49 protein-coding genes (1 of these 49 cut by a window edge) are annotated in these 57249 nt (G+C 63.5%); 21 read left to right on the top strand and 28 right to left on the bottom strand.

The genetic code is table 11. From position 1 onward, the window contains the following. Window positions 1–1955 carry the 3' end of a hypothetical protein gene (locus CD932_RS28065; RefSeq protein ID WP_141213189.1) on the top strand. 2491 nt of this gene lie to the left of the window's left edge, so the window shows 1955 of its 4446 coding nt (coding positions 2492–4446); its start codon lies beyond the left edge, outside the window; its stop codon occupies window positions 1953–1955. A gap of 597 nt (window positions 1956–2552) precedes the next feature. On the opposite strand, the gene CD932_RS05585 is transcribed toward CD932_RS28065, so the two are convergent. Beyond that, complete coding sequence (locus CD932_RS05585) at window positions 2553–3419, bottom strand: phage integrase N-terminal domain-containing protein (protein WP_094441767.1); 867 nt, start codon at window positions 3417–3419, stop codon at window positions 2553–2555. 448 nt (window positions 3420–3867) lie between these two features. Between CD932_RS05585 and CD932_RS05580 the strand changes: the two genes are divergently transcribed. Beyond that, the gene (locus CD932_RS05580) at window positions 3868–4431 is read left to right on the top strand and encodes a type 1 glutamine amidotransferase domain-containing protein (protein ID WP_094441766.1); all 564 of its coding nucleotides are present in this window, start codon (window positions 3868–3870) and stop codon (window positions 4429–4431) included. Window positions 4432–4498: 67 nt separating this feature from the next. Here CD932_RS05580 and CD932_RS05575 read toward each other — a convergent pair whose 3' ends face one another. Beyond that, window positions 4499–6397 carry an amidohydrolase gene (locus CD932_RS05575; RefSeq protein ID WP_094441765.1) on the bottom strand — a complete coding sequence of 633 codons (1899 nt, stop codon included), beginning with the start codon at window positions 6395–6397 and terminating at the stop codon, window positions 4499–4501. A gap of 243 nt (window positions 6398–6640) precedes the next feature. Between CD932_RS05575 and CD932_RS05570 the strand changes: the two genes are divergently transcribed. Then, window positions 6641–7318, top strand: coding sequence for a YoaK family protein (locus CD932_RS05570; RefSeq protein ID WP_094443475.1), 678 nt, complete (start codon window positions 6641–6643; stop codon window positions 7316–7318). On the opposite strand, the gene CD932_RS05565 is transcribed toward CD932_RS05570, so the two are convergent. Then, window positions 7319–7951, bottom strand: coding sequence for a response regulator transcription factor (locus CD932_RS05565; protein WP_094443474.1), 633 nt, complete (start codon window positions 7949–7951; stop codon window positions 7319–7321). A gap of 224 nt (window positions 7952–8175) precedes the next feature. Between CD932_RS05565 and CD932_RS05560 the strand changes: the two genes are divergently transcribed. After that, entirely contained in the window at window positions 8176–8865 is a 690-nt protein-coding gene (locus CD932_RS05560) for a hydrolase (RefSeq protein ID WP_094443473.1), read from the top strand. 83 nt (window positions 8866–8948) lie between these two features. Beyond that, window positions 8949–9233, top strand: a complete 285-nt coding sequence (locus CD932_RS05555) for a XapX domain-containing protein (RefSeq protein ID WP_094441764.1) — start codon at window positions 8949–8951, stop codon at window positions 9231–9233. On the opposite strand, the gene CD932_RS05550 is transcribed toward CD932_RS05555, so the two are convergent. Next, entirely contained in the window at window positions 9234–9890 is a 657-nt protein-coding gene (locus tag CD932_RS05550; RefSeq protein ID WP_094441763.1) for a response regulator transcription factor, read from the bottom strand. Between the two features lie 290 nt (window positions 9891–10180). Further along, window positions 10181–11149, bottom strand: a complete 969-nt coding sequence (locus CD932_RS05545; RefSeq protein WP_094441762.1) for an alpha/beta fold hydrolase — start codon at window positions 11147–11149, stop codon at window positions 10181–10183. Window positions 11150–11344: 195 nt separating this feature from the next. On the opposite strand from CD932_RS05545, the gene CD932_RS05540 reads away from it, so the two are divergent. The 7 genes from CD932_RS05540 to CD932_RS05510 all read left to right on the top strand — a co-directional run bounded on the left by CD932_RS05540 (window position 11345) and on the right by CD932_RS05510 (window position 20199). Further along, window positions 11345–11767, top strand: a complete 423-nt coding sequence (locus tag CD932_RS05540) for a DoxX family protein (RefSeq protein WP_094441761.1) — start codon at window positions 11345–11347, stop codon at window positions 11765–11767. Between the two features lie 189 nt (window positions 11768–11956). Continuing rightward, complete coding sequence (locus tag CD932_RS05535; RefSeq protein ID WP_094441760.1) at window positions 11957–12316, top strand: hypothetical protein; 360 nt, start codon at window positions 11957–11959, stop codon at window positions 12314–12316. 171 nt (window positions 12317–12487) lie between these two features. Then, complete coding sequence (locus CD932_RS05530) at window positions 12488–14896, top strand: catalase (protein WP_094441759.1); 2409 nt, start codon at window positions 12488–12490, stop codon at window positions 14894–14896. A gap of 235 nt (window positions 14897–15131) precedes the next feature. Continuing rightward, entirely contained in the window at window positions 15132–16826 is a 1695-nt protein-coding gene (locus CD932_RS05525; RefSeq protein ID WP_094441758.1) for an MFS transporter, read from the top strand. Further along, on the top strand, window positions 16813–18000 hold the full coding sequence (locus CD932_RS05520) for an HlyD family secretion protein (protein ID WP_094441757.1): 1188 nt from the start codon (window positions 16813–16815) through the stop codon (window positions 17998–18000). Before CD932_RS05525 ends, CD932_RS05520 begins: the two co-directional genes overlap by 14 nt. Next, window positions 17997–19382 carry an efflux transporter outer membrane subunit gene (locus tag CD932_RS05515; RefSeq protein ID WP_094441756.1) on the top strand — a complete coding sequence of 462 codons (1386 nt, stop codon included), beginning with the start codon at window positions 17997–17999 and terminating at the stop codon, window positions 19380–19382. The genes CD932_RS05520 and CD932_RS05515 overlap by 4 nt, the downstream gene beginning before the upstream one ends. A gap of 97 nt (window positions 19383–19479) precedes the next feature. Next, a complete protein-coding gene (locus CD932_RS05510) occupies window positions 19480–20199 on the top strand; it encodes a tetratricopeptide repeat protein (protein WP_369679811.1) in 720 nt (239 codons plus the stop codon). A 1-nt stretch (window position 20200) separates the two neighbouring features. Here the strand turns inward: CD932_RS05510 and CD932_RS05505 are convergent, their stop codons facing one another. The 11 genes from CD932_RS05505 to CD932_RS05455 all read right to left on the bottom strand — a co-directional run bounded on the left by CD932_RS05505 (window position 20201) and on the right by CD932_RS05455 (window position 34843). Continuing rightward, entirely contained in the window at window positions 20201–21169 is a 969-nt protein-coding gene (locus tag CD932_RS05505) for a hypothetical protein (protein ID WP_141213188.1), read from the bottom strand. A gap of 95 nt (window positions 21170–21264) precedes the next feature. Then, window positions 21265–24378: an efflux RND transporter permease subunit gene (locus CD932_RS05500; RefSeq protein WP_094441753.1), complete on the bottom strand. Its 3114-nt coding sequence runs from the start codon at window positions 24376–24378 to the stop codon at window positions 21265–21267. 9 nt (window positions 24379–24387) lie between these two features. Beyond that, window positions 24388–25539: an efflux RND transporter periplasmic adaptor subunit gene (locus tag CD932_RS05495; RefSeq protein ID WP_094441752.1), complete on the bottom strand. Its 1152-nt coding sequence runs from the start codon at window positions 25537–25539 to the stop codon at window positions 24388–24390. A gap of 30 nt (window positions 25540–25569) precedes the next feature. Continuing rightward, entirely contained in the window at window positions 25570–26979 is a 1410-nt protein-coding gene (locus tag CD932_RS05490; RefSeq protein WP_094441751.1) for an efflux transporter outer membrane subunit, read from the bottom strand. Then, window positions 26966–27730, bottom strand: a complete 765-nt coding sequence (locus CD932_RS05485) for a CerR family C-terminal domain-containing protein (protein WP_094441750.1) — start codon at window positions 27728–27730, stop codon at window positions 26966–26968. Before CD932_RS05485 ends, CD932_RS05490 begins: the two co-directional genes overlap by 14 nt. A 350-nt stretch (window positions 27731–28080) precedes the next feature. Further along, window positions 28081–29427: a hybrid sensor histidine kinase/response regulator gene (locus CD932_RS05480; RefSeq protein ID WP_094441749.1), complete on the bottom strand. Its 1347-nt coding sequence runs from the start codon at window positions 29425–29427 to the stop codon at window positions 28081–28083. A gap of 153 nt (window positions 29428–29580) precedes the next feature. After that, entirely contained in the window at window positions 29581–30315 is a 735-nt protein-coding gene (locus tag CD932_RS05475; RefSeq protein ID WP_094443472.1) for a 2OG-Fe dioxygenase family protein, read from the bottom strand. Window positions 30316–30410: 95 nt separating this feature from the next. Then, entirely contained in the window at window positions 30411–30899 is a 489-nt protein-coding gene (locus tag CD932_RS05470; protein WP_094441748.1) for a DUF6702 family protein, read from the bottom strand. Then, entirely contained in the window at window positions 30896–33274 is a 2379-nt protein-coding gene (locus tag CD932_RS05465; protein WP_094441747.1) for a M1 family aminopeptidase, read from the bottom strand. The genes CD932_RS05470 and CD932_RS05465 overlap by 4 nt, the downstream gene beginning before the upstream one ends. Before the next feature lie 164 nt (window positions 33275–33438). Next, window positions 33439–33891, bottom strand: coding sequence for a MarR family winged helix-turn-helix transcriptional regulator (locus CD932_RS05460; protein ID WP_094443471.1), 453 nt, complete (start codon window positions 33889–33891; stop codon window positions 33439–33441). Window positions 33892–33964: 73 nt separating this feature from the next. Further along, window positions 33965–34843: an aldo/keto reductase family oxidoreductase gene (locus CD932_RS05455; RefSeq protein WP_094441746.1), complete on the bottom strand. Its 879-nt coding sequence runs from the start codon at window positions 34841–34843 to the stop codon at window positions 33965–33967. 112 nt (window positions 34844–34955) lie between these two features. Between CD932_RS05455 and CD932_RS05450 the strand changes: the two genes are divergently transcribed. Further along, window positions 34956–35876, top strand: a complete 921-nt coding sequence (locus CD932_RS05450; RefSeq protein ID WP_254926476.1) for a LysR family transcriptional regulator — start codon at window positions 34956–34958, stop codon at window positions 35874–35876. On the opposite strand, the gene CD932_RS05445 is transcribed toward CD932_RS05450, so the two are convergent. Both CD932_RS05445 and CD932_RS05440 read right to left on the bottom strand, forming a co-directional pair. Then, window positions 35861–36691, bottom strand: coding sequence for a sugar phosphate isomerase/epimerase (locus tag CD932_RS05445; protein WP_094441744.1), 831 nt, complete (start codon window positions 36689–36691; stop codon window positions 35861–35863). The two genes, CD932_RS05450 and CD932_RS05445, sit on opposite strands and share 16 nt — an antisense overlap. After that, window positions 36691–37530: a phytanoyl-CoA dioxygenase family protein gene (locus CD932_RS05440; protein WP_094441743.1), complete on the bottom strand. Its 840-nt coding sequence runs from the start codon at window positions 37528–37530 to the stop codon at window positions 36691–36693. The genes CD932_RS05445 and CD932_RS05440 overlap by 1 nt, the downstream gene beginning before the upstream one ends. A 109-nt stretch (window positions 37531–37639) precedes the next feature. Here CD932_RS05440 and CD932_RS05435 point away from each other — a divergent pair, with 109 nt between their 5' ends. Continuing rightward, complete coding sequence (locus tag CD932_RS05435; RefSeq protein WP_254926475.1) at window positions 37640–38590, top strand: LysR family transcriptional regulator; 951 nt, start codon at window positions 37640–37642, stop codon at window positions 38588–38590. On the opposite strand, the gene CD932_RS05430 is transcribed toward CD932_RS05435, so the two are convergent. Beyond that, entirely contained in the window at window positions 38591–40207 is a 1617-nt protein-coding gene (locus tag CD932_RS05430) for a methyl-accepting chemotaxis protein (RefSeq protein WP_094441741.1), read from the bottom strand. On the opposite strand from CD932_RS05430, the gene CD932_RS28700 reads away from it, so the two are divergent. After that, window positions 40206–40358 carry a hypothetical protein gene (locus CD932_RS28700; protein WP_176460887.1) on the top strand — a complete coding sequence of 51 codons (153 nt, stop codon included), beginning with the start codon at window positions 40206–40208 and terminating at the stop codon, window positions 40356–40358. The genes CD932_RS05430 and CD932_RS28700 overlap by 2 nt on opposite strands. Before the next feature lie 112 nt (window positions 40359–40470). On the opposite strand, the gene CD932_RS05425 is transcribed toward CD932_RS28700, so the two are convergent. Next, on the bottom strand, window positions 40471–41535 hold the full coding sequence (locus CD932_RS05425) for a hypothetical protein (protein ID WP_094441740.1): 1065 nt from the start codon (window positions 41533–41535) through the stop codon (window positions 40471–40473). Window positions 41536–41757: 222 nt separating this feature from the next. On the opposite strand from CD932_RS05425, the gene CD932_RS05420 reads away from it, so the two are divergent. Then, entirely contained in the window at window positions 41758–42177 is a 420-nt protein-coding gene (locus CD932_RS05420) for a hypothetical protein (protein WP_094441739.1), read from the top strand. A 127-nt stretch (window positions 42178–42304) separates the two neighbouring features. On the opposite strand, the gene CD932_RS05415 is transcribed toward CD932_RS05420, so the two are convergent. Both CD932_RS05415 and CD932_RS05410 read right to left on the bottom strand, forming a co-directional pair. Further along, the gene (locus tag CD932_RS05415) at window positions 42305–43801 is read right to left on the bottom strand and encodes a choice-of-anchor X domain-containing protein (RefSeq protein ID WP_094441738.1); all 1497 of its coding nucleotides are present in this window, start codon (window positions 43799–43801) and stop codon (window positions 42305–42307) included. Beyond that, window positions 43798–44652 carry a hypothetical protein gene (locus CD932_RS05410; RefSeq protein ID WP_094441737.1) on the bottom strand — a complete coding sequence of 285 codons (855 nt, stop codon included), beginning with the start codon at window positions 44650–44652 and terminating at the stop codon, window positions 43798–43800. Before CD932_RS05410 ends, CD932_RS05415 begins: the two co-directional genes overlap by 4 nt. Window positions 44653–44847: 195 nt before the next feature. On the opposite strand from CD932_RS05410, the gene CD932_RS05405 reads away from it, so the two are divergent. After that, window positions 44848–45756: a hypothetical protein gene (locus tag CD932_RS05405; RefSeq protein ID WP_176460886.1), complete on the top strand. Its 909-nt coding sequence runs from the start codon at window positions 44848–44850 to the stop codon at window positions 45754–45756. 144 nt (window positions 45757–45900) lie between these two features. Continuing rightward, window positions 45901–46230, top strand: a complete 330-nt coding sequence (locus tag CD932_RS05400; protein WP_141213186.1) for a hypothetical protein — start codon at window positions 45901–45903, stop codon at window positions 46228–46230. Window positions 46231–46287: 57 nt separating this feature from the next. Here the strand turns inward: CD932_RS05400 and CD932_RS05395 are convergent, their stop codons facing one another. The 5 genes from CD932_RS05395 to CD932_RS28055 all read right to left on the bottom strand — a co-directional run bounded on the left by CD932_RS05395 (window position 46288) and on the right by CD932_RS28055 (window position 53146). After that, entirely contained in the window at window positions 46288–48366 is a 2079-nt protein-coding gene (locus CD932_RS05395; RefSeq protein WP_369679810.1) for a GGDEF domain-containing protein, read from the bottom strand. 98 nt (window positions 48367–48464) lie between these two features. Beyond that, window positions 48465–50213: an ABC transporter ATP-binding protein gene (locus tag CD932_RS05390; RefSeq protein WP_094443469.1), complete on the bottom strand. Its 1749-nt coding sequence runs from the start codon at window positions 50211–50213 to the stop codon at window positions 48465–48467. A 28-nt stretch (window positions 50214–50241) separates the two neighbouring features. Next, window positions 50242–51993 (bottom strand): ABC transporter ATP-binding protein, encoded by a 1752-nt coding sequence (locus CD932_RS05385; protein WP_094441734.1) that lies wholly within the window; start codon window positions 51991–51993, stop codon window positions 50242–50244. A 192-nt stretch (window positions 51994–52185) separates the two neighbouring features. Further along, entirely contained in the window at window positions 52186–52926 is a 741-nt protein-coding gene (locus CD932_RS05380; protein WP_094441733.1) for a phasin family protein, read from the bottom strand. A 19-nt stretch (window positions 52927–52945) separates the two neighbouring features. Continuing rightward, a complete protein-coding gene (locus tag CD932_RS28055) occupies window positions 52946–53146 on the bottom strand; it encodes a hypothetical protein (RefSeq protein WP_141213185.1) in 201 nt (66 codons plus the stop codon). A gap of 102 nt (window positions 53147–53248) precedes the next feature. On the opposite strand from CD932_RS28055, the gene CD932_RS05375 reads away from it, so the two are divergent. Genes CD932_RS05375 through CD932_RS05365 form a run of 3 tightly spaced genes read left to right on the top strand, consistent with a single transcriptional unit; the run spans window position 53249 to window position 55586 of the window. Further along, window positions 53249–54523, top strand: a complete 1275-nt coding sequence (locus CD932_RS05375; RefSeq protein ID WP_094441732.1) for an amidohydrolase family protein — start codon at window positions 53249–53251, stop codon at window positions 54521–54523. Between the two features lie 35 nt (window positions 54524–54558). Then, window positions 54559–55077, top strand: a complete 519-nt coding sequence (locus tag CD932_RS05370) for a GNAT family N-acetyltransferase (protein ID WP_094441731.1) — start codon at window positions 54559–54561, stop codon at window positions 55075–55077. Beyond that, complete coding sequence (locus CD932_RS05365; protein WP_094441730.1) at window positions 55074–55586, top strand: GNAT family N-acetyltransferase; 513 nt, start codon at window positions 55074–55076, stop codon at window positions 55584–55586. Before CD932_RS05370 ends, CD932_RS05365 begins: the two co-directional genes overlap by 4 nt. Window positions 55587–55794: 208 nt before the next feature. Here CD932_RS05365 and CD932_RS05360 read toward each other — a convergent pair. Beyond that, the coding region (locus CD932_RS05360) for a YDG domain-containing protein (protein ID WP_254926474.1) at window positions 55795–57249 on the bottom strand (1455 nt) is incomplete at its 5' end.

The raw sequence follows: 57249 nt of genomic DNA, 5'->3' as shown, positions 1-57249 counted from the left end.
AACTGGATCAACTTAGGCGTCTTGCAACGACCGCTGAGAAACAAAGGTTTCGAAGCCCGTTCTTTTTTGGCTTGTATCGCTTCGAAGAAGAATTTTCTCATGTTTCCGAATATGTCAGGGGACACCTTCACGATCTCACTGATAGGCAGAAGATACTCTTATCTTACGTTAGTCTAGTTAGCGTATTCACGCAAAGTGGCGTTCCAGAACAGATATTGGCCACGCTCAATGAGAAAAAATATACGCCAGGCACAATGGTGGGGCGCGTTTTCGGACAGGATGTTGATCGGCTTTTCGTAACCTACGGTTCCGAAGGAAGTTTATTGGTGAAGGCGTCGCATCCTTTACTCGCGCAACAAACGCTTGAAGTAATTTTTGACACGAATAGACATCCAGAAAACACAAAATGGCAAGAGAAATTAAGCAATTTGTCGATTCGGATGATAAAGGAATTTACAGAAAATGAAAGTCTCGACGGCCCCGAATTTAAAGATTTGTTAATGCAAATGTTCATTCAGCGGGAGCATCTATCTGCGGACTCAGGTCGACGTAACCTATTTTCTCCGCTATTGACAGAGATATATGATGAGCCATATCAAGCAGAGATTTTGCGACAATTGACTGCTGTCTTGCCGAATGAGCCACATTTCTGGAATCATTTCGGCAGACATTGTATGTACTCGGAGAGCAAACGATTTAAAGACGCAATAGAAAATTTGAATTTGGCAATTGAATTGGCGCCAGACGACGAATTACATCTGCATACTCTTGGGATGATTTATGCACATTGTGTTCGCGAAACCCTTCAACAATTTAGGAGTGGATCCCATGATCATGTTGTGGCGTGGACCGATATATCAAATGACTATCGGTCGGCAAGAGATTGTTTTTTAAATGCAAGAGTACTATCAAACGGGGCCAGTCAATACCCATTTGTCAGTGATATCCAGTTAGTTACGAGAACAGTTAGTTCATTGCGCGCAATTTCTGGTGCTGCAAGTTTTTACGATTTCCTAATTGAAGAAACTAGTATTTCCTTGGATATAAGAAATGAACTTTCGTCCGCCAATGACCTGCTTTCCGAAGTAAAACGATTAACGGATGAAAAGGCAGAGCACCCAGAATATGTGGAGGCAGTAGATTTTTACTTGAAGAAAATTGAAAAATCGTCAGATGAGCTTTCTAATTACTTGTTAAAAAAAGTCGCAGAGCCTGGTGGAAACACGGTGCAAAATAGACGTTTTTTGCTTAGTGTGTGTCAACTTCAGAAAAAAAGAGGAAACACATCTTTTGGTTCACCCGAGAGGTTTGTAGCATTGCTTTCAATGGCTGAAAAAAATATCGATACCACTAACCCTTCTGATCAAGATTTTCGGCATTGGCTTGCGCTATATCGTGACTCGCAAATCTTTAGCATGATTGAGGCAATTGATAAAGTGACTAGATGGAATAAAACTATTGGAAGTATCGATTCTTCGTATTATCTTTATATATTGTATTTTGCACAGTGGTATGACGGTGAAATTACAAATGTTGAGGTGGTTGCAAAAGCCCTAGATCAATGCTTGTCACTTTCGCAGGAGCGAAATAGGAAACAATCGTTTGAATATTTGGCAAAGTCGCAATCAGGTATTGGTATAGTTGCCGCAGATCAATTGGGTGAGCGGGATCCAGCTACCGGCTTCTTTACGGAGACGGAAAAATTAGCATATGTTGATGGCATCATTAAAGAAATCCGAGGGCCACAAGCTGGAACTATTACTGTAATTCCACTTTGGAAACCAGTAGTCAAAGGCGGGTTTCAACCTCGATCGGTTGAGGCATTTTTTATCCCGGGAGAAAATTTTCATGCCGATGCGGATGAAAATGTGGCAGTTCGGTTCTTCTTAGGATTTAGACGCGGCGGACTTCGCGCGCACATCGTAGAACGTACATCTGAAATTAATAATCATTAAAGTTGCATCGAGATAATATTAAGAGAAATGGCATGATCAATTCGGATATTAATTTTTTGCCGCAGGGAAATTTTCTTCGTTTTTCGTTCCTGGTTCTTTCCATAAGTTTAAGAGATTGGTATCTTGGGAGAGTTAGTAATTTCAGATTTTTTCAATAATGGTTCGGTAATTTTTAGAAAATTATAAATGGTTGATCTTAAATATTATAAATTTGAATAATCACGCGGCTAGTCTGCAGCTCCTTGGTTCGATGCTAGATCGGGGAGCGATAATTTTAAAAGCGCCTCCATGCTTCGATGTGTAGTTTTTTTCGTTCTCGGGTGCATGGCGGAAGCTGATGGATTGAAGTTTAATTTATTGATACAACTTTCCTTTCGCTTGGTAGTGAATTTTTGAGGTGACAGGCAGTTGATGCCTACGGACACGATCGGCCACCTGGCTAGCTGACAATCACCTTCTGTTACGACGCTAGTGGCTGTGATCGACAAGCTGACCGACGGCAACGGGACGCAGGCAGACTGTCGTGTTATCTCTTAACGCTGGGGACGCAAGGTCGGCCCAGTATTGCCAAAAAAAGGCCCTGCTTCAAGTCGTAGGTCATCTACCTAAATATATCGACGTGACCTGTTCCCGGAAATGGCCCATTTCCGCCGACAACTGTAGCCGCACGGCTTCATTGATCGTTTTGTTGGCCGCATCCAGCCGTTTGGACGTGAATCCGCCGTTCGCGGGGCATAACCAGCCGGTCAACTCGGCGTAGCGCCGATGGGCGTACTCATGGCGTATCCCATGCACGCCATGAATGCCCGCTTTATCGCACTGCGCCCGAAAGCGGTTCAACTGGTCCCGATAGCGCATCTCCGTCGGAATCAGGTTGCCGTTCCCCGCGAGTGTCTTGGCCGAATCCAGCACGGTGCGCTGCCGCGCAGTGGTAATCGGTACCTCCCGATACTTGCCGCCTTTGATCCAGCTATCCTGCAGCCGCAAGAAGCTCCTGCAATCGGCCCAGCCCGGCCTGATCTGGATGCTTTCCTCCCGCCGCAATCCAAACGCGGCCTGCAGTTGCAAGGACATCCGGGTATAGGGATCGGTCACGCGGGCGAGCATGTCGGCATCCAGCACCTTGGCCTTCGACAAATTGGTGACAAACACCCGCTCCGCGATGCCATACGCTTCGTTGGTGCGCGCAATGATGTTGTCCTTGCCGATCTTCTCTGTCCACCAGCGCAATGCGCTCATTCGGTTCTTGAGCGTCCCGGTGCTGATGCCGTCCTGCTTCCATTTATCGAGCAGCGCCGCCACGTGCTTCGGCTTCAGGCTGTCCGCGCCCATATGCTGGAAGCCCCATACCACCAAGTCGTTCGCGCATAGGCTCAACAAGCGCTCGCGGTCGGCCCGCGTGGCATAGCTGCCGTCGCGGTTGCGATGACACAGTTGCTTGAGCTGGTAGTTCAGGTCGCGTATGGCAAAGTCCCTCCTCCGATCGTCGGGGGGGAAAATGAAGCTGCGTGGTGTAGGTCGGTCAGGTAAGTGTTTCTGGCCACCCGCATTGCGGGGATGAACCGTACAACGGTATCGCCGGCATTATTACGCAGTGGTGTTCCCCGCGCATGCAGCGATGAACCGCGCCGTAACGATGTTGGCGGTGACGCTCTCCCGTTGGTGAAGGATCGCAACTTTCACCGGTGAAAATTGGCGAAACAGGGTTTGCCCTTGGCGTGAAATTGTGTGATCTTGCCCGTTGGCTCCGGTTATACAAAGTCTCGAAATCGAGACTCTGAAACCGCAGCTGCAAATCAATCCGGGCGCGTCGTAGGTGCGCGCGCTCACATACGTGCGTGCCAGCGCCGGTTAAGGTAAGCCCTTACGGCATGCCATTTGTTGCATGCCGCCACCAGCAAAGGAGTTCACCATGGCAGCAAACCAGGCCAGCACGCCCCTCGACGCCAAGCGCATCGCGGTCTTGATGACGGACGGTTTTGAACAGGTCGAATTTACCGGCCCGCGCGATTTCCTCGTGGAGCATGGCGCGGTGCTCACCATCGTCTCGCCCAAGGCCACGGGCAAGCAGGTCGTGGGGATGCATCACAAGGAGGTGGGCGATTCGTTTGATATCGACCTGACCGTGGCCGAAGCGCAGGCGCGCGATTACGATGCGCTGCTGCTGCCGGGTGGCGTGGCCAATCCCGATGAACTGCGCATCGACCCGGCGTCGGTGGCGTTTGTGAAGGAATTTGCCGAGGCGGGCAAACCGATTGCGGCGATCTGCCACGGTCCCTGGACCCTGATCGATGCAGGGGCCGTCAAGGGCCGGCAGATGACCAGCTGGCCAAGTTTGCAGGCCGACCTGCGCAACGCCGGCGCGCAGTGGCGCGACGAGCAGGTGGTGGTCGATGGCAAGCTGGTCACCAGCCGCAAGCCGGATGATATCCCGGCCTTCAATGACGCTTTCCTGCGGGTGTTGACCTCTCAGTAAGAAGAAGCGAGGTGTGACAATCCACCTCGCTTTTTAACGTCACCGGAGGCCCGCCAACAGCCGCGCGTCAGAACGCAAAGCAGCTGCACCCCAGGGCGCCCCAGAAGCCGGAATGGCTGGCCACCGGCACGGCACTCTTGCGCGCCACGTCGTGCGCATGTGCGTGCACGCCGCAGGCGCCCTGGCACTGGTGCTGCTGCAGCACGCCGGTCTTTTGCGGCGGCGCGTTGCGGTAGTGGCCGGCCACGTTTTTCACGGGTGACCAGTCCGGCAGCACGGGAATCGGTGGCGGCGCCACGGTGGTGAATTCGCACTGGCCGTAGACGATCCTGCCGCCGACGATGGTCAGCACCGATTCGATCGATTTGATGGCTTCCTCGTCGATGCTGAAAAAATCCGCGCTCAAGACGGCCAGGTCGGCCAGCATGCCTTCCTGGATGCGGCCTTTTTTGTCTTTCTCGTTCGAGAACCAGGCACTGCCGGTGGTCCACAATTCCAGCGCCGTGTCGCGCGACAGGCGCGAACCTGCGTCATACAGGCGCAAGCCGCCCACGGTGCGGCCCGACACCAGCCAGTACAGCGCCGTCCACGGGTTGTAGCTGGCCACGCGGGTGGCGTCGGTACCGGCGCCGACCGGCACGCCCGAGGCAAGCATGCGGGCGATTGGCGGCGTCAGCTTGGCCGCTTCGGCACCGTAGCGCTCGACAAAGTATTCGCCCTGGAAGGCCATGCGGTGCTGGATGGCGATGCCGCCGCCCAAAGCCTTGACGCGGTCGATATTTTTCGGCGTGATGGTTTCGCAGTGGTCGAACATCCAGGTCAGGCCGTCAAAGGGAATCTCGCGGTTGACCTTTTCAAACACCGTCAGCATGCGCGCTATCGATTCGTCATAGGTGGCGTGCAGGCGGAACGGCCAGCGTTTCGACACCAGGTGGCGCACGACTTTTTCCAGTTCGTCGTCCATGCCCGGCGCCAGATCCGGGCGCGGCTCCAGGAAGTCCTCGAAGTCGGCCGCCGAGAACACCAGCATTTCGCCGGCGCCGTTGTGGCGGTAGTAATCATCGCCCTGGCCTGGCGTCACCATCTCGGTCCACTTTTGAAAGTCTTCCAGCTCGCGGCCCTTGTTCTGCGTAAACAGGTTGTAGGCGATGCGGATGGTCAGCTGATTATCCTTGGCCAGCTGGTCGACCACGGCGTAGTCTTCCGGGTAGTTCTGGAAGCCGCCACCGGCGTCAATCGCGCTGGTCAGGCCCAGGCGGTTCAGTTCGCGCATGAACTGGCGCGTGGAGTTTACTTGCAGCTCGCGCGGCAGGGTCGGGCCCTTGGCCAGGGTGGCGTACAGGATCATCGCGTTCGGGCGGGCGATCAGCATGCCGGTCGGGTTGCCCGAGGCGTCGCGCACGATCTCGCCGCCCGGCGGGTTCGGCGTGTTCTTGTCGTAGCCGACCACGCGCAGGGCGGCGCGGTTGAGCAGGGCGCGGTCATACAGGTGCAGGATAAAGACCGGGGTGTCGGGCGCGGCTGCATTGATTTCGTCTAGCGTCGGCATGCGTTTTTCGGCGAACTGGAATTCGTTCCAGCCGCCGACCACGCGCACCCATTGCGGGTTGGGCGTGCGCAGCGCCTGTTCCTTGAGCATGCGCAGCGCGTCGGCCAGCGACGGCACGCCTTCCCAGCGCAGTTCCAGGTTGTAGTTCAGGCCGCCGCGGATCAGGTGCAGGTGCGAGTCGTTCAGCCCGGGAATGGCGGTGCGGCCATTGAGGTCGATCACGCGGCTGTCGGGAGTGCGGTGGCGCATCACTTCATCGGTGTCGCCGACGGCCAGGAACTTGCCGTTGGCAATCGCCACGGCGCTCGCTTGCGGGCGGCTCTTGTCGACCGTATGGAAGCGGCCGTTGAACAGGATCAGCGGGGCCTCTTTCGACGGCGCGCTGGCGGAAGACGGGGTGGTGGTGTGTGCGGTCATGGTGCGGCTCCATGGTAGGTGAAACAGGGCCGGTGCAGGCGCCCTGAGGATAGACTTGTTCCTCAGTGTAGCCGTGCGGTCGCGCTTGCGCACGGGCCAAAAGACCAGTTTGGGCCGGCAGGTACTGGACCAATGGGTGGTGCGGCGGCGCGCCGCCTGTTTTACCATGCAGGCATGCCGCGCATGGCCTGTTTCTTCAACGCCTGCGCTTTTTTCAGCCCCAAAAATGCAGGGAGTATTACCATGGTTCAACCACCACATAGCCGCCTGTTCGGCGCCAGCCTGGGCTTTTTGGCCGGCTATGTCGATACCCTGGGCTTTATCGCCCTGTTCGGCCTGTTTACCGCCCACGTCACGGGCAACTTCGTGCTGATCGGCGCGGCCCTGGCCGATCCGTCGCGCGTGTCGATCCTGTTGAAATTCCTCGCTTTTCCCGCCTTCGTGATCGGCGTGGCCGTCACGCGCCTGATGGTGCTGGCGATCGAGCGCCGCGGCGGACCTTCCCTGAGCATGGCCTTGATCCTGCAATGGGTATTGCTGGCCGCCTTCATGGTTTTTGGTTGCCTGGCCGAACCGATCGGCAAGGATGTCAGCGAGATGGCGATGGTCGCCGGCCTGCTGGGCACGGCCGCGATGGGCGTGCACAGCGCCACCAGCCGCCTGCTGCTGGCGCACCTGGCGCCGACCTCGATGATGACCGGTAACGTCACGCAGATCGTGCTCGACACGGTCGACGTGCTGCGCGGCGCGGCCGACGCATCCACCAGCGCGCGCTGCGTGAAAACCCTGTGGCCGCTGGTGGCGTTTGCCATCGGCGCGATCGCCGCCGCCTTTGCCTACCTGGCGCATGGTTTTATCGCGCTGACCGTGCCGCTGGCCGTGCTGGGTGCCGTGATCGTGGTCCAGCGCCGTCCAGGCTGATCAGGTATCGAGAATGCCGCGTCGTAGCGAGATGGTGACCGCATGGGTGCGGTCCCTGGCGCCCAGCTTGGCCAGGATGGTGCTCATGTGAGCCTTGACGGTTTCTTCCTTGATGGCCAGCAGGGCGCCCGTCTCGCGGTTGGAATTGCCTTGCGCGACCAGCCGCAGCACGTCCAGCTCGCGGTTCGACAGCACGTCGGCGCTGGCGTAGCGCGCCATTTCCGCTTCGGCTTCGGGCGCGATATAGCGCCGGCCCGCATGCACGGCCTGTATCGCCGCCAGCAGTTCATGGCGCAGCGAACTTTTCAGCAGATAGCCGCAGGCGCCGGCCTGCACGGCGCGCCCGACCAAAGTATCCCCCTTGTAGGTGGTCAGCACGATGATGCGCGCCCTGGGGTTCTGTGCCCGGATGGCGGTGATCGCTTCGATGCCCGTCATCACCGGCATCTGCAAGTCCATCAGGGTCACGTCCGGCTGCAGCGCAAGAAACTGCCCCACCGCCTGCCGGCCATCGCTGGCCTGGCCCACCAGCTCCACTGCGGGAAACGCTTGCAGCAGGGTGGCTATGCCGTCGAGCAGCAATTGATGATCGTCAGCAATCAACACGCGTATCGCCTGGCTGTCGCTGTGCATCGTGCCGGCCGTCATGGAGGATAAATCGATCAAGAGTCGTTGGAAAATAGTGAGTGAAAGGCATTTTACATCAGCGCTTGCAGTGACGCAGCAACGCGTTCGGCACGCGCTGGCCGGGTGCGGGAAACGAGTCTCCCTGTATTTAGATAGTGGTGCGCAAGGCTTGCCAGGCATACGATAAGCAGCAGTAACCCACCCCACATTTTTTATTTATGGATGCCATCATGACCAACTCGAAACTCGAAGTCCTCACCCCCCACAACTGCCAGATCATCTTTATCGACCAGCAGCCGCAAATGGCCTTTGGCGTGCAGTCGATGGACCGCCAGGCGCTGAAGAACAATACCGTGGGCCTGGCCAAGGCCGCCAAGGTGTTCAATATCCCGACCATCATCACCACCGTCGAAACCCAAAGCTTCTCGGGCCACACCTACCCTGAGCTGCTGGACGTGTTCCCTGGCCTGGACATCCTGGAACGCACCTCGATGAACTCGTGGGACGACCAGAAAGTGCGCGATGCGCTGGCCGCCAACGGCAAGAAGAAAGTCGTCGTGTCGGGCCTGTGGACGGAAGTGTGCAACAACAGCTTCGCCCTGTGCGCGATGCTCGAAGGCGGCTACGAAATCTACATGGTGGCCGATGCGTCGGGCGGCACCTCGAAAGAGGCGCACGACTACGCCATGCAGCGCATGATCCAGGCTGGCGTGGTGCCGGTCACCTGGCAGCAGGTGCTGCTGGAATGGCAGCGCGACTGGGCCCACAAGGAGACCTATGACGCCGTCATGCAGATCGTCAAGGAACACTCGGGCGCCTACGGCATGGGCGTCGACTACGCCTACACCATGGTGCACAAGGCGGCGCCGCGCACCACCACCGAACACACCACGCTGGCGCCGGTCCCGGCCAAGCAGTAACGTCAAGCGCATTACCCCTGCTGTCTTTGCCGCCGCGCCCGATCCCGTGCGCGGCGGTTTTTTTTATCGAGAGGATATTCATCATGAAACTGTATGTGATTTCGCTGGCCGTCGGCCTGCTGGTCGGTATTATTTATGCCGTGTTGCAAGTGCGCTCGCCGGCGCCGCCGGCCATCGCCCTGATCGGCTTGCTGGGCATGCTGATCGGTGAACAGATCGTGCCCAGCGTGAAGCGCCTGATGGACGGCGAGAAGATCACCGTATCATGGCTGCGCAGCGAGTGCGTGCCGAAGATCAGTGGCGTGGAGGCGAAGCCGGTGCTGGTCGAAGTGCCAGCGCCGCAAAAGAAAGACGAGTCGGCCGTTTGATCAGAAGGCGCCCAGCAACCCCCGCTGGGACGCCACCGTTGCCGCCTCGGTGCGGCTCGATACATTCAGTTTCGACAGGATATTGTTGACGTGGAATTTCACCGTGCCCACTTCGATGCCGGCGCTGCGCGCGATCATCTTGTTGCTTTTCCCCGCCGATAAATGCTGCAGGATTTCGAGTTCGCGCTTGGACAGGCGGTTCGCGTCGATGCGTTCGGCCAGCTGGGCCGCCAGTTCGGCCGGCAGGTACTGCTTGCCGGCCGCCACCGTGGTAATGCAGTCGGTCAGCTGGTTGAAGCCCGAGGCCTTGAGCAGGTAGCCGCGCGCGCCGGCGCGCAGGCCGCGATGCACGTTTTCCTCGCCCTGGTAGGTGGTCAGGATGACGATGCGCGCGTCGGCGTCGAAGGCGCAGATATGTTCGATCGCCTGCACCCCGTTCATCTCCGGCATGTTCAGGTCGATCAGCACCACGTCCGGGCGCAGGCGCTGGTACAGCTCGAGCGCCTGCTGGCCGGTGCTGGCCTGGCCCAGCAATCGAAAGCCGGACATGGAGTTGATCAGCGAGGCCAGGCCGGCCAGGATCAATGGATGGTCGTCGGCGATCAGGATGGTGATCGGCGTCTCGGTCGCTGCGTCGGTATCGTAAATGTTTTGCATGGTCGTGCTTTCCTTCAGAGTGCGCCTTTGACGGCGCCGTGCAGATCAGCGCGGGGGCAGGGCAGTCAAGCGGTGCCGCAAGTGGTGGCGCAGGCGTCGCTGCAGACTCAACGGGCGTTCATCGTGAAGGTCCTGTCGGTGGTTGCGGCCCAAGCCGCGATAACACCGAGTATGCACGCTGATGCCGGCATCGCTGTTATACGAATGGGGGAACGGGGAGGTTTTTTGCAGCGCAGCAGGCGCTGCGGGAAACATCGCCGGCGGGCGCCGGCGATGGAGTCAAACGGGGATCAGGACTTGATAAAGGCCAGCAGGTCTTCGTTCAGGCGATCCTTGTGGGTGGTTGGCAGGCCGTGCGGCGCGCCTTCGTAGATCACCAGTTTGGCGTGCTTGATGATCCTGGCCGAGGCCTTGCCCGAGGCGTCGATCGGCACGATCTGGTCGTCGCTGCCGTGCACCACCAGCGTCGGCACGGTGATTTTCTTCAGGTCGGCCGTGTAGTCGACTTCCGAGAACTGCTTGATGCAGTCATAGGCGTTCTTGATGCCGCATTGCATGCCTTGCAGCCAGAACGTGTCGCGCTGGCCTTGCGAGACCTTGTTGCCCGGACGGTTGGCGCCATAGAAGGGGCCCGACAGATCCTTGAAGAACTGCGAACGGTCGGCCAGCACGCCGGCGCGGATGCCGTCGAACACCGACATCGGCAGGCCGCCCGGGTTGCTTGGCGACTGCACCATTTGCGGCGGCACGGCGCCCACCAGCACGGCCTTGGCCACGCGTTTTTCGCCATGGCGGCCGATATAGCGCGCCACTTCGCCGCCACCGGTCGAGTGGCCGACCAGGGTCGCGCCCTTGATGTCGAGCGCGTCGAGCAGGGTTGCCAGGTCGTCGGCGTAGGTGTCCATGTCATTGCCCTGCCAAGGCTGGCTCGACAGGCCATGGCCGCGGCGGTCATGCGCGATCACGCGGTAGCCGTGGCTGGCCAGAAACATCATCTGGTCTTCCCAGGCGTCGCCTTGCAACGGCCAGCCGTGGCTGAACACGACTGGCGTGCCGGTGCCCCAGTCCTTGAAGTGAATCACGGTGCCGTCCTTGACGGTGATGCTGTTGACGCTTGGCTTGCCCGCTGCTGCTGCGGAGGCAGGCTTGGCGGCAGCGCCGCCGGTGGCCAGCAGGCCTGCGCCGGCGGCAACGCCAGCCACGCCGACCAGCAGTTTGCGGCGCGAGGTGATTTCTTCGGCTTCGATTTTCCTGGACATGATGTTTCCTTCAGTGTGGGTTGGTGGACAACGTGAACCAGTGTAGTCAGGCCGGTGCCAAAGCGCTTCTGCCAAAAGGCCAGTCGCCGCGCGTTTTTCAGGCCCGGCGCTGGCCTTTTGGCAGGCGCCGGTGGCGCGCTCGCTGCCTATGATGGACAGTCTGGCGCGTGGCGCCTTCTTTCCTGGAGCAAGACGATGAAACAAGCTGACTGGCTGAGAAAACTGATCGGTCCCTTTACCCCCGATGCGGGCTTGCTGTTCGCCCGCGTGACGGGCGCACTGCTGGTGCTGCACGTACATGGCCTGCCCAAGCTGCTGCATTTTTCCGACGAGCTGGCGCATATCGACGATCCGCTGCACATGGGCCGCGCGCTGACCCTGTACTGCGCGCTGTTCGCCGAACTGGTGTGCCCGGTGCTGGTGGCCGTCGGCCTGCTGACGCGCCTGGCCAGCTTGCCCTTCCTGTTCCTGCTGCTGGTGTCGATGTTCCTCGTGCACCCGGACTGGAGCATCGCCGACGGCCAGTTCGGCTGGCTGCTGATCATCGTCTTCGGCACCATCGCCGTCAGCGGGGCGGGCAAGTATTCGGTCGATGCGCATTTGACGGTTGCTGATTAGGTGAGACAGCGCACGGTTGTTGCTACAGGACGGCGTTACTGTAGCAACAACAGCTCGCTGCCGATGCGGTTGATACGCATCAGTCAGGCAGCGTCTTTTTGTCCTCTGTTCTCGGGAGGCGAGGAAAATCATGATTCGGTCAGGCATCGAGCATGGTTGGATTTTATTGTTCACTTGGAGGTAACCATCATGAACGCAAACGCAATCGACCAAGCCGCCAACAACATCAACAACTCTGCCCAGGACGTGCGCAAGGACGTGCATGACGCCGTCGATAAAGCGGCCGACAAAGCCCAGCCGGCCATCAACAAGGTCGCTTCAAGCGTACACAACGGCGTCGACCAGGTCGGTGAAAAAATCAGCGCCGTCAGCGACAGCGTCAGCGCGGCATCGGAAAAACTGTTGGCGCGCGGCAAGGAGTGGAGCGCCGCCGCCCAGCGCGCCGGTGAAACGGGCCGCAGCTATGTGCGCGAACGTCCCGCCACCTCGCTGCTGGTGGCCCTGGCCGCCGGTTATGGCCTGTCGAAACTGCTCGGCGCGCGCAAATAGCCCTTATTGACGCTGCCGCAGTCCAGGCCCCGGCCTGAGATGGGCGCTGGCCCGGTTTGCCTCACGGCGAACTGGTCCGGCGCCCTTGTTTTTGGGTCCGTAATTTGTACCCGCTAGAAACTGTTGGTCTTGTTCACTGTTTTTATCTGAGTTTATTTCTACAGGAGATATATGGCTACCAAACAAAACTCCCCATCGGTCGATGGCGCAGGTTCCGTCCTGAGCAGCTCGGGTGGTCCGTCCGACACCACCGCGCCGCAAAGCCTGGGCAGCAGCAATGACGCGGCCGGCACGCTGCTGCGCAAGGTTGCCGCCAGCCAGTCCCTGGCCGACGCCATGCCCGGCAATCCGAATGTCGCCGGCCAGTATGGCGACGCGGCGCGCACGCCGCAAGAGGGCGTGCATGTGTCCGCCAGCGATCCGGCCGCCACCGGCAGCACCACCGGCGAAACCACGGCCTCGCCGAAAACCGGCAATGGCCAGCCCGCGCTGGGCGCCAACGCCGGCACGGCGCCGCTCGACCGCGCGCGCGCCGACGACAGCGGTCGCGTGCTGACCACCAACCAGGGCGTGCCGGTCGGCGACAACCAGAATTCGCTCAAGGCAGGCTTGCGCGGCTATACCCTGATGGAAGACTTCATACTGCGTGAAAAAATCACGCATTTTGATCATGAGCGCATTCCCGAGCGCGTCGTGCATGCGCGTGGCTCGGCCGCCCATGGCTACTTCGAATGCTACCAGGAGCAAAGCGAGCTGACGCGCGCCTCGGTGTTCGCCAAGGCCGGCAAGCGCACGCCCGTCTTCGTGCGCTTTTCCACCGTGGCCGGCGAACGCGGGTCGACCGATACGGCGCGCGACGTGCGCGGCTTTGCCGTCAAGTTCTATACGGACGAAGGCAACTGGGATCTGGTCGGCAACAATATCCCGGTCTTCTTTATCCAGGACGCCATGAAGTTTCCCGACCTGGTACACGCCGTCAAGCCCGAGCCGCACAACGGCATCCCGCAGGCGGCCAGCGCGCATGACACCTTCTGGGATTTCGCCTCGCTGATGCCGGAAATTACCCATATGCTGATGTGGGTCATGTCCGACCGCGCGATTCCGCGCAGCTACCGCACCATGCAGGGTTTCGGCGTGCACACCTTCCGCCTGGTCAATGCCGAAGGAAAATCCGTTTTCTGTAAATTCCACTGGTCGCCGATGGCCGGCACGCATTCGCTGGTCTGGGACGAGGCCGTCAAGATCAGCGGCGCCGATTCCGATTTCCACCGCCGCGACCTGTGGGAAGCGATCGAATGCGGCGAGTATCCCGAGTGGGAACTGGCCTTGCAGGTGTTTACGGAAGAGCAGGCCGACGCGTTCGAATTCGACGTGCTGGACCCGACCAAGCTGATCCCGGAAGAGATGGTGCCATTGACGCCAGTGGGCAAGATGGTGCTCAACCGTAACCCGGACAATTTCTTTGCCGAAACCGAACAGGTGGCTTTCTGTACCGCCCATATCGTGCCCGGCATCGATTTTTCCAACGACCCGCTGCTGCAAGGGCGTATCCATTCCTATGTGGACACGCAGATCAGCCGCCTGGGCGGCGCCAATTTCCACGAGATCCCGATCAACTCGCCGATCGCGCCCTTGCACAACAACCAGCGCGACGGCATGCACCGCCAGGCCATCAACCGTGGCCGCGTGGCGTATGAACCGAACTCGCTGGCCGGTGGCGCGCCGTTCCAGGCTGGCGGCCGCGGCTTCAACAGCTTTCCGCAAGCCGCAGATGGCGACAAGGTGCGCGGCAAGCCCGAGAAATTTGCCGAGCATTATGGCCAGGCGCGCCTGTTCTTTATCAGCCAGACGCCACCCGAGCAGGACCATATCGTCAACGCCTTCCGCTTCGAGCTGAGCAAGGTGCAGACCGTGGCGATTCGCAAGCGCATCGTGGCCATGCTGCGCAATGTCGATGCAACCCTGGCGCAGCGCGTGGCCGATGGCCTGGGCCTGGCCTTGCCGCCAGCCATGCCGACGCTGGACCTGGTGCCGATTCCCGACTATGCGCCGGCGCCTTCGCTGTCGCTGACTTACCGTCCGGGCGAGACCGGCATCCATACCCGGCGCGTGGCCATCCTGGTCGGTCCCGGCGTGGACGCGGCGCAGGTGCGCGCCATCTACGGCGCGCTGCTGGCCGACGGCGCCGTGCCGCGCCTGGTGGGCAGCGCCCTGGGTCCCGTCGATACCACGGCCGGCGCACCGCTGGCCGTCGAAGTGACGCTGGAAACGGCGCCGTCGGTGCTGTTCGACGCCGTCGTCATCCCCGATGGCGAAGCGGCCGCCCAGCAACTGGGCATGGACGCCAACGCACTCGACTTCGTGCGCCAGCAGTACCGTCACTGCAAGCCCCTGCTGGTCATCGACGCCGGCAAGACCCTGCTCGACAAGGCCGGCGTGCCGTTGACCTTGCCGGACGGCGGCGCCGATCCTGCCATCATCATTGCCGCTACCGGCGACGGGAAGGCGGTGGCGGCGTTCAAGCAGGCGCTGGCCGGCCAGCGGGCGTATGCGCGCGAGACCGATCCGCCGCGCGTTTGATTAAGTTAGCGTAAAGCCAGGGTCAGTTCCTTCGGAATCGGAATGCCTCCCACTGGGCGGCATTCCCCCGTCGGGTCTCGGCGTCCACGTCTGACCCTGGATTTCCCTCATCTGCTTAAGCCACCACCTTCAACATAAACAATAAAAATTCCCGGCGGTGATATGCTGCTGACTGTAGCGATTGGTGCCTCCGTGCAGCAATGAAACGCGCCAGCAACCCGATCACGATAGCCGCATGGACAAGTACACACCACGAACCTGGAATCCGGGAGAGCGCCCGACCTTGCCCGGTTCGCCATCGACGCCCGAACACTCGACGCCGAAGCGCGTCGCGTACTTTATCGTCGGCCTGATCGTGGCGCTGACCGGTGGCCTGGGCAATGGCCTGGTCACCGCCAATATCCTCAACCTGCAAGGCGCGCTGGGCGCCTACGCCTACCAGATGCAGTGGCTGCCGGCCGCCTATGTGATGACGATTGTTTCCATGAATTTGCTGCTGGTGAAATTTCGCCAGCAGTTCGGGCTGCGCCTGTTTACGGAAGCGTTTCTGATCCTGTATGCGCTGGTCACCTTTGCCCACCTGTATGCCAATACCCTGTCGTCGGCAATCGCGGTGCGTGCCGCGCATGGCATGGTCGGCGGCGCGCTGGGCGTGCTGGGCCTGTATTACACCTTGCAGGCGTTTCCCGCCAGGCACCGCTTGAAAGGTGTGGTGCTGGGCCTCGGTTTTGCCCAGCTGGCGCTGCCGCTGGCGCGCATCTTTACCTCGGAACTGCTGGAACTGGGCGAGTGGCATGGCCTGTATCTGTTCGAGCTGGGCATGTGCCTGCTGGCGCTGGGCTGCGTGCTGGCCCTGAAACTGCCGCCGGGCGACCGCATGCAGACCTTCGAGCCGCTCGACTTTTTGACCTTCATCCTGTTCGCGCCGGGCGTGGCGCTGCTGTGCGCGGTACTGGCGCAGGGCCGCACGGCCTGGTGGATGGATGCGCGGTGGGTGGGCGTGTGCCTGGCCGCGTCGATCATCCTGATCGTGACTGCGCTGGCGATCGAGCATAACCGCACGCGCCCGCTGCTCAATACGCGCTGGCTTTCCACTGGCAAGATCGCCAGGCTGTTCCTGTCGGTGCTGCTGTTTCGCATCGTGCTGTCCGAGTCGAGCGGCGCGGTGGGCTTCTTGCAGGCGCTGGGCCTCAGTACCGACCAGATGCAGAACCTGTTCGTGGTCGTGCTGCTCGGCAGCGTGGCGGGCCTGGTGGTCAGCGCCCTGACCATCAACCCGGCCACCATCGTCCGCTCGCTGATGTTCGCGCTGCTGCTGATCGCCGCCGGCGCCCTGATCGACGCGCACGCCACCAGCCAGACGCGGCCCGCCAACATGTACGTGAGCCAGTTCCTGCTGGCCTTTGGCGGCACCTATTTTCTGGGCCCCACCATGGTCGCCGGCATGGGCGCCGTGATCGCCGAGCCGCGTAACCTGGTCAGTTTTTCCGTGATGTTTACCATGACCCAGAACCTCGGCGGCCTGCTGGGCGCGGCCATCGTCGGCACCATCGAGACGGCGCGCGAAAAATACCATTCCAGCTACCTGGTCGAACACCTGACCCTGCTCGACCCCAACGTGGCCGCGCGCGTGCAGTCGGGCGCCAACGCCTATGGCGGCGTGCTGACCGACCCGGTGCTGCGCGGCGCCGCCGGCGTGGCCCGCCTCGGCGCGGCCGCCACGCGCGAAGCCAATGTGCTGGCCTATAACGATGTTTTTTTGATGATCGCCGTGGTCGCCATCGTGACCTTCCTGTGGATGCTGGTGCACCAGTGCTGGACCAGCATCACCAGCGGCGCGCGGCGCCTGGTCGGTCCCGTGCACGACGCGCAGAGCGCCATGGCCATCGTCCCCATTACCAATTCGGAACCGAGCAATGACAGACAATAACAATCCGCCGCCCGCCACCGCTCCTGCCACGGCGCCTGCCGCGGCCACTCCCGCCGCACCGCAGCCCGAACGCCGCTTGCAGTGGCTCTCGACCATCGCCTTTGCCTTTGTCGCCCTGGTGGGCGTCCTGATCGTGCTGTACGCCTGGCGTTTGCCGCCGTTTACCAGCCCGGTCGTCACTACCGAAAACGCCACCGTGCGCGGCCAGGTGACGGTGATCGGCACGCAGTTGTCGGGCTATGTGGTGGAAGTCAATGTGCAGGATTTCATGGACGTGAAAGCGGGCCAGCTGCTGGTGCGCATCGACGACCGCATCTACCAGCAGCGCTACGAGCAGGCGCTGGCCCAGCTGGCCGCGCAGGAGGCGGCGCTGTCGAACTGGGCGCAGCAGCGCGCCAGTTCCGAAGCGGGCATCGCGGTGGGCCGCGCGGCGCTGGCGAATGCCGAAGCGCAGGCAAAAAAAGCTGCCGCCGACCTGAACCGCGTCGAGCAGCTGGTGGCCGACGGCTCGCTGTCGCAGCGCGAATTGGACCAGTCGCGCGCCGCCCAGGCGCAGATGGCGGCGGCGCTGGCGCAGGCAAAAGCCAATGTCGACATCGCGCAGCAAGGCGCGCAATCGGTGGTGGTCAACAAGCAGGCGCTGGCCGCCGCCGTGGCCAATGCGCAGGCGGCCGTCAAGGCGGCCAGGATCGACCTCGATAACACGCGCATCGTCGCGCCATCGGATGGCCAGCTGGGCCAGGTGACGGTGCGCCAGGGCGCGTTTGTCAATTCCGGTTCGCAACTGATGGCCGTGGTGCCACGCCAGCTGTGGGTGATCGCCAATTTCAAGGAAACGCAGATGAACGGCGTGCAGGAAGGACAGAGCGCCACCTTTCATGTCGACGCCCTGGACGGCGCGGTGCTGACGGGCCAGGTGGAACGCATCTCGCCGGCCACCGGTTCCGAGTTTTCCGTGCTGCCGGCCGATAACGCCACCGGCAACTACCTGAAAATCGCCCAGCGCATCCCCGTGCGCATCCGCATCGATGCAGGCCAGGCCAATGCGCGCCGGCTGGTGCCAGGCATGTCGGTGGTGGTCAGCGTCGACACCTCGGCCGTGCTGAACGACTCGGCGGAAAACCCGGCGCCGCCACCACCACCGAAAAAGATACCTGCGAAGGCCAGGCCATGAAGCGCCCGTCCCTGATGGTCGCGGCGCTGGGCCTGGCGCTGGCCGGCTGCGCGGCCAAGGCGCCGCCGCAACCGGCGTCAAACCTGCAGCTGCCTTCAAGCTGGCGCGCGCAGGGCGCCGACGTGGCCAATGCCAGGGTCGAGCAGCAGTGGTGGCAGGCCTTTGGCGACCCGGTATTGAGCAATCTGGTGGCCACCGCGCTGGCCCGCAATGGCGACCTGCGCGTGGCGCGCGCCCGCATGGAGGAATACCGCGCGCGCCTGGCGCAGGCAGGCAGCAACCATGCGCCCACGCTGTCGTTCGACGGCTCGCCGACGCGCACCCGCACCCTGGCCGCGAACGGCGCGCCGACTGTGACGAATGTTTTCCAGGCCGAACTGCAAGCCAGCTATGAAATCGATGTGTGGGGCCGGCTGGACAGGCTGACGGAGGCGGCCGGCGAGAGCTTTCGCGCCGAGCAGGCCAGCGTCGATGCGGCGGCCCTGTCGATCGCCGCCAGCGTGGCTGCGGCCTATCTGAACCTGCGCGGCCTGGACGCCCAGCTGGCGTTGACGCAAGCGACTTTGGCGCTGCGCGTGCAGTCGCGCGAGCTGGCCCGCAAGCAGTTCGAAGTGGGCTACAGCTCGCAGCTGGAATGGCAGCAGGCGCAATCGGAATACCATGCGGCGGCCGAACTGGTGCCGCAGCTGCAGCGGCAGATCTTTGAACAGGAAAACGCGCTGGCGCTGCTGGTCGGCGGCAATCCCGGCCCGATTGCGCGCGGCCTGGCGCTGCAGGACTTGACGGCGCCTTTGGTACCGGCCGGCCTGCCGTCGGAACTGCTGCGCCGCCGCCCGGACATCGCGCGCGCCGAGCATAACCTGGCGGCCGCCAACGCCAGCCTGGCCGCCACGCGCGACCAGCTGCTGCCGTCGTTCAGGCTGACCGCCGCCGGCGGCGGTCAGGCCAGCACCCTGACCGACTTTCTGCATGCGCCGACAGCCCTGTGGCGCTTGACGGCCCTGGCGGCCGGCCCGCTGTTCGACGGCGGTCGCGTGCAGGCGCAGACCGATAGCGCTGGCGCCCAGCGCGACGCTCTGGTCTACACCTATGAAAACGTGGTGAGGAACGCCTTTTCCGAAACCGAGAACAGCCTGGGCGCGATTTTCCGCTTGCGCCAGCAGGCGGTGGAAAACGACGCGCGCCGCGCCACCTCGCTTGACACGCTGCGCATCGCCCACAACCGCTACCGCAACGGCTATGCGTCCTACCTGGAAGAACTCGATGCACAGCGCAGCTTGTACAGCGCCGATGTCGGCTCGCTGCAGTTGAAGACGCGCATCCTGATCGCCTCGGTGGACTTGTATCGCGCCATGGGCGGCGGCTGGCGGCCTGCACCTTAAGTCTGCTGTCATGCATGAACGCCAGCGTCCGGTGTAAGATCCGCTTTATTTTTATTACCAACGGAGAAAGAAGGGCATGGAAATTTTTGGCGTAGGCTTGCATATACTGGTCGCATTATTTTTCGCGATCCATGCGGTGCGCAATGGGCAACCGTTGTACTGGCTGCTGATACTGTTCATCTTTCCGCTGCTGGGCAGCCTGGTGTATTTCGTCGCCATCTTCCTGCCCAATTCGCGCCTGCCGCAAGGCGCGCGCAAGGTCGCCTCCAAGGCGGTGCAGGTGCTGGACCCGAACCGCGAACTGCGCGAAGCGCGCGCCGCCTACGACTACACGCCCACGGCGCAAAACCAGATGCGCCTGGCCAGCGCGCAGCTCGAAGCAGGCGACCCGCAGGCAGCGGCCACCACGTATGAGGCGTGCCTGCAGGGCGCATTCGCCTCGGACCTGGAAATTCGCCTGGGCGCCGCGCGCGCCTACCTGGAATGCGAACGGGGCGTTGATGCGCTGACGCACCTGGAATTCATCCGCCGCACCGATGTGCACTTCCGTCCCGAGCTCGTGTCGTTGTTGACGGCGCGCGCGCTGGCGCAAGGCGGACGGCAGGCCGAAGCGAAGGCGGAATTTGACGACGCGCTGACGCGCCACGGCAGTTTCGAAGCGCGCGCCGAATACGCGATCTGGGCGCTGCAACAGGGCGACACGATTTTGTCGGAACGCCTGTGCCAGGATATCGACAGCGCCATGCGGCGCTGGAACAGCCACACGCGCCAGATGTATGCGCCGCTGCTGGCGCGGCTGGAAGCGGCGCGCAGGTAAACTATACGCCAGGAACGATATTCTTCCCTTCGACCAGCTTGTAATGCTTGCCATCGAAGGCATAACGCGCACGGCCGTTCATCGGCGTGACCAGGCGCGGCGGCTCTTCGTTTTCCTTGACCCGCACCCCCGGCTTGATCTTGCGTGAGGCGCCCGTGAAGTCGACCAGCAGGTCGTCGCAGGCGCCGCCATCGCGCGCGGGGGCGAAATGCCAGTTGCCGTCGACCAGCCAGCAGTCGTCCGTTTCGGGTCCGCAAGCGCCTTCATTGTCCGAGTGCAGGTCGATGCCGCCAGCCAGTTCGGTGACCGTGTCGGCGCCAAGCTCGAACAGCGTCAGCTGGCTGATCGTATAGCCCTGGCCCGTGTAGCCGTGGTGGATCGCCAGGCCCTGCTTGGCGGCGCCCAGCCTTACCCAGTGCACGTCGCCCAACTGCCCGGACGAACCGAGGGTGGCGATATTTTCCAGCCGCTTCACCACCTGCCAGGATTCGCCGCCGGGTTTGCCCTTGGGTGCCAGGTAGAATACATTGAGCAGGCCGGGCGAGGCGTGGCTTGATTCGGCCATGCCTTCCGTATTGGCCGTTTCGGCATTGGCGACCAGGATGGCGCGCCCGTCCGGCAGCAGTTTGTGGCTGACGGCGCTGACCACGTAACTGAGCTTGTCGGCCGAAGCTTCCTTGCTGTCCGGGTCGCGCAGGTCGGCCAGCGCGTCCTCGCTGTCGGCGCGGTAGTGTTTGCCGAAGATGGAGCGCATCATGTCGGCCTGTTGCTTCTTGTCGCGCGCGCGCGATTCCGGCGTTTTCATGTCGTCGCCCTTGCTGGCCGCCTCGGCGGCCGGTGGCGTTGCCATTGCTGCGGGCGCAGGTGGCGTGACGGCGCTGGCCTGGGCGGGAACGGCGGCGGTTTTGTCGGAGCAGGCGGCCAGCAGCGAACAGGCCAGCAGCAGGGCGAGGGGAGACGATACATTCATGGGTGGTGCCGGTGCGTAATGATGGATGGCGCAGTATGCCAGATAGACCACAGCGATGGCGCGGGCGGCCATCGCTTCTCTTGACTTCGATACGGTTAGTGCTTGTCGAGCACCACCTTGGCATCGATCTTCGCCGCCTGGCGGCGCAGCCTGTCGCGGCCGCGCTGCATCAGGTGTTCCAGGTCGTCGATATAGGTGAACACGGCCGGGACCACCAGCAGGCTCAAAAGCGTCGAGGTAATCAGGCCGCCGATCACCGTGATGGCCATCGGCGAACGGAAGCTGGGGTCGGCGCCCCAGCCCAGCGCCAGCGGCATCATGCCGGCACCCATGGCAATCGTCGTCATCAGGATCGGGCGGCTACGCTTGTGGCAGGCGTCGACCAGGGCGTCGAAACGGTCCATGCCCGCCTCGCGCGCCAGGATCGCGTAGTCGACCAGCAGGATGGAGTTCTTGGTAACGATCCCCATCAGCATGATCAGGCCGATCATCGACGGCATCGACAGCGCGCTGCCGGTGAGCAGCAGCGCGACAAAGGCGCCGCCGATTGACAGCGGCAGCGCCGCCAGGATGGTGATCGGCTGCATGAAATCCTTGAACAGCAGCACCAGCACGCAATAGATGCACAGCACGCCGATCAGCATGGCCAGGCCAAAGCTGGCGAACAGCGAGGCCATTTCCTGGGCGTCGCCCAGTTCGGCGATTTTCACCGACGCCGGCAGGTTCTTCATCGACGGCAGCGCGCGCGCTTCCTGGTTCAACTCACCCAAGGTGCGCGAACCGAGTTCCACGTCCAGGGTCACGTTGCGGCTGCGGTTCAGGCGGTCGATCTGGGCCGGGCCGCTTTCCATGGTGACGCTGGCCACAGTGGCCAGGCGCACCGGGCCATTCTTGCCGGGCACCGTCAGGCGCTCGATGGCGGCCAGGTCGGCGCGCACGCTGTCGGGCAGTTTCACGCGGATCGGCACCTGGCGCTCGGGCAGGTTCATTTTCGTCAGGTCGGTGTCGTAGTCGCCAGCCGTGGCCACGCGCACGGTTTCGCCGATCGAGGCCGCCGTCACGCCCAGATCCGCCGCCTTGGCAAAGTCGGGACGCACGATGATTTCCGGGCGCACCAGCGAGGCGCTGGAATTGACGTTGCCGATGCCGTGCAGGCCGCGCAGTTCGCGTTCGACCTTTTGCGCCGCCGCCATCAGTGCTACCGGGTCTTCCGAACGCAGCACCAGCTGCATCTTGACGCCGGTATCGGGCGGGCCGACCGTAAAGCGCGCGCCGGGGATATTATCGAGCTTGCTGCGCAGCTGCGACTCCAGGCCTGCCATCGATTCCTTGCGGTCGGTGCGGTGCACGGTGGTCAGGGTCAGCACGGCGCGGCGTGCTTCGGCAGCAGCCCCAGGCGCGAAGGCGTCGCCGCTGGAACCACCGCCGATGGAGCTGAACACGCCCTTGATGCCGGGCACCTGCATGGCCGCATTGCGCGCCTGCGCCGCCACCGCCCGGGTTTCGGCCAGGGTCGAGCCGGGCGGCAGTTCCAGGTTGATCTGCGTCTGCGCGCGGTCGGCGGCCGGCACGAAGCCGGTTGGCAGCAGCGGCACGAGCAGGATCGAGCACACGAAGAACGCCAGCGAGGCAAGCGCCGTGATGCCGCGATGGTTCAAACACCAGCGCATGGTGTTCAGGTAGCGCGTCATCAGCCAGCCGTCCTGTTCTTCCTTGTGCGGCAGCGGTTTCAATATGTACGCCGCCATCATGGGCGTGAGCAGCCGCGCCACCACCAGGGACGCCAGCACCGCCAGCACGGCGGTCCAGCCGAACTGCTTGAAGAACAGGCCCGGAATGCCGCTCATGAAAGCGGTCGGCAGAAACACGGCCACCAGCGCGAACGTGGTGGCGATCACCGCCATGCCGATTTCATCGGCCGCTTCCATCGCCGCTTCCATCGGGGATTTACCCATGCGCAGGTGGCGCGAGATGTTTTCAATTTCCACGATGGCGTCGTCGACCAGTACGCCCACCACCAGCGCCAGCGACAGCAGGGTGACGGTATTGAGCGTATAGCCGAACCAGTAAATGCCCAGAAACGCCGGCATCACCGACAGCGGAAGGGCGGCGGCCGCCACCAGGGTGGCGCGCCAGTCGCGCAAAAACCACCACACCACCAGCACGGCCAGCAGCGCGCCTTCGTACAGCAGCTCCATCGAGCCGTTGAAGTTTTCCTCGACCGGGAAGGCGTTGTCGATCGACTGCTTGATGACCACGCTGGGGTTTTCATGGTGCAGCTCGGCCACTGCGGCGCGCGCGCCATTGGCCACCGCCACTTCGCTGGCGCCCTTGGTGCGGAACACCTCAAAGGCGACCACGGTCTTGCCATCTTGCTCGGCCAGCGCGCGCGGCTCCGCAATCGTGTCGCGCACCTTCGCCACCTGGTCGAGGCGCACATGGCGCCCGTCCGGCAACGGGATATCGACGCGCGACAGTTCCTCCGCCGTCTTCACGGTGGCGATGGTGCGCACCGACTGCTCGGCGCCGCTGACGTCGCCGCGCCCGCCCGGCGCCTCGCGCTGCACCAGGCGCAGCTGGCGCGATACGTCCAGCGCCGACACTTTCAGCGCCGCCATGCGCGCGTCATCGAGTTCCACCCGGATCTCGCGGTACACGCCACCCACGCGCGTGACGGCGCCCACGCCGGGCACCGTCAGCAGCCGCTTGGCGACCGTATTGTCGACATACCAGGACAGGTCGGGCGCGTCCAGGGGATTGTCGACGCCGGCCCTGGACATGGCGATAAAGGTCAGCACCACGCGCCCCGCGGTAGAGGCTTTCGTGACCGTGGGGTCGCGCAGTTCGGCCGGCATGTCGGCCTTGACGCGGGCGACCGCATCGCGCACGTCGTTGACGGCTTCGGCTATCTGCTTTTCCAGCACGAATTCCACCGTGACGGTGGCTACGCCGTCGAGCACCTTGGTATAGATGTTTTTCACGCCTTGCAAGGTGGCGACCGAGTCTTCGATCTTGCGCGCCACCTCGGTTTCCAGCTGGGCCGGCGCGGCGCCCGGCAGCGAGGCGCTGACGGTGACAATCGGCAGTTCGATGTCCGGGAAATCCTGCACCGGATTGGCCTTGTAGGCCAGCAGGCCGGCCAGCGTCAGCAGCGCGAACAGCATGATGGCCGGGATCGGATTCTTGATCGACAGGGAAGAGAAATTCATGGCCCGTCCTTATTTTCTTGCCGGCGCGGCGGCCGGGCTGGCGACCGGGGTGACAATATTCCTGACCAGGTCGCCATCATTGAGGAAACCGGCGCCATTGACGACGATGGTGGTATCGGCCGTGATGCCCGAGACGATTTCGATGCGGTCCGTCAGGCGCCGGCCCGGCTGCACCTTGATCTGGCTGACGCGCTGGTCGGGATTCAACCGGAACACATAGCTGAAGCCGTCGCGCACGGCGATCGCCTGCTGCGGCACGGTCAAGGCGCCCGAGGTCCCCAGCTCGAACGCGCCGCTGGCGTACATGCCGGCCTTGAACGGGGCATTGCCGGCGGCGCCGGCCGGCAGGTCCACGTAGACGAGGGCCGAGCGCGTTTGCGGGTCGACCGTCGGCGCGATCATGCGCACCTTGCCCGTCAAGACGCTGCCATTGGCGGCCTTCACTTCGGCCAGGGTGCCCGCTTTCAAATTGAGCAGTTCGGCCGCCGTCACTTCGGCGCGCCACTCCAGGCGGCCCTGGCGGATCAGGCGGAACAGCTCCGTGCCGGCGCCCACCACCGAGCCGACGGTGGCCGAGCGCGACGAGATCACGCCGCTGTCGGGGGCCGTCACCTGCGTGTATTTCAGGCGCAGCTGCTGTTGCGCCAGCTGCGCCCTGCTTGATGCGATACGGGCGTTGGCGGTCTGTTCGGCCGTCAGGTACTGGCTGATCTGCTGGGCGCTGATGGCGCCCGTGGTTTGCAGCGAGCGGGCGCGCGCGGCGTTGGCCGACGCTTCGGCGGCGTTCGCTTCGGCTTCCAGCACCGCCGCCCTGGCCTGCGCCACATCGGCGTTGACCGTGTCGCTGGAGAACACGGCCAGCACCTGGCCGGCGCGCACCACGTCGCCGACGTTGACGCGCACATCGGTCAGGCGCAGGCCGTTCGATTCGCTGCCGATAATGGCTTCCTGCCAGGCGGCCACGTTGCCGTTGGCGCTCAATTTGATCGGCAGTTTGCTCGTTTGCGGTTTGGTGGTGGTCACCGTCAGGGCCGGCTTTTGCACGGCCTTCTTTTCATCGGCGGCGCTGGAGGGCGCCGGATACAGCGCCACGCCGGCGCCGGCCAGCAGGCAACAGGCCGCGATGGCCACGGCAAGCGGTTTGAATGTCAGTGTTTTCATGTTCTGGTCCGTCAGATAGATTGCGGTGTATCAGGGGGCGGTGGCGTCTTGCAGGGCGCTCTGGCCGGCGTTCCAGCCGCCGCCGGCGGCGCGGTACAGCGCCACCCAGGCGCTGCTGCGTTCGCGCTGCAGATTGACCACGGTGTTTTCGGCGGCCAGGCGCGTGCGGCGCGCGTCCTCCAGTTCGAGCAGGCTGGCCAGGCCGTTCTTGTAGCGCTCGTCGGTGGCGACAAACGCCACGCGATAGCCTTCGAGCGCCGTTTGCGCGTGGCTGCCGCGCGCGTCCGTGCTTTGCAGGTTCAGCAAGGCTTCCTCCACTTCGCGCACGGCCTGGCGCACGCCGGCGCGGTATTTGACGACGGCTTCGTCATAGCGGGCCACGGCGGCGTCGACCTGGGCGCGGCGGCGCCCGCCGTCGAAGACCGGCAGCGTCACGGCCAGCGGGCCGATGCTCCAGGTGCTGCCGGTGATGCTCTGGCCGCCGGCGCGGATATTGCCTTTGCCAATCGACCCGGCCAGGCTCAGGCGCGGATAGCGCTGGGCTTTGGCGCCGCCCACTTCAAAACTGGCGGCCGCCACTTCGCGCTCGGCGCTGAAGATGTCGGGCCGCTGCGCCAGCGTCTGTGCCGGCAGGGTATTGATGGCCAGCGGCGCCGGCGTCACCAGCGGCGCGGCGGCCAGCCTGGCGCGCAAGCTGTCTTCCGGCATGGCGGTCAAGGCCACCAGCGCCTGCACCCCCACGTCGCACACGGCGCGCTGCTCGATGGCGCGGCTGGCGCCTTCGGCGGCGCTGGCACGGGCCAGCGCGGCGTTGGCCGGCGCCTGGAAGCCGGCGTCGGCGCTCAATTGCGTCAGGCGCGCCGTGTCGCTGCGCGAGGCGGCGTCCTGTTCGGCCACGCCTTGCAGCTGGCGGCAGGCGCGCAGGCTGTAGTACTGGTTCGCCACTTCGGCCGCCACCGACACGCGCGCGTCGTGCCAGCCGGCCTGCGCGCTGTCCAGGCGCGCCGAGGCCGCGTCGCGCGTGGCGCGGTTGGCGCCGAAGACATCGATTTCCCATGACGCTTGCAGCGCCGCCTGCGAGGTGGTGCCGCCCGGCTGGGCGGACTGCTGGCTGGTGCGCACCACGCTGCCGGTGGCATCCAACACGGGCGCCAGCGCCGCGCCGCTGGCCACGCGGTCGGCGCGCGATTGCACGATGCGGGTGCGGGCCGCGGCGATGCTCGGGCTGACCTGCTGGGCGTCGGTAATCAGCTCGACCAGCAGGGCGTCGCCCTGCTGGCGCCACCAGTTGGCCAGGTCGGCCACGTTGCCGTTGTGCGGCAGCGGCGCGTGCCAGTTGGCGGGCGTGCTCGCCGCCACGGTGGCGGGTGGCCCCTGCACGGCGCAGCCTGCCAGCGCCAGCATCATGCTGGCGGCCAGGGCGTATTCAGACTTCCTCATGCTGGTCCTTTGCGGTATCGATGGTGGGAGTGGCGTGCAATCGTGCGCGTTCGACTTCGGCCATCGCCAGAGCGTAGTCGACCATGCGGCCGAGCCAGGTCTCGGCGGCCTGGGGCGTGGCCATCAGCTGCGGGCGCAGCACCTCGATCACGTCGGCGCCGACCATATGTTGCAATGCAAGCGAAGCGATCGAAAAGGCCAGCCGGTGCATGTCGTCGCTGTCGGCGTCGGCGCCCAGGTGGCGCGCCAGCACGCGCGCGAACGCTTCGTGCTCGGGACGGATGTTCTGCTCGATTTCGCGCGCCCACAAGCCCGTCGGTTCGAGCATTTCGCGGCACCACAAGCGCATGGCGTCGCGCGCCCGTTCACCCTGCTGCATGGGCGCGAGCATCTGCGCATAAAAACCCTGCAGCGTCTGGCGCAGGGTGAAATCGGGCTGGTCGAACAGGGCGATATTGCCGAGCGGGTCGCTCGACTGCTCGGCAAAGGCGGCGCGGTACAGGCCCGCCTTGTCGCCGAAATAATAGCTGATGGCGGCCGCATTGGCGCCGGCCGCCTGCGCCAGTTCGCGCGTGGAAGTGCGGGCATAGCCCTGTTCGGCAAACAGGCGGATGGCGCTGCGCAGCAGGCGCTCGCGCGACTGCTCGCCATCGGAACGGGGCTTGCGCGCCACGCAGTGGCCAAACAGATTGCGCCAGCCCGGCTCGTCCTTTGCCGGCCCTGCCGGCGCCGGTGGTGAAGGTTTTCTCATGCTGGGAATTAAATCACATAACTAAAACAAATGATATAACTTAATCGTTTGATTCACTTATGAACAGAGATAACAATCAGTTGGCGTCACGACGTCGAACAAAACCGTAGCGAGCGGCAGTGATTTGTGGCCGAGAAGCGCAGCCGTACTCAAGTACGGTGAGCATCGCCGGCCGCAAAGCGCGACGCGCAGTAGGTTTGGTTCGATGGCCAATGGACAAAAAAAAGCCCGCGGGTTGAGTCGCGGGCCAAATCCAAATGTTCGAGGAACGCTTGGAGGAGACAAGTCCACTATAGCGCTAAAAATGGTGCAGTGCAATACCGTAGAACTACGGTGACATTTCGATCATGTCAGCTGCGCAGCGCCAGTGTAAAGGTGCTGCCCTGGCCGTAGTCGCTGTTGAAGAACAGGGCGCCGCCGATGGCGTTGGCCAGGTTCTGGCACAGGTACAGGCCCAGGCCCGCCCCTTCCGCATGGCGGGTGGAGGTCGAATCGAGCTGCGAGAAGGCCTGGAACAGCTTGGCCTGGTCTTCCTGCCTGATGCCGGCGCCGCTGTCGGTGATGCTCATTTCGGTCACGCGCGCGCCGTCTTCCTCGCGCTGGGCCAGGCTGATGCGCACGGTGCCCTGTTCCGTGAACTTGATGGCGTTGTTGAGCAGGTTGATCAGGATTTGCGTCAGCGCGCGGCGGTCGGTGTCGATGACTACCTTTTGCGCGCCCGCATCCACTTCCAGCAGCAGGCCCTTTTGCTGGGCCAGCGGGCGCAAGGTGTCGGCCACTTCGGCGATCAGGTCGTGGCACGGGACGGGCTCGATCGACAGCGTCAGCTTGCCCGCCTCGATCTTGGCCACGTCGAGGATGTCGTTGATCAGCGACAGCAGATGGCGTGCGCTGGCGCGGATGGTGGTCAGTTGCTTGTCCTGGTCGGCCGTCAGCGGCCCCGGTAATTTCATCAGCAGCGCGCCGGTAAACCCGATGATGGCGTTCAGCGGGGTGCGCAGCTCGTGCGACATATTGGCGATAAAGGCCGACTTCATGCGGCTCGCCTCGACCAGTTCGAGGTTTTTCAGGGCGATTTCGCGGTTGGTCGTTTCCAGCTCGGCTGCGTGGTGGGCCAGGCGCATGTTCAGTTCGATCACCTGGCGCTCGCGCGCCTGCAGCTCGCCATTGACCTGCACCGCCTGTTCATAGGTCGAGATCAACAGGTCGAGGATCTGCTGGCGCTCGGCATTGATGAAATGCTTCTGGTCGCCCAGGTAGAGCGCGATGCCGATTTCGACGTTCTGGTTCTTGCGCAGCTTCTGGTTCATCAGCATGTGGCTGATGCGGTTGAGCAGATAGTCTTCCGCGTACGGCTTGCGGATGAAATTGTCGGCGCCGCACTCGATGCCGCGGATAATGTCCTTCGGGTCGTTGAGCGAGGTAACCAGGATCACGGGAATGTCGCGCAGGGTGGGATCGGCCTTGATGGCGCGGCACAGGTCGTAGCCGTTCATTTCCGGCATGACGATATCGGACAGCACCAGGTGCGGCTTGCGCTCGCGGATCGCGGCCAGGGCCAGTTGGCCGTTGGCGGCCACGCGCGCCTTGTAGTGCAGCGACTGGATCAGGCGGCGCAAGCGTTCGGCCTGGGTCGGGCTGTCTTCGACGATCAGGATTTCGATTTCGTCGGGCTTGATCTGGTTGTTGGAGTCCACGGACCTCTCCTCGCTTCTGGGTATTTGAGTACCGGACACGATTAGCGGCCAGTATGGATATCTTGCGACTATATCGGATTTGGCCGCTTAAAAGTAACTTCAAAGTAACTTCATGGTCACTATTTCGGCCGTCCGCGGGGCTGCCTCGTGCTTTTAGTTTTCGCCCTGGAACTGGCCTGCGCGGTAGGTCAGCACCAGCGTATCGCGATGGCCGGCCGCGCCCACAGGCTGGATCGGCGTCGATTCATGGATCACCGCTGCGTCGTCAAGCAGCAGCAGCGACCATGGTTCGCTCAAGGTAAAGCGCTTGCCGTTGGGGCCATCGGCTTCGAAGATGCGCGTCTCGCCGCCCTTGATGGACTGGCGGCCTATCAGCAGCACGGCGACGAAATCGACGCCGTCGCGGTGCGCGCCTTCCGGCGTGGGGCGGCCGATGCCGTCGGTGGTATCGATGCGGAACTGGTGCGCCTCGATGAACCAGGGCTGCGCGCCCCTGGCCTGCGAGCAGATGTCGCCCAGCGCGACGACCAGCTGGCGCCAGGCCGTCTGCGCGGCAATGGCCGGCTCCACCGGCTCGAACAGGCGGTGCATGCCGCCGTGCAGGGCGTTGTATTCGACCGGCTGCCAGTGCGCGCGGTGCGGTGTCTGCACCAGCGCGCCGCCGTCCTGCACGAAGCAGGAGTGGCGCCGGCGGCGGTAGCGGCCGCCATCCTTGAGGTAATTGTCGAGCGCGAGGTTGTCCCAGCTCGGTTCGAGCGCGCGCAGTTCAGGCAGGGTGCAGCCGGCCAGCGCGGCCACGTCCTGCGGGCGCAGCACGGCATAACCATCCTCGCGCAGGGCGCTGGCAAGGTGGGACGGGTCGGTGAAGATCGGTGCGGCAGTGCTCATGTCGGTGCCGGCCGCATGGCGGCCGTTATCAGGTTGTCCAGACAGGCATTCTAATACCTGGATGGGCATCGCGTGGCAGCCGGCTTGCAAATGCTTTACCTGACCGGCAATTCGACGTTCTTCTGGTCAAAGAACAGCGTCTGGATCTTTGCGCCGTCCTGCACATTGAGGGTGTTGCGCTGGCTGGGCAGGAAATCGCTGAGCAGGGCGTTATGGATGCGCGCGCCGCTTGCCAGGCGCGTGTGGGCAATTTCCTGGAAGATCACCACATTGTCGGCATTGACCTTGACGCCGACCCAGTCCAGGCGCAGGCGCTGGCCATTGGCGCCAATGATATAAAACTGCTTTTCCACGTAGCGGCGCAGAAACGCTTCGCTGTCTTTCCTGCCCAGGTCGATCTGACGCTGGTACACCTGGGTCAGCAGCGCTTCGACGTCGTGGCCCGTGTAGGTATGGACGATTTCCGTGCTGCCGCTCGACGGGTTGTAACTGATATCGGCGATGCCCATATGGTAGTTATGGGCCCAGGCGGCGCTGCTTGCCAGGGCCAGCACCGCCATCGCCCAGAAACGTCGCAGCTTCATGCGTCGTCGTCCTTGCCGCCAGGCGCACCCTGGTTTGTCAAAGGCGTATTAAAGTCGCGCATCAGGTTGTCCCCGGGTGACTTCTCGCTCTTGAACAGTTCCAGGCGCGACGGTGTGATCTTGCGGGGCCAGCTGTTGTTGCTGGTGTCGATGTCGGCTGTTTCCCAGTACGGGTCCTGCACCAGGCCCACCATCGGCTCGGCCGTGATGACGACCTTGGTGATTTTCTTCGGCGAGTAGCGCCATACTTCGGCCGGCACGCGCTCGATGTATTTCTTGCCGCTTTTCAGTTCGATCTCCAGGATCAGCGGCATCACCATGCCGCCCAGGTTGGACAGGTCGACCAGGTACAAATGCTTGCCCTGTTTTAGCAGGTCTTTTTCCCACGGTTCCAGCTTGGCGATCGCTTCGGCATAAGCGTTGCGGTCCTGGTTGGTGACGGTGTAGTCGTCGTGCTGGTTATAGAAATCCTTCAGTTCAGGATGTGCGTCGATCCTGCGCGCCATGCCCTTATTGGCGCGGTTGGTGACGGATTCGGGCTGGGCCGCTTTCTGCGCCTTTTTCCAGGCTTTTTCGGTTTCCGGATTTTTTGAACTGACGCCATATTCGCTGATGCCGTCAATGCTGATGTCGACCGCATCGGTGGTGTAGAACCAGCCGCGCCAGAACCAGTCGAGGTCGGTGCCGGAAGCGTCTTCCATGGTGCGGAAAAAGTCCGCCGGCGTGGGGCGCTTGAATTTCCAGCGCTGCGCATATTCCTTGAAGGCGTAGTCAAACAGCTCGCGCCCCAGAATGGTTTCACGCAGTATGTTCAGGCCTGCCGCCGGCTTGGCGTAGGCGTTGTTGCCGAACTGCAGCAAGGACTCGGAATTGGTCATGATCGGTACCTGGTCGCGTGAACGCATGTAGTCGACGATCTCGCGCGGTTCGCCGCGCGAGGCCGGGTAGTTGTCTTCCCACGCCTGCTGCGCCAGGTATTGCACGAACGTGTTCAGGCCTTCGTCCATCCAGGTCCACTGGCGCTCGTCCGAGTTGATGATCATCGGGTAATAGTTGTGGCCCACTTCATGGATGATCACGCCGATCAGGCCATATTTGGTGCGCTTCGAATACGTCAGTTCGCCGGTTTTTTTGTCCTTGACGGGGCGCGGGCCGTTGAACGAGATCATCGGGTATTCCATGCCGCCCACCGGACCGTTGACGGAAATGGCGGTCGGATACGGGTAGTCGATGCTGTACTTGTTGTACTGTTCGATGGTGTGCACGATGGCTTGCGTGCTGTATTTTTCCCACAGCGGATTGCCTTCCTTCGGATAGTAGGACATGGCCATCAGATCGCTGCCGCCCTGCTTGTAGCCTTGCGCATCCCAGATGAACTTGCGGCTCGAAGCCCAGGCAAAGTCGCGCACATTGGCCGCCTTGAAGTGCCAGGTCTTTTGCGCGCCGCTGCTGGATTTTTCGGCCGCTTCGGCTTCCCTTTGCGTGATGATGAGCACCGGCTTGTCGCTGGTGCGGGCCTGCTCGAGGCGGGCGCGCTGGGCCGGCGTCAATACTTCCTGCGCGTTTTGCAGTTCGCCCGTGGCGGCCACCACATGGTCGGCCGGCACCGTCAGCTGCACGTCATAGTCGCCGAATTCCAGCGTGAATTCGCCCGAGCCGAGAAACTGCTTGTGCTGCCAGCCGGCCACGTCGTAATAGGCGGCCATGCGCGGGAACCACTGGGCGAGTTCGAACAGGGCGTTCTTGTCCTCCTCAAAATATTCGTAGCCGGCGCGCCCGCCCAGCACCTTCTGCTCGTTGATGCGGTAGTCCCACTCGATCTGGAAGACGAAATCCTGGCCCGGCTTCAGGGGCTGCGGCAGGTCGATGCGCATCATGGTGCGGTTGACGACGTGTTTCAGGCTCTGGCCGTCCGCGCCCTTGAGCGAGCGGATATTGAAGCCGCCCTGGAAGTCGCCGCGCGCCAGCATGCCGCGCAGGCCCTCGAATTTCATGGTGTCGTCACCGGTCGTTTTGGCCCAGGCCTGGCGCGAGGGCACGGTGGCCATGCGGCGCGCGTCGGAGTCGCTCTTGTAGATATTCTGGTCCAGCTGCACCCACAGGTAGGCGAGCGTGTCGGGAGACTGGTTATGGTAGGTGACGGTGCCGCTGCCGGTGATTTCGCGTCTGGCTTCGTCGAGCGTGGCGCGGATCGTGTAGTCGGCGCGCTGCTGCCAGTAGGCGTGGCCTGGAGCGCCGGAGGCTGTGCGGTAGGTATTCGGGGTGGGCAGCACTTCTTCGAGCTGGCGGAACTTGTCGTCGAAGGGCTCGGCGGCCAAGGCGGAAACGGTAAAGCAAAGAGCCAGGCAGGCCGCGGAGCCGGAAAGAATGCGCATGTTCACCCTGATGTTGTTGTATAGAAATAGTGGCGACTATTCTATATCCAGGGCAGCGATACTTTGTATCGATTTTTAATAAAAAATGGTGAATGTTAGCCCGGCTTTTGCTGTGCGCCGTGCATGCCGCGATATGCTTTATTTTGATCGGGAAAAGAAGATTTTTACCCGCTTTTCATCAGGCTGGCGCGCAACTGGTCGAGTTGTTGTTTCATATCTACAACTTGCGCCACGCTGCACTGGCTGGCCGTCAGGATCGCCTCCGGCAGCAGCGCCGCCTGCTCGCGCAGTTCGCTGCCCGCTGCGGTGAGCGTGATGATGACCTGGCGCTCGTCGCTGGCGGCGCGCGCGCGGTTCAACAGGCCCGCCAGCTCCATGCGCTTGAGCAGGGGCGTGAGGGTGGCCGAGTCGAGGAACAGGCGTTCGCCTACCTCGGACACGCTCAGGCCATCGCGCTCCCACAACACCATCATCACCAGGTATTGCGAGTACGTCAGGCCCAGCTTGCGCAGGAGCTTGCGGTACAGCTTGTTCATCGCCAGCGAAGTCGAGTACAGCGCAAAGCACAGCTGGCTGTCCAGACGCGGCACCTGGTGCAGGGGGGGGGGTGTATCCATCTGCACAGTATATATAGCGCGCGATCTAATTACAAGCGATTTGCAACCGACTTACAAGCGGCTGGCAAGCGAGTTACGACCGACCTGCAAGCGACTCCAGGGCGGCCAAGGCGTGCGCGTCGAGCGTCAGCGCACCGGCCGCGACGTTTTCGCGCAAATGCGCCACCGACGAGGTGCCTGGTATCACCAGCACATTCGGGGCGCGCTGCAGCAGCCAGGCCAGCGCTGCCTGCATCGGTGTCGCCTGCAGGCGGGCCGCCACCTGGTTCAGGGTATCGGACTGCAGCGGCGAGAAGCCGCCGAGCGGAAAGAACGGCACATAGGCGATGCCTTGCGCGGCCAGGGTGTCGATCAGCGCATCGTCATTACGGTGCGCCAGGTTGTAGTGGTTCTGCACGCAGACGATGGGCGTGATCTGCTGCGCCTCGGCCACCTGCGCCGCATCGACATTCGATACGCCGATATGGCGCACCAGTCCTTCCTGCCGCAGTTGCACCAGAGTCGCCAGCGGTTCTGCCAGCGAGGAGCCATCGGGGCCGGCCATGCCCGGGGCGCGCAGGTTGACCACGTCGAGCACATCGAGGCCCAGGTTGCGCAGGTTATCGTGTACGGCGTCGCGCAGCTGCCGTGGCGAGGCGGCCGGTAGCCAGGACTGGTCGGCGCCGCGCACGAAGCCGATCTTGGTGACGATGGTGAGATCGTCGCGGTACGGGTGCAGCGCTTCACGGATGATCTGGTTGGTGATGTGCGGGCCGTAAAAGTCCGAGGTGTCGATATGGTTGATGCCCAGTTCGATGGCCTCGCGCAGCACGGCCACGGCGCGAGCGCGGTCCTTCGGCGGACCCCAGACATGCGGGCCGGCCAGTTGCATGGCGCCGTAGCCGACGCGGTTGAAAACAAGGCTGCTCTCGGCAGGCGTGAACTGGTCGTGAAAGGGAGAATACGTGCTCATGATTGCTCCTGTGGAGTGATGCAATAGGGGAGCAACCATGGTAGCGGCGATGGCGCTGTGTGATAATCGGGGCAATCGCGCACAGGCTGTGCGTATTTACGCACAATCCATCATGTATCCATCGAGTCCTTCCATGGCCGACCTGGCCACGTTTGCCCAGGTCGCCCAGCACCAGGGTTTTCGCCAGGCCGCGCGCCTGTCGGGCCAGTCGGCGTCGGCCATGAGCGAGGCCGTGCGCCGGCTGGAACAGCAGCTGGGCATGCGGCTGCTCGAACGCACCACGCGCAGCGTGACGCCGACCCAGGCCGGCGCGTTGTTGCTGACGCGCTTGCGGCCTGCCCTCGGGGAGGTGGCCAGCGCGCTCGACGTGCTCAATGACTTGCGCGGCAGCCCGCGCGGCAGCCTGCGCCTGAACGTGCCGGTCAACGCGGCGCGCTTCTTCCTGCAGCCCATGCTTGACCAGTTTTTGCGCACGTATCCGCACATCGTGGTCGAACTGGTGGTCGACAATAACTTCGTCGATATTGTCGCCAGCGGCTGCGACGCCGGCATCCGCTACGGCGAGCGGCTGGAGCAGGACATGATCGCCGTGCCGATCGGCCCGCGCACGCAGCGTTTTACGGTGGCGGGCGCGCCGGCTTACCTGGCGCAGCGCGGCGTGCCGAGCCATCCGCGCGAGCTGCTGCAGCATGCCTGCCTGCGTGGAAAATTCCTGAGTGGCGCCATTCCCCCGTGGGAGTTCGAGCGCGATGGCGAGCGCATCGACATGGACCCGGCCGGCCCGTTGATCGTCACGCCGACAGCCATGGACGTCGCCGTCGGCATGGCCATTGCCGGCCATGGCCTCGTGTACCTGTTCGAAGAGTGGCTGCAGCCGTATATCGATGCGGGCCAGCTGCAGCCGGTGCTGCAGGACTGGGTGCTGCCGTTTCCGGGACCTTATTTGTACTATTCGGGCCGGCGCCACCTGCCGGCGCCGCTGCGCGCGTTTATCGATTTCGTGCAGGCGAATTTTTCTTATGCCGGCTTGTAGCCAGCATAGCGCTGGCGCAGCAAATTGAGCATGGCGACGTTCTGTTCCCAGGCGTCGGCAACCGGCTGCTGCGTGTAAGGCAGTGTTTGCAGATACGGCGCCGGGCCGAATTCGGGCGTGAACGTCAGCAGCTCGGCGCCGGCCGCGCGGCGCAGCGCCACCACCGTATCCCACCAGGCCAGATGGGCGTCCAATGCCTCTTTTGCTTCCGGCGCGCGAAAATCGGCCACCTGCGGTCCCTGCGCATGGCCCACGCGCGCATGGATATGGCGCACCCGGGGCAGGGTGCGCGCCAGCGTGGCAGGTTGGTCTGCCAGCAGGGACTCGCAGGCGCAGCACCAGTGCGACAGGTCGGCCGTCAGCGGCAGCTGCGGAAACTGCTCCAGGTAGGGCAGCAGCAGCAGCGGGTGGCCGCTGAAACGGCTGCGGTGGATTTCATGGACGATGGGCACGCCATGTTGTGCCGAAATCGCCGCCGCCAGTTCGATCAGTTCGGCGTTCTGCGCGCCGCTGTAGTAATCCTTGCCCGTCTGCGTGTTGACCAGCAGCGGGCGCGCCAGGCAGGCGTTTTCCAGCAGTTCGGCCAGGGCCGCGCGGTGCTCGGCGAAATCGCTGTGGAATACGGTTTCCCACTGCGCCGCGATCAGGGCCAGGCCGGCGTCGGCAATGCGGCCCGTCCATTCCTCGCGCAGGGCGGCACCCGGCGGCAGCGACATTTCGATGCCGTCGAAACCGGCCGCCACCACCCTGGCGATGAAGACCTCGGCGGGCAGTTCGTGATTGCCCCACTGCGGCGCAAAAATTTGTATGCGCATCAGACAAAACCCCGTACCGGCAAGGACGCATCGCGCTGTATCCAGTTGTGTTTGGCGTATTCGGTTTGCCCATCGGTGGCGTGCAGCGTGTAGGCGTGGCGCGAGACGGGCGAGCGGTTCGGTGCGCTGTAGTGCGGCAGCAGGCCGTGAAAGCACACCAGGGCGCCGGCTTTGACTTCCAGCGGTACGGCGGTGCTGTCGTCGGGCCAGGGCATGGCGTCGAGTTTTTCGACGCGCACGGCGTCGCCATTGCGGATAAAGCGCTCGCGCAGCGGGCCGCGGTGGCCGCCCGGTTCGGCCCACAGGCAGCCGTTTTCCAGGGTCGCGTCTTCCAGCGCGAACCAGAAGGTGGTCACGCTGATCGGCGTGGTTTCGAAATAGGTGGCGTCCTGGTGCCAGCGCACTTCACCGCCGATGCCGGGCTGCTTGAAAATATACATCGATTGCCACACCTGCGGCTCCATCAGGCCCAAGTCGCGCGCCACCTGCGCCAGTGCCGGGTCGGTCGAAAACGCGCGGAATACGGGGTCGAGGTCATGCATGGCGTGGCCGATCTTGTTGATCGACAGCGACTTGGCTTGCTTTAACTGACCGTCCGGGCCGAATGCTTCTTCCTCAAAAAAGCAGCGGATGGTGTTGTCGGAGGCGAGGAAATAATCGTTGGTGTTCCTGGCCTGGTCGCGCGTGGTGAAGATCGACTGGCTGACACTGGGATCGAATTCGTTGACAATCTGCTCGGCGCGCGCGCGCAGGACGGCGATCTCGGCCAGGCTTTTGAAGCCGGGCAGCACCAGGTAGCCGTCGCGTTGGTATTGTTCTTGTTGTTGGGATGTCAGCATGGCGGCGGCTCCGGGAGGTGAAGGAAGACGCCATTGTAGGACGGTCGAAGGTGGCAAACAATCGCACAGTGGTTGACAGATTGTCGTCAAAACGCAGACAATCTTTGATATGGATCAATTGCAAGCGATGGAAATTTTCGTGGAAGTGGCGCAGCAGCGCAGCTTCACCTTGGCCGGCCAGCGGCTGGGCCTGTCGCGCGCCATGGTCAGCAAGACCATCATGCAGCTTGAAGACAAGCTCAACGCCCGGCTGCTGCACCGTTCGACGCGCGAAGTGAGCCTGACGGACGCGGGGCGCGCTTACCTGGCACCGTGCATGGCGACGGTGAGCCAGGCGCAGGAAGCGGCGCGCTCGGTGGCGCATGTGGCGCAGGCGGGCGCGGCGCTGGCCGGGCCGCTGCGTATCCAGGCGCCGTCTAGTTTCGGCAGCGCCTGGCTGGCCGACGCCGTGGCGCGCTTCAGCCTGCTGCACCCGCAGCTGCGAGCCGAATTGTTTGTCGACGACGCCCTGCTCGATCCGATACGCCATGGCTTTGACCTGACCATCCGCGTCGGCGGCATTCCCGACAGCAGCGCGCTGGCCATGCGTCCGCTGGCGCCGTGCCGCGCCGTGCTGTGCGCCGGCCCAGCCTACCTGGCGCAATACGGCGTGCCGCAAACGCCACAGGATTTGCTGCATCACCAGTGCCTGCATTTCAGCCACCTCACCGATGGCACGAACTGGCATTTTCAGCGCGGGGAGGGGCACACCCTGGAAGAAGTGAGCGTGCGCGTGCAGGCCGGCTTCACGGCCAACAATGGCCTGGTGCTGCAGCAGGCCGCAAAGCAGGGCCTGGGCATCGTCTACAGCACCACTTTCCTGGCCTGGCGGGCCTTGCTCGACGGCAGCCTGGTACCGGTGCTGGCCGGCTGGTCGCTGCCTTTGAATTACCTCAGCGCGCTGTATCCGGCCAGCCGCCAGCTGTCACCCAAGGTGCGCGCGCTGATCGATTTCCTGGTGGCCGAATACCAGCCGGGGCCGATCTGGGACCGCGAACTGGCGGCCGCTGGTATCCTGTGACTACGCCGCCAGACGCTGGCGTTCACGCCGTGGCGGCGCCGGCCGTTGCAGGGCAGGAGTGCTTGCCGCACCGGTCTTGAACACCGCCATCGCCTGCGCCAGGGTGCTGGCCTCTTGTCGCATGCTTTCGGCGGCGGCCGACGATTGCTCCACCAGCGCCGCGTTCTGCTGGGTCATCTGATCCATCTGCGTAATGGCCGTGTTGACCTGGTCGATGCCGGCGCTTTGCTCGGCGCTGGCAGCCGTGATTTCGGCCATGATGTCGGCCACCTGGCGCACGCTGGTGACGATTTCTTCCATGGTCTTGCCCGCTTCATCGACCAGTGCGCCGCCTTGTTCGACCTGCGTGACGGAGTCGCCGATCAGGGTCTTGATTTCCTTGGCCGCGCCCGCGCTGCGCTGGGCCAGGTTGCGCACTTCGGTGGCGACCACGGCAAAACCACGGCCCTGCTCGCCAGCGCGCGCCGCTTCCACTGCCGCGTTCAGCGCCAGGATATTGGTCTGGAAGGCGATGCCGTCGATGACGCCGATAATGTCGGCGATCTTGCGCGAACTGTCCTTGATGCCGTTCATGGTGCTCACCACCTGCTCGACCACGTTGCCGCCGCGTCCGGCCACGCTGCTGGCCGTGATCACCAACTGGTTGGCCTGGCGCGCATTGTCGGCATTCTGCCGCACGGTGGAAGTGAGCTCTTCCATCGAGCTGGCGGTTTCCTCCAGCGCGCTGGCCTGCGACTCGGTGCGGTTCGACAAGTCGGCATTGCCGGCGGCAATTTCATGCGAGGCCGTGTTGATGGTGTCGCTCGAACCGCGCACCCCGCTGACCATGCTTGAGAGCTTGCCGTTCATCTCGCCCAGCGCGCGCAGCAGCTGCCCCGCTTCATCGCGCGCCGTGCTGGTGACGGTCGAGGTCAGGTCGCCGTCGGCCACCTGGCGCGCCAGTTGCACCGCTTTTGCCAGCGGCACGGTGATCGAGCGGGCCAGCAGCGCGGCGCAGACGAGCACGAACAGCACCGTCAGCACCGTCAGGGCCAGCATCAGGTTGCGGCTGGCTTCGTAGATCTGCCCGATTTCCTTTGCGCGGCGGTTGATGTCTTCGCGCTCGTACTGCAGCAGCTGCTTGATCTTGTCCCCGTAGTTTTGTGCGATCTGTCCAAATTTGCTGTCGATCAGGGCCGAGGCTTTTTCGGCTTCGCCCTGTTTTTTCAACGCCAGAATTTCATCGCGCGAGGACAGGTATTGCCTGCGCAGTTCACTGAGCTCGCCCCATATCTTTTGTTCTTCCGGCGTATTGATGGCCGGCTCGATCAGCTTTTGCAGTTCCGAAGAACTCCTGGTCGATTCGGCGACATCGGCGGCAAAGAATTCGCTGAGCGAGTTGTCGCTGCTCTTGGCAATGGCCAGGGTGCGGCGAATGCCGCCAAACACATTGCGGTACCAGTCGCTGATATGGCGTTCGCTGCTCAGCGGTTCGTCCAGCAACTGCCGGGTCGATTCGGCCACCGTGTGCAGGCGGGCGATGCCGATGCCGATCGCCAGCAGTGAACACAGCAGTACGACTGCAAAACCGAGCAGCAAGCGCCTGCCGATGGTGATGTTATTGATAAAAGTTAGCATGGAATCTGACTCCAAAGGTGGTTTTGTTCGGAATGCAGTGGGCCTGCCGGCCTGGCTGGTCAGCGGCTGGCGCTCGATGGGCTGGGAGGGGGCGGCACTGCAAAACGTAGAATATATATCAACTGTTTTCCGTGTGGAAAGTTTTATTTAATTGGTATCTGATTTTGATAGGCATCTGTTGTATCGATGCCCCATATCGGTGCGCAAGACGGCATTTCCTTGCTTTTTGGCAGGGAAGGGAGCACATGAGGGCGAGCAGCGTATCAGCTGGCGTCTGCTACCAGCCAGGCGCCGTCGGCGTAGATGCGCTCGTCGTCGAGATACACCGCTTCGGTCACGGCAAAGATGTCGACGTGGTAGCGCGCTTGCTTGCGCTTGAACTGCGCCTTGGCGTAGACGCCGTGCTTGGCGCCCAGCGACAGATGGATGCCGCACATGCGCTCGTAGGTGCCGATATCGTTGACCAGTTGCTCGCGCGTAAAGGCGCGATTCAAGCCGAAGCCCAGCTCGCGCACCCACACTTCGCCTTCGTGGGCGCGAATAATGTCCAGCATTTCCAGAAACGCGGGGGTTGCGTTTTCAGTGCCGGTGACCCGGCCTTTTTCAATGATCACGGTGATCGGCGTGTCGGGCCGGTTGACCAGGAAGTGGGTGTCGCCGAACACGAAAATGCGCACCCGGCCGTTTACCGCTTCCAGGTCTTGCGCTTCGGTAAACACCTCGCCGAGCGGAAACTGGCCGCCGATATTGTTCATGCCGGTATAGTCGCCGATATTGAGCTTGGCCGATTCGAACGGCGAAGCGAATACCAGTTGTTCGCCGCCGCTGTCGACCATGCCGTGGCGGGCGCGGTCGATGCGTTCTTTCAGGGCGTGGCCGACGCCACGGTAATACGCGGGGTCGTAGGCCAGCGAGGCGATATAGTGCAGGCCCTGCACACCGGGCATGCGTGACAGGTGTACGTGCTCGATCACTTTCAGGCCGCGCTTGAACAGTTCGATGCGGATGCGGAACGCTTCGAGGCGGAAGCTGGTCGACTGGATCAGCACCACCAGGCTGCCGGTCGGCAACGCGGCAAACGCGGCCAGCACGGCCTCGGGCGTGACGTCGTCGAAATCGATGAAGCTGGCGTTCGGCAGGGCCAGCCGGTAGGCGTCGCTGAGCACCAGATTGAGCCAGCTGCGCTTGTCGCAGACCACCAGCGCCGGTTCCCCGGGGCGGTGGCAGATGGCCATGGCCAGCAGGTCGGCCACGTTTTGCGCGGCCACGTCGGTGGCGGCGGCGCTGATGGCGTCGAGCCGGCTGGTGTCGTTGTCTGGAAGCGTCATGATGGAAAAGTCGGGGCAAGTAGGGGTAACTGCGCATTATAAGGCGCGCCCCGACTGTCTCGCCATTGGTCCTCAGAACGATCACCGCCGCCTGATTACCTTGTGTAGTGCCTATTGGCAATGTATTATTTGTAAACCAGCCTGCCACCGACGGTGGCAGTGCGACATCAACAAAGTAATGTTAAGAGTGATGCGATGAGCCTGATTGGACAAGATATCCCCATGGAACGGCCCGATACCGATGGCCGCGCTGCCCTGCTGGTGCCCGTCACCGGCGTCAAGGAAGATGTCCTGATGACGATACGCAAGGGCGCTGCCATTGTCGGTTTCGCCAACCACGACCGTACCGTCACCGTCTATTTCGAGAGCAACCGCTTCGACGATCCCTTGCTGGCCAAATGGGAACACAAGGCGCGCAAGGCCTACGACCGCCTGATCGAAAACGCGCCCACGGTGTCCAAACTGACCACCAGTCCGGCCAACTTCGAGCAGATCGGCTATATCAACGGCAAGGGCATCACCATCCGCCGCATGGAAATCCTGAAGCGTTGGCTGGAATACTCCGATGCGATGGCGTCGTGCCCGGAAACGGAGATTGTGCCGCGCACTGTGCTGGCAAAAGTGGATGTGGTAAAAGCCTAAGGGCGGTTGATAAAAAGCCCATGGAGGTGTTGCGTTCGCCTGGCCGTACTTGCGTACTGTCTTCGGCGCCGCACCTTGCCCTGGGCATTTTCTCAAGCGCCCTTGATAATGCCGCTTGGGCCTCGCTCTAGACAACAACGATGCTGGCCTGCGCCTTGAGCGGACAGGGCAGGCTGTCGTCGAACGTCAGCTCAATGGCGCTGGCGACGAACATGCCGCCGATATGCTGGGCGGCGATTTCGGGCGGCGTGCCGGGCTTGCTCAGGTTGACGTCCTGGGCAAACACGAATGCGCGCCAGGTGCCGTAGACTTGCTGGCCGTATTTCAGCAGCAGGCGGTACGCTTCCTTGAGGTTGAGGCTGGCCGCATAGACGCCATCGTTGGCACCCGGGTCGAACCCCAGGCCATCGTCGACCAGCGGCTGCACGAAGTACAGGCCCTGCGGCGCCTGGAACAGGGCAAACGCATACAATTCATTGCCACGGAACAGATCGTCATTGTCGCGCCGGAAGCTGGCGCGCAGCCACAGCGGTTCAAACGCCTGCACCACGGCCGGCGTGTCGGTTTCCACGGGCCCTGCCACATGGATGTTGACCTGGGTTTCGCTCACGCCATGCTGGTAGTTGCCGCCACTGGTAAAGCGTTCATATTGCCACTTGACGTCGGCCGTATAGGGCCGGCCCGCATTCGGTGCTTCCGGCAACACCCATTGCGCCACCACGCGCTCGCCCAGGGTCAGTTCGCCTGCCGCAGGGGGCGTGGCTTCCTGGCCGCGCCAGAACGGATCGGCCGCGTCCGAGCAGGCCACGGCAATCGCGCCCGAGGCAATGGCCGAGGCCACGCCCGCCACCGTATATTCGGGCGCGCCGGAAGCGGCGCCTTCGGGCGAACAGCAATGGACGCTGGGGTCGGTTTCTTCAAATTCGCCGCCCGCGCTGAAGCTGGCCTGGCCCGAGCCCAGTGCCGCCGCGATGATGGCCACCAGCGCCGCGATAATGGCGATGATAATGGCCAGCACCTTCCACCACGGATCGGAAAACGGCAGCTCGCCATGCGTGCCGGCATAGGCGGGATTGGGTGCCCAGGCCAGGGTAAAGCCGGTGGGGATCACCGGCCCTGGCCAGGGCGGGCAGCGGCATTGCTTGCCGTCCGAGGTGCCCCAGCCCTTGCCGGGCAGGTGGCCCTGCGGTTTCGACAGGGTCAGGGTGCCTTCCTCGATGGCGCAGGTATAGGTGTTGCTGGTGCTGTCAAAGCGCGTCTGCGAGACAAAAATCTGCTGGATCGAGCGGCGCGGCGTGTGGCCGTCGGCCTTGGCGACAAAGCTGACCAGGCGCTTGCCCGGCGCCGCATGCTCGAAGTTGGCGTCCCACATGACCAGCATGGCGGCGCCGGCGGGGATGCTGGCAAAGAAAAAGGTGCGCGCCACAGGCACGATGCCGGGGTCGCCCACGCTTTCCAGGTAGACCGTGACGTTGGTCAGCGCCGTACCCGACATATTGGTGATATGGGCGGCGATGCGCAGATGGTAAAGCGCATTGTCGAAGATGCCATCGGGCATCATGATATTGGTGACGGGTTCGATTGCGAAGGGCCGCGTCAGCACTTGCATGGGCGTGTCGCTCATGATGCGTTCTCCTGTTTGCCGTTGTCAACCGCGTCGACCAGCACAAAGCTGACGCCGCCCATGACCTTGCCATCGATGGTTTCGAGCACGCGCAGCAGCGCGTATTGACCGCTCGCCAGTTCGCTGGCGCGCAGGCTCAGGTAGACGGGTACGGCGCGCCCGCGCGGTACCGCCACTTCCAGCTTCTGCTCGCCTTGCTGGTCGTCGCAATACGGCGTGTGCGCCAGGCCCGCCTCGACCTTGGCTTCCTTGGCGGGGCGCCACTTTTCCAGGCCCAGGGTGGCCAGCACGGCGCCGGGCAGCTCGCCGCCGTGTTCCAGTTGCAGCAGCACTCGCTTGTCCTGGCGCGGCAGCGCCGCCACGCTGATGGCCAGCAGCTGCGCGCGCCGCGCCGCCCGCACCACCGTCACATTGTGCTGGGCGATCTGTTCGTAGTGTTGCGGCTGGAAGGCAAAGCCGGTGGGCAGCGGGTCGGACAGGGGGTTGACGTCGCCCGGTCCGTGGGCGACCGCTACCAGGCATTCGTGGCCGCCGTTGACGATGACGGGGAACCAGGGCACCAGGCACAGCACGTCCTGGGTGGCGCCCGGCGCCAGGTCGGCAAACGCCGAGCCGATCCTGGTGGCGACGCCGACGGCGATCTGGCCGGAAGGGTCGGCCCAGTAAAAATCCACGCGCACGCCGTTGGAGCTGCTGTTGCCCGTATTGTGCACGCGCGCCCACAGGTAATTATTGGCGCCGGCAAGCGGTGCGCCCGGCGCGCCGTTCGGGTCGTTGCCGGGCACGACCCAGATAGCGGCGCTGTCCCACCACCAGGGCTGGCCGTCTTCGATGATCAGGTGGGCTGACATGGCGTTCTCCCGTTTTCCTTGTCCGAGTGCTACCAGATTAGGCCGTCGCGCCAGGTGGCGATTGATCCGTGTCAAAGCGCTGGCGGGACCGCCCGTAGGGTAATATTGCGCAGGAGCGCAGCCGGGATCTGGCAACAGTATTGGCCGCCGCGCTCGCCACGATGGACGCTTGAAAAAGGTAGAAAAAGGTAGAACGTGCTTGAACCCGTAAATGATCGTTGCATCCATGCCGCTTGCGGCAAGCCATTGCCGCTGCGCGTGGCGTATTGCCCGTTTTGCGGCACTGCGCAGTCAGCCCCGGCGCCCGAAGCGGCCACGCCGGCGCCGGTGACGCCGGCCGTGATGCCGCCGCCGATCCCGCCGCAATGGCGACCGGCGCCGCCCGCGTCCCTGGTCGCGCCACCAGCTGCGCCCGAACCCGAACCCACGCCTGCGCCCGCGCCGCCGCCTGCCAGGGAAGCGCCCAAAAAAGCCGCCGTGGCCCGCTCCGTGCCGCCGCCGCGCGCCCCCGTGCGCCTGCGTACCTGGCTGCTGGCGGTGGCCGCGCTGGTGGCGATCTGGTTCGTCAACAAGCCCGACGACAAGCCGGCCAGCGTGGCCGAGCAGGTGCAAGTGGCTACGGCGCTGGCGCAGCAGTGCGACCTGGACGGCGCGCGCAGCGCGCTGGCCGTGCTGAAAAGCGCCAAGGCGCCGGCCGCGCACATCAAACGCTTGCAGGCAAGCATCACCAGTGCGGCGGCCACCTGCGACAAACGGCAAAAACGCGTGCAGGCCTGGGAGCAGGTGGTGCTGGTGGCCGGCCAGGCGTTTGACGCGGGCAAGCCCGAGCAGGCCGCCACACGGCTGGCCGCGTATGTCAAACGCTGGGGCGAAGACGCCGACAGCATCGAACTGGATGCCCGCATCAAGGTGGCGCTGGCCAGGCGTGAACTCGACCAGGCCGACGCCTGCCTGGCCAGGCGCGACCATGCCTGCATGGAAAAGAGCCTGCTGGCGGCCGAACGCTACAAGCGTCCCGAACTGGCGTCGCGTATCAAGACCTTGCGCGCGGCGCTGTCGCAGTTGCTCGAGCACGCCTTGCTCGATGGCGCCGCGCCGCCCTGAGCTTTGCATGGCGGCTGAAACCATTGCTTACAAACTGCCTGTCGAAAGCCCATTCTTATGTGCGGTGGCGTACGCTGTAAAAAAATTCCCAGGTGTATATTGCAGACTGATCAGTTTGTTCTGATAACAATGAAAGGGAATATCATGAAAGCAACTAAACACCTGATGACAATCTGCGCCGCCGGCATGATGGTCGTGGCGCTGGCCGCTTGCCAGAAGAAGGATGACATGTCGACCAAGGGCCCTGCCGAGACGGCTGGCGCGCAAATTGACGCCACCGCCGCCAAGGCCGAAGCCGATGTGAAGGCCGCCGCCGCCAACGCCGACGCGAAGATGAGCCAGGCCGCAGCCGACACCAGCGCCAAGATGGACCAGGTTGGCGCCGAGGCCAGCGCGAAAATGAATGCAGCGGCGGATGCGGTCGGCAAGAAAGTCGAACGCGCCGGCGAAAAAATGCAAGAGTCCGCCAAGTAACAACATGGCGTGCGGTGGCCGGCATGCCTGGTCACCGCGCCGCCACCGCGCCGCCACTCAGGCGGCCGCGCGCGGCAAGCCTTCCTGCGGTCCCAGCACCACATTCAAGTCGACCACGCCGTTGCGCCAGGCGCGTTCCAGGTCTTGCTCGATCACTTCCAGTGTCATGCCTTCCATCTGCTGAAACCCCCGCAAGCCATAGGCGCGGTTGCGTCCGTGCGCCTTGGCGAGATACAGCGCCATGTCGATCAGGTTGACGCTGCGCTCCCATGACAGCGGCTGCCCCAGCGGCGCCAGCGGATAGGGCGCAAAGCCGATCGAGACGTGCACGCCGATGGCCTGGCCCTGGTAAAGCACCTGCTGCGCGGCCACGCCGTCGAGCACCCTGGCGGCGATATGATCGAGGCTGCCGCGCATGACGCTCGGCAAGAACGCCAGAAACTCTTCGCCGCCCCAGCGCACGATCATGTCGGTTTCGCGCAGCACCTGATGCAAGGTGGTGGCGATGGTGGTGAGCACCAGGTCGCCCGCCGCATGGCCGTATTGATCGTTGATCTGCTTGAAATGGTCGACATCGAGCAGGAACAGGGCGCCCACCACGTCGCTGTCCTTCTGTATGTCGGGGTCCGGCGCGAGGGCGGCGTGGCGCGGCATGAAGTCCTGGAAGTGGCGGCGGTTGTACAGCGCCGTGAGCGGATCGCGCGCACTCTGGTGCGCCAGTTCCTGGTTCTTTTCCTTGAGCTGCACATTGGCGTGGCGTACCTTGCGGTACAGCAGGCCGACGATGACGGCCGCCAGTGCCATCACCAGCGCCAGCAGCCACCACACGCGCTGCTGCAGGCGGCGATTGTCGAGCTCGGTGCTCTTGACCTGGTTTTCACGGCTCAGCAGTTCAATCTGGCGCTGCTTTTTTTCTGTCTCGTATTTTTCCTGCAATTCATAGACGGCTTTTTGCCGCTGCTGTTCAAACAACTGGCTGGAAATCTTGCGCTCGCGGTGATAGGCCGTCACGGCCCCCTTCATGTCGCCGGCTTTTTCCAGTACCATGCCGTACTCCAGCAGCACCGCTTGCAGGTCGGGCTTGTTGTCCATCAGATCGTAATACGCCAATCCCGTTTCCACGCTGCGCTTGCCTTCTTCGAGGCGCCCCAGGCCGATCAGGGCCAGGCCGATATTGAGGCGCGCCGTCGATTCCACGTCGTCATTGCGCACCAGGCGCGCGGCGGCGATGGCCTCGTTGGCATAGCTCAGTGCGCGCTGCGGATCGCCTTGCTTCAGGTAGCTGTCCGACAGGTTGACGAGGGTGGTCGCCTCCATGCCTTTGGCGCCCAGCCGGCGCTCGAGCGCCAGCGCGTCGAGCAGGGCGCGCTGGCCGCGGCGTGGCTGACTGGCGTCGAGCGCCAGGCCGTATTCGGTATTTTTTGCCTGTGCCAGGCGGCCCGGTGACTCCAGCTTGCCGGCCACGGCCAGCAATTCATCGAGTACCTTGAAGCCCTTGTCGTACTCGCGCATCTGCGTGTACAGCAGGGTCAAGGCATTCAGGGCTGCGGCCAGGGTGACGGGCGAATTGCTCAGGCGCGCCAGGTCGACCGCTGTCTGCAGCTTGGCCAGGGCGGCCGGAAAATTGCCTTCCTCGGCCCAGGATTGGCCGCCGCTGATGGTCGCCTGCACGCGCAGCGCCAGGTTGGCGGTGCGGTTGGCAACGGTTTCCGCCTCAAAGGCGAGCAGATGGGACGCGCGCCGCTCGCCAAGGGCGAAACTGATATAGGCTTTGCCCAGCATGGCCTTGGCCAGCGCCACGTCATTGTGGCGCCTGGTGGCGTCCAGGATCAGGTCGTCGATCAGTTGCAGGGCGATATCGTTCTGCCCCAGCCGCATATGGGCATTGCTCAGCTGGGTGATATATTCGGCGCGCAGGGGGAACTGCGCACTGAAGGCCTCGCTTTCGATCTCTTTCAGGTGTTGCAGCGCACGCTCGGGCACGAAACGGCCCTCCTCGCGCAGGGCGTCGAGGCGCTGCTGCAACTGCGGGCTGGCGCCGGCCAGCGCGGGCAGCAGGCAAGCCAGCGCCAGCAGCCACGATGCCGCGCGCCGGCTCGGTTGTCGTGCCGTCCCGTTCAATGCCAAGCCTTCCAATGCGCCACTCCTTGCCAACCGCTTGTTTGCAGACCATTATATGATGTTGCAATCAAGAAATTTCGAGCGCCCGTTATATTTTCAGCAAAGTGCACACTTTATTGCGCCAGTTGTTGCAACAGATAAAGACGCTGGTACAAGCCGTTTTCCACCTGCATCAGCTGTTCGTGCGGCCCCGCTTCCGTGATGCGGCCGTGGTTCAGCACGATGATGGTGTCGGCCTCGCGGATGGTCGACAGGCGGTGGGCGATGGCGACAATGGTCACCTTGCCGCGCAATTCGTTCAGCGCCAGCTGCACGATCTGTTCGGTCTGGCTGTCGATGCGCGAGGTCGCTTCGTCGAGCAGCAGGATGCGCGGCTGGCCTGCCAGCGCGCGGGCGATCGCGATCAGCTGCTTCTGGCCCGACGACAGTCGCGAGCCGCCTTCGCCCAGCGGCGTGTCGTAGCCGTGCTCGAGTGCGGCGATAAAGTCGTGCGCATGGGCCGCGCGCGCCGCCTGCTCGATCTGCGCCTGGCTGTAGCCGCGGCCCATGTCGATATTTTCGCGCGCCGACGCTGCCAGCAGGAAGGGGTCTTGCGGCACCAGGCCCACGTCGGCGCGGAAGCGCTCGTTGGCGATGCTGTCAAGAGCCACGCCGTTGATGGCGATGTGGCCCTGCGCCACCGGATAAAAGCGCAGCAGCAGCGACAGCAGGGTCGACTTGCCGCTGCCCGTATGGCCGACGATGCCGAAGAACGCCCCTTGCGGAATGGCGAGCGACAGGTCGTGCAGCACCGGCTGGTTTTCGACATACGCAAACGTCAGGTGCGAAATATCGACCGCTGGCGTGCCGGCGGCAACCGTGCCGTCCGCTGCGCTGGCGGCCTTGCCCGGCGCGTGTTCCAGCGCCTGGCGCTCGTCGAGCAGGGTCGAGACGCGGGCGGTGGCCACCACCGACTGCTGCAGCTGGCTGAACTGCATGGTGATCTGGATCAGCGGCTCGATCACGCGCGCGATATAGCTGATGAACGCATACAGCACGCCTACTTCGACGGCGCCGATGTCGCGCTGGCCGAAGCTGAAGATGACCACCGCCAGCAGCACGATATTGAGCATGTCGAGCGCGGGGCGCAGCAGCCAGGCGTTGGCGCGCAGTTCGTGCATGCGCGCCGTGTAATGGTCCTGGTTGATGCCGGTGAAGCGCTGGCCGAAGCGGCGCTCGGCATTGTTGGCCTGCAGCACGCTCATGCCGCCGATCGATTCGGCGATCTGGCCGTTGATTTCGCTGCGCAGGGCGCGCGCGCGCGTGACGGCCGGCGCGCTCCAGCGCTGGTACAGGAAGACGATCACCAGCACCGCCGGCAGCAGCGCCAGCACGATCAGCATCAATCGCCAGTCCAGAAAGGCCATGGCGGCGATGGTGCCGATCAGGACGATGGAGCTGTCGAGGATGACGAACAGCACCTGCACGTACAAGGACTTGACCGCCTCGGTGTCGTTGGTCACGCGGCTGACCAGCTGGCCCGTGATGGCGCGGTCAAAGAACGCCATCGGCAAGCGCAGGACGTGCTGGTAGACGGTCTCGCGCAGCCGCTGCACCGAGCGCATCGCCAGGCCGGACAGGCGCACCAGCTGCAGATAGCGCAGGCCGGAAGCGATCCAGCCCGTCAGCAGGCAGCCGCCCAGCAGCAGCGACATGCGGGTCCAGTCCAGGTTGCGCGGCAGCAGGTGCTGGTCGATCAGGGCCTTGCCCAGGATCGGGCCTGTCACTTCCAGCGCGGCGGCGATGATCAGCCACAGGGTGGCCCAGTACAGATGGTGCAGGTCGGGCGCGGCGGCGCGGCGCAACAGGCCAATCGCCTGCATCGCCTGGCGGCGTACGGTGTCTTGCGTGTCAGTCGGCGTCAAGGCTGGCCTCCAGTTGTTGATAGCGCCACTGGCTGGCATACCAGCCATCGTGCCGCAGCAGTTGTTCGTGATTGCCCGCTTCCGTGATGCGCCCGTCGCGCAGCACCAGAATCAGGTCGGCGTTGACGACGGCGCTCAGGCGGTGGCTGGCGATAATGGCGCTGCGCTCGGGGCGGCGCTGGCGCAACTGTTCCAGGTGCTGCAGGATGCGCGTCTCGGTGCCCGTATCGACCGCCGACAGGGCGTCATCGAGCAACAGCAGGCCGTTGTCGGCCAGCAGCGCGCGGGCAATCGCCACGCGCTGGCGCTGGCCGCCCGACAAGGTGATGCCTTTTTCGCCGACATGGGTTTCATAGCCGTCGGGGAACTGCAGGATGTCGGCATGGATGTCGGCCAGTTCGGCCGCATGTTCGACTTCCTGGCGCGTGGCGCCGGGGCGGGCCAGCGCGATATTGTCGGCAATCGTCGCCGAAAACAGGAACGACTCCTGAGGCACCCAGCTGATCGCCGCGCGTAGCGCATGCAGGGTGTAGGCGGCGAGCGGCTGGCCGCTCCAGGTCGCCTGGCCCGATTGCGGCGTGACCTGGCGCAGCAGCACGCGCAGCAGGGTCGACTTGCCGCTGCCGGTCGGGCCCACCAGGCCCAGGGTCTGGCCCGGTTCCAGCCGCAGCGCGATATCGGCCAGCGCGGGCGTGCCCTGGCCCGCATAGGCAAAGCTCACGTGTTCCAGCAGCAAAGGGCCGGGCGGCAGCTCGGTGATGGTGCCATGGTCGTCGATGGCCAGCGGTGCATCTAACATCGGTTGCAGCCGCTGCCAGGCGGCGCGGCCCCGTTCGATCAGGGACAGCACCCAGCCGGCGGCAAACATCGGCCAGATCAGCTGGCCCAGGTACATGGAAAAGCTGGTCAGCGCGCCGATCGTCAGTTGATCGTGCCATACCAGGTAGCCGCCCAGCCCCAGCGTCAGGGCGGTGGCGGCCGTCAGGGTCAGGCCGACGGCCGGTTCGTACGCCGCTTCCCAGCGCTGCGCCGTCAGGCTGGCGTTGGCCGCGTGGCCGGCCAGGGCCGAGAACTGCGCGCCGCTGCGCTGTTCCAGGCCCAGCGCGCGCAAGGTGCGCACGCCCGACAAGGACTCCTGTACATGGTCGTTCAGCGCCGAAAAGCGTTGCAGCGAATCGGTCGACGCCGTATGGATATGGCTGGAAATGCGCCAGAAGGCCAGTCCCATCAGCGGAAACGGCAACAGGGCGATGCAGGCCAGGCGCCAGTCCACGCCCAGCAGCATGATGCCGAGCACCATCAACAAGGTCAACGTGCCGTCGAAGCCGGCCAGCATCGCTTCGCCGGCCGCCATTTCGATGGCGTCGATATCGTTGGTGGCCAGCGCCATCAGGTCGCCCGTGCGCTGGCCCTGGTAGAACGAGGCGCCCTGCTGCGACATGCGCGTGTAAAACCGCGTGCGCAGCATCACGCCCAATTGGTAGGCGGCCTTGAACAGGGTGATGCGCCAGCCGACGCGCAGGAAGTAGATGGCCACGCCGACCGCGAGCAGGGTCAGCAACTCCAGCCACAGCTGGGATGTGCTCATGCGGTGAGCGGCCAGCGCGTCGATGATGGCGCCGATGCGGCGCGGTATCCACACGGTCAATGTGGCCACGCCGGTCAGCATGACGGCGGCGGCGGCGTAGGCCGGCCAATGCTGGCGCACGAAGCCGGCGATGAGCCTCGATAAACTCATGATTACCTTTGTCTTGTGTTGGTTTGTTAGCGGGGTGTCGCGGGGCGGACGGAAGAGGCGCGCGGACGGAAAGTTCGCACAGGATACAACAAGGCGGTAAAACGCGCTGCGCGCGAGGGCGGAAACAGCGTCGAAAAGGCGTGCAAAAAACGGGCCGTAGCCCGTTGTATTCTTGTGCCAGGGAACTGCGGCTTATTTGCGCTTGCCTTTGGTCGCAGGCTTGGCGCTGGCCCTGCTGGGGCCGCCTTGCTTGACGGCCGGCTTGCTCGTGGTCGGTGCTGGCGCCGCTTTGGCCGTCGCTTTCACGGCGGCCGGCACTTTGACGGGTTCCGGGGCAATCGCGGCCGGCGCCGAGGCGGCGATCGGCAAGGCGGCCAACGGCAGCGGCTCAGGCGCCGGTGCGGCAGGCGCCGGTTCGGCGACCGGGGCCAGGATGGCGGCCGGGACCGGGACCGGGACCGGGACCGGGACCGGCTCAGGCTCAGGCTCGGGAGCCGGGACGGGAACCGGGGCAACTGCGGCAAGCTCGACGATGGCTTCCACCTGGACCTGCACCGGTACCGGCGCGCTCACGGGCGCTGCCGGTGCTGCCGCGCTGGCGTGATCGAGCCTGGCCTTGGCCGCTTCCAGCAATTGCGCCTGGGTGCTCGATGCGATGCCGAACAACTGGCGGCTGTAGGCCAGCACGCTCTCGATGCCGGGCTGGGCCTGGCTGGTGCTGTAGCTGAGGAACTCGCGCGCATCGTTTACCGCCAGCAGGTGCTGCGCCGTGCCGGTGCTCCTGGCAATGGCGGCCTTGCTGGCATCGAGGTTGAGGGCGATGATTTTTTCGGCGCCATCAAACATGGTATGGCCGAGGGTGCTGAAAATCTGCAACTGGGTTTCCCATTGCGATTTTGCCGCGCTGGCTAGTTGTTGTGGAAGCGGGAACATATTTACTCCTTGGTCCGGATTAAAATGCTGGCAAAACGCTGCTCACATCCTGTCCGCGTTTTGTAGGGTGTTGATGATGGTTAAGCGTTGTTGAGGTCTGTTTTGATGCAACGCAATATGAATATTCTAGCGGTGATTCGTGTTGGTTGAAAGCTATTTCGAACGGTGCGGTGGCCTTGCCACAAGCCATTTCATCGGCTGTTGGCTTTTTGAAGGTCATTTGTGACTGCACAAGATGCTTGTTTTATCTTTATGCTTGTAAAGAAAATTGACTTTATATTCGTGCAGTGCAGCATTTTCTCACTCTCTTGCAAGGAACACCATGGACCTCGTTATCCGCAACGCCAGCCTGCCCGATGGGCGCACCGCCATCGATATCGCCGTCGAACAGGGCCGCATTGCCGCCGTCGGCCCCGCCTTGCCCGTCACGGGCGCGCGCGAAATCGACGCCGGGGGCGATCTGGTCACGCCGCCGTTTGTCGACGCCCACTTCCATATGGATGCCACGCTCAGTTACGGTTTGCCGCGTGTCAACGCTTCCGGCACCTTGCTGGAAGGGATCGCGCTGTGGGGCGAACTGAAACCGCAACTGACGCAGCAGGCGCTGGTCGAGCGCGCGTTGCAGTATTGCGACTGGGCCGTGGCGCGCGGCCTGCTGGCCATCCGCTCCCATGTCGATATCTGCGATCCGCGCCTGCTGGCCGTCGAAGCGCTGCTCGACGTCAAGCGGCAAGTGGCGCCCTGGCTGGATTTGCAGCTGGTGGCGTTTCCACAGGACGGCATCCTGCGCAGCCCGGGCGCTTTCGACAACCTCAAACGCGCCATCGCCATGGGCGTCGATGTGGTCGGCGGCATCCCGCATTTCGAGCGCACCATGGCCGACGGCGCCGAATCGGTGCGCCTGCTGTGCGAATATGCGTGCGAGCAGGGGCTGATGGTCGACATGCATTGCGACGAGTCCGATGACCCGCTGTCGCGCCATATCGAAACCCTGGCCTTCCATGCGCAGCGCCTGGGAATGCAGGGCAGGGTGACTGGCTCGCACCTCACGTCCATGCACTCGATGGACAATTACTATGTAAGCAAATTGCTGCCGCTGATCCGCGAAGCGGGGGTGGCGGCGATCGCCAATCCGCTCATCAACATCACCCTGCAAGGAAGGCACGATACCTATCCGAAGCGGCGCGGCATGACGCGCGTGCCCGAAATGCTGGCCGCCGGCATCCCGGTCGCCTTCGGCCACGACTGCGTGATGGACCCGTGGTACAGCCTGGGTTCGGGCGATATGCTGGAAGTGGCGCACATGGGCCTGCACGTGGCGCAGATGACGGGCCAGCAAGCGATGCACGACTGCTTCCTGGCGGTTACGCAAACGCCGGCCGCCATCCTGGGCCTGGACGGCTATGGCATCGCGCCCGGCTGCCATGCCGACCTGGTGATCCTCGATTGCAGCTCCACCGTGGAAGCGCTGCGCCTGCGCGCGGCGCGCCGCCTGGTGCTGCGCCGCGGCCAGGTTATCAGCGAGTCGCCGCGCGCTGGCGCCCGCTTGCAGTTGCCTGGCCGGCCTGAAACGGTCAATTTTCGCCTGCCGCGCTGATACAATCACGCTAACTTGTTATCGGGAGCAGCACCTTGAAAGAAATCGAGATCCGCCCGGCCATCGAGGCCGACTTCGACGCCATGTGGAGCATCTTCCGCACCCTGGTGGCCGCAGGCGACAGCTACCCGTTCGACGCCGCCACCACGCGCGAGACCTGCCACGCCTACTGGTTCGGTCCCGTCGTACAAAGCTTCGTTGCCGTGATGGCCAGCGAGCGCCTGCTGGGCATGTACAAGCTGGTGGCCAACCAGGTCGGCCACGGCGACCATGTGGCCAACGCCTCCTTCATGGTCGACCCGGCCGCCCAGGGCGTCGGCGTGGGCCGCATGCTCGGCGTGCACTGCATGGAGGAAGCGCGGCGCGCGGGTTTCCTGGCGATGCAGTTCAACTTTGTCGTCAGCACCAACCTGGCCGCCGTCACCCTGTGGAAAAAGCTGGGCTTTACGGTGGCCGGCACCTTGCCGATGGCGTATCGCCACGCGCAGCTCGGCTATGTGGATGCGTATGTGATGTACCGGCTGCTCAGCGATCCGATGCAGTGGCCGGCATGATCGTCATTGAAACACCGCGTTTGCGGCTGCGTACCGCCAGCGCGGACGACGCGGCGTTTTTCCTCGGCCTGGTCAACCAGCCGACCTGGCTGGCCACCATCGGCGAGCGCAACATCCATACCGTGGACGCGGCGCGCGTGGCGCTCGAAACCGGTCCGATTGCGCAGCAGCAGCAACTTGCTTATTCCTTCTATATCGTCGAACACCGCGCTGACGGCGTGGCGATCGGCATGTGCGGCCTGATCAAGCGCGCCACCATGCCGGGCCCCGACATCGGCTACGCGCTGCTGCCCGCATATTGCGGCCAGGGGCTGGCCTGGGAAGCTTCCTCTGGCGTGCTGCAATATGCGCGCGAGGTGCTGGCCCTGCCCACGCTGTATGGCCTTGTGGCGCCGAATAATCAGCCTTCGATCAACTTGATCAACAAGCTCGGTTTGCGCTTCGAACGCTTTTCGCGCCAGCCGATCGTTGGCAAGGATATCAATATCTATCGCAAGGATTTTTCTTAGGAGCCGTATGCTGTGACGGAAACGCCAAATACTGAAGAGAACAAGGATATAGGGTTCTAATGTCGTATTAGCGCTCGTCGGCAGCCCGATCAGGTCAACCGGGGTGGTCAAGGTCAAGTGCGCCTGGAAAACAGCGCGACAGAACCCTTACAGGCGCAGGGGTGTTTACACAATTACTTCGGTTGACGGGACCGCGCACCTGACGCCGTTACTGGCTTTCCACGCTGGTGTTGTCGCCACCGCCGGCCGGCATACGCAGGCCGGCGCCGACCACGCTCAGGCGCAGACCCGGCAGGACATTGGTATTGACCACGGGTACTGCTTGCACTTGCACCACCGGCGTGGTGCTGCTCGCGAAGGCTCGCGCTTCCGTGGTGGCGACAGCGGCGTCGTCCTTAGCCTCGGAGTCTCCCGTAGCCGACACCGCGGGGGGCCTGTTTGCCTGCACTATACTGCCTTGCGAAGCCGCCACGGCGACCATGCCCAGCGCACTGGACAGTGCCGCTTGCAGCGCAGGCGTAGGGGCTGCGACCGGCGGCGCCTGGTTCGGATTGACGGTCAACACGCCTGGCGTATAGGCCAGCGTGTAATTGACTGCTGTCTGTCCGCCCGCCGACACCGCGTAGACGCCCGCTGCCGAACCGGTGGTGGCAACGGTGGTGAAAGCCAGGTTGCCGCCCACTTCGCCCGCTACCGTATCGGCGCCCAGCAAGCCGGTGTAGCTGGTGGTAAAGGCCGGGTTCGCGCTGCCCTGGTCTTTCGCTGCGCTGTCCACCCGCAATGCCAGCGCGGCCTGGCCAATGGTCGCCGTGGTGGTGGCCGTGGCGTTGACGACATAGTTGCCCGCGTCCGCACCGCCGAGGGCGATGCCGCTCACCGTCACCGTTTTGTTCACGCCGGCGTTCCTGGTGGCGAAGCTGGCGCCGGTGTTGCTGATGCTCAGCACATCGCCGGCGATGCGGTTGTCACTGAGCGCCACGCTGGCATTGGTGGTGGTGTCGTACACACGGTTGGCGCTGCTTGCGGCCACCACCACGCTGGCCGGCGTGATGTTGGCCGTGGTGCGGGCCTGGTTGCTGATCAGCGTATAGTTGCCGGCATCAAAGCCTGACAGGGAGAGGCCGCTGATCGTGACGGTCTTGCCGCTGGCTGCGTTCTTGTCGCTGAACGCGCCGCTGACCGGCGTGGCCAGGACCAGCGCATCGCCCGCCACCTGGCCGGCAAAAGTGGCGCCAGTGAGGTTCAGGGATACGCCGGTGGTACCGTCATAGACCTTGCTGCCGGCGGTGATGCCGGTGACGGCGTTGATGGTGGCGCGGCTGATGTCGGCCGTCGTGCTGGCGGTGTTGCTGGCCAGATTGTAGTTGCCGGCGTCAGTGCCGCCCAGGACGATGCCGCTGACGTTGACCACCTTGCCGGTGGCGGCATTCTTGTCGGCAAACGCGCCGCTGGCACTGGCGTTCAGACTGTCGCCGGCGACGATGCCGGCAAATGCTGCGCCGTTCGTGTTGACAGTAGCGCCGCTGGTGCCGTCATAAGTCTTGCTGCCGGCCGTGATGCCGGTGACGGCGTTAATGGTGGCGGGGCTGATATCGGCCGTCGTACTGGCGGTGTTGTTCGCCAGCGTGTAGTTGCCCGCGTCGGCACCGCCGAGCGTAATGCC

The sequence above is a fragment of the Janthinobacterium sp. PC23-8 genome (genome assembly GCF_002250505.1).
In the GTDB taxonomy this organism is placed as follows: domain Bacteria; phylum Pseudomonadota; class Gammaproteobacteria; order Burkholderiales; family Burkholderiaceae_D; genus Janthinobacterium.
The sequence above is the reverse complement of the archived record's forward strand: the minus strand, read 5'-3'. Positions and strand labels throughout refer to the sequence as shown.

Excerpts from the sequence above, each read along its gene's own strand:
- CD932_RS05580 (WP_094441766.1), top strand. The coding sequence starts at position 3,868 with ATGGCAGCAAACCAGGCCAGCACGCCCCTCGACGCCAAGCGCATCGCG.
- CD932_RS05575 (WP_094441765.1), bottom strand. The coding sequence starts at position 6,397 with ATGACCGCACACACCACCACCCCGTCTTCCGCCAGCGCGCCGTCGAAA.
- CD932_RS05570 (WP_094443475.1), top strand. The coding sequence starts at position 6,641 with ATGGTTCAACCACCACATAGCCGCCTGTTCGGCGCCAGCCTGGGCTTT.
- CD932_RS05565 (WP_094443474.1), bottom strand. The coding sequence starts at position 7,951 with ATGCACAGCGACAGCCAGGCGATACGCGTGTTGATTGCTGACGATCAT.
- CD932_RS05560 (WP_094443473.1), top strand. The coding sequence starts at position 8,176 with ATGACCAACTCGAAACTCGAAGTCCTCACCCCCCACAACTGCCAGATC.
- CD932_RS05555 (WP_094441764.1), top strand. The coding sequence starts at position 8,949 with ATGAAACTGTATGTGATTTCGCTGGCCGTCGGCCTGCTGGTCGGTATT.
- CD932_RS05550 (WP_094441763.1), bottom strand. The coding sequence starts at position 9,890 with ATGCAAAACATTTACGATACCGACGCAGCGACCGAGACGCCGATCACC.
- CD932_RS05545 (WP_094441762.1), bottom strand. The coding sequence starts at position 11,149 with ATGTCCAGGAAAATCGAAGCCGAAGAAATCACCTCGCGCCGCAAACTG.
- CD932_RS05540 (WP_094441761.1), top strand. The coding sequence starts at position 11,345 with ATGAAACAAGCTGACTGGCTGAGAAAACTGATCGGTCCCTTTACCCCC.
- CD932_RS05535 (WP_094441760.1), top strand. The coding sequence starts at position 11,957 with ATGAACGCAAACGCAATCGACCAAGCCGCCAACAACATCAACAACTCT.
- CD932_RS05530 (WP_094441759.1), top strand. The coding sequence starts at position 12,488 with ATGGCTACCAAACAAAACTCCCCATCGGTCGATGGCGCAGGTTCCGTC.
- CD932_RS05525 (WP_094441758.1), top strand. The coding sequence starts at position 15,132 with ATGGACAAGTACACACCACGAACCTGGAATCCGGGAGAGCGCCCGACC.
- CD932_RS05520 (WP_094441757.1), top strand. The coding sequence starts at position 16,813 with ATGACAGACAATAACAATCCGCCGCCCGCCACCGCTCCTGCCACGGCG.
- CD932_RS05515 (WP_094441756.1), top strand. The coding sequence starts at position 17,997 with ATGAAGCGCCCGTCCCTGATGGTCGCGGCGCTGGGCCTGGCGCTGGCC.
- CD932_RS05505 (WP_141213188.1), bottom strand. The coding sequence starts at position 21,169 with ATGAATGTATCGTCTCCCCTCGCCCTGCTGCTGGCCTGTTCGCTGCTG.
- CD932_RS05500 (WP_094441753.1), bottom strand. The coding sequence starts at position 24,378 with ATGAATTTCTCTTCCCTGTCGATCAAGAATCCGATCCCGGCCATCATG.
- CD932_RS05495 (WP_094441752.1), bottom strand. The coding sequence starts at position 25,539 with ATGAAAACACTGACATTCAAACCGCTTGCCGTGGCCATCGCGGCCTGT.
- CD932_RS05490 (WP_094441751.1), bottom strand. The coding sequence starts at position 26,979 with ATGAGGAAGTCTGAATACGCCCTGGCCGCCAGCATGATGCTGGCGCTG.
- CD932_RS05485 (WP_094441750.1), bottom strand. The coding sequence starts at position 27,730 with ATGAGAAAACCTTCACCACCGGCGCCGGCAGGGCCGGCAAAGGACGAG.
- CD932_RS05475 (WP_094443472.1), bottom strand. The coding sequence starts at position 30,315 with ATGAGCACTGCCGCACCGATCTTCACCGACCCGTCCCACCTTGCCAGC.
- CD932_RS05470 (WP_094441748.1), bottom strand. The coding sequence starts at position 30,899 with ATGAAGCTGCGACGTTTCTGGGCGATGGCGGTGCTGGCCCTGGCAAGC.
- CD932_RS05465 (WP_094441747.1), bottom strand. The coding sequence starts at position 33,274 with ATGCGCATTCTTTCCGGCTCCGCGGCCTGCCTGGCTCTTTGCTTTACC.
- CD932_RS05460 (WP_094443471.1), bottom strand. The coding sequence starts at position 33,891 with ATGGATACACCCCCCCCCCTGCACCAGGTGCCGCGTCTGGACAGCCAG.
- CD932_RS05455 (WP_094441746.1), bottom strand. The coding sequence starts at position 34,843 with ATGAGCACGTATTCTCCCTTTCACGACCAGTTCACGCCTGCCGAGAGC.
- CD932_RS05450 (WP_254926476.1), top strand. The coding sequence starts at position 34,956 with ATGTATCCATCGAGTCCTTCCATGGCCGACCTGGCCACGTTTGCCCAG.
- CD932_RS05445 (WP_094441744.1), bottom strand. The coding sequence starts at position 36,691 with ATGCGCATACAAATTTTTGCGCCGCAGTGGGGCAATCACGAACTGCCC.
- CD932_RS05440 (WP_094441743.1), bottom strand. The coding sequence starts at position 37,530 with ATGCTGACATCCCAACAACAAGAACAATACCAACGCGACGGCTACCTG.
- CD932_RS05435 (WP_254926475.1), top strand. The coding sequence starts at position 37,640 with ATGGATCAATTGCAAGCGATGGAAATTTTCGTGGAAGTGGCGCAGCAG.
- CD932_RS28700 (WP_176460887.1), top strand. The coding sequence starts at position 40,206 with ATGGAATCTGACTCCAAAGGTGGTTTTGTTCGGAATGCAGTGGGCCTG.
- CD932_RS05430 (WP_094441741.1), bottom strand. The coding sequence starts at position 40,207 with ATGCTAACTTTTATCAATAACATCACCATCGGCAGGCGCTTGCTGCTC.
- CD932_RS05425 (WP_094441740.1), bottom strand. The coding sequence starts at position 41,535 with ATGACGCTTCCAGACAACGACACCAGCCGGCTCGACGCCATCAGCGCC.
- CD932_RS05420 (WP_094441739.1), top strand. The coding sequence starts at position 41,758 with ATGGAACGGCCCGATACCGATGGCCGCGCTGCCCTGCTGGTGCCCGTC.
- CD932_RS05415 (WP_094441738.1), bottom strand. The coding sequence starts at position 43,801 with ATGAGCGACACGCCCATGCAAGTGCTGACGCGGCCCTTCGCAATCGAA.
- CD932_RS05410 (WP_094441737.1), bottom strand. The coding sequence starts at position 44,652 with ATGTCAGCCCACCTGATCATCGAAGACGGCCAGCCCTGGTGGTGGGAC.
- CD932_RS05400 (WP_141213186.1), top strand. The coding sequence starts at position 45,901 with ATGAAAGCAACTAAACACCTGATGACAATCTGCGCCGCCGGCATGATG.
- CD932_RS05390 (WP_094443469.1), bottom strand. The coding sequence starts at position 50,213 with ATGCAGGCGATTGGCCTGTTGCGCCGCGCCGCCGCGCCCGACCTGCAC.
- CD932_RS05385 (WP_094441734.1), bottom strand. The coding sequence starts at position 51,993 with ATGAGTTTATCGAGGCTCATCGCCGGCTTCGTGCGCCAGCATTGGCCG.
- CD932_RS05380 (WP_094441733.1), bottom strand. The coding sequence starts at position 52,926 with ATGTTCCCGCTTCCACAACAACTAGCCAGCGCGGCAAAATCGCAATGG.
- CD932_RS28055 (WP_141213185.1), bottom strand. The coding sequence starts at position 53,146 with ATGACCTTCAAAAAGCCAACAGCCGATGAAATGGCTTGTGGCAAGGCC.
- CD932_RS05375 (WP_094441732.1), top strand. The coding sequence starts at position 53,249 with ATGGACCTCGTTATCCGCAACGCCAGCCTGCCCGATGGGCGCACCGCC.
- CD932_RS05365 (WP_094441730.1), top strand. The coding sequence starts at position 55,074 with ATGATCGTCATTGAAACACCGCGTTTGCGGCTGCGTACCGCCAGCGCG.